Below are 57671 nucleotides of genomic sequence, written 5' to 3'. Positions count from 1 at the left end.
TTTTTCGGATGAGGATAATGCTCGTTTTATTACAAATTTGTTTTCCCGTTTAGTCTTACTTCTCGTAGGTATTACCTTTGGGATTATTTCTGTAGCACTTTTAGCGATCTCACAATTTATTCGTGACGCGTACGCTGTTTACTTAAATACAGCTGCATACTTGGGCTTGTTTTTATGTGCCATTCTTTTAGTACGCCTTTCTATCCAAGCGCTACGTTCTATGAGGCAATAGGAAGCACCAGCTTGGAAACACATTATTTGCGACAAGATGAGGTAGGGGAAATGCTCCCTTACCTTTTTTTATTTAAATTCTTTTAATCGATTACAGATGTCATTATCGAGCCATAATGAGTAAATGTTCTCGTGAAATATTACAAAAACATTACAAAACAGAATTTGGGTCTAATGGTAAAGCAGTTAAAAACGTTGTTATGTAGAATAAAATGTAGTTTTGTAGAATTTAATAGAATTTACATGAATATTACAAGAATGTTGCGAGTTTTACTAAACGATTAAAAAGCCGTGAAATAGTATAAAAGTTATGCTAATAATGCTAAACTTTAAAAGGCTAATAAAATATAAGAGAAAATAAAAAAATCGTTCCAGTGATGACATTAAAATACTAAGAGCGAAATTTACTAGTGAAGGGAAAGAATAACGTGGGTAAGCGCAATAAATGGCGTAAGTCGATGGTGCTAGCATTAGCACTAGCTGGCGGCTTATTATTTAATACAGTTCAACCAACCGTAGTGCATGCAGAAGAAACATCTCAACAAATGATCGATAAGAAAGCTAAGATAGATACAGAGGTTAAAAAGCTACAAGAAGAATTAACTAAACTACAAAAAGAGATCGATGAAAAAGTAAAAGTATTTAACAAAGTACAAGCAGATATTAAAGAAGTTGATGCAGATATTGTAGATACTAAAAAACGTATTGAGCAACGTTCAGCGATTTTAAATGATCGTATGGCTGCATACCAAGCTCAAGATAATACTGTGGGTGTTTATTTAAATGCTGTTCTTGAAGCAAAAAGCTTTGCAGATTTAATGGACCGTGTCGTAGCGGTAAAAACATTAATGGATGCTGACCAAGAGTTAGTAGATCAACAAGAAGCGGATAAGGCTAACTTAGAGAAACAAAAAACAACATTAGATGAAAAACAAAAAGAGCTTCAAAAGCAATTCCAAGAGCTTCAACAAAAGGAAAGCGAAATGGAAGTGAAAAAAGCTGAAAATGAAGCGAAATCTCTTGCATTAAAGGCACAAATTGCAACGAAACAAGAAGAAGAACGTTTAGAAGCAGAACGTAAAGCAGCAGAGGAAGAAGCAGCTCGTTTACGTGCGCTTCAAGCAGCTACTCCAGTAGTACAAGCAACAAATAACAACGTTAACAATAATACTAGTAACAGTAATGCTAGCAACGCTAACAATAGTGGTAAAGCGAACAATGAAAAAGCACCACAAAAAGTCGTTGTTGGTTCTGGCTCAGGTACTGCATCTTCAGGTGATGCTATTTCAACTGCAAAGCAATTCTTAGGCCGTAGCTATGTTTGGGGCGGCAGCAACCCATCTACAGGATTTGACTGTTCAGGTCTTGTACAATGGTCTTACAAACAAGCAGGCGTATCTTTACCACGTACAGCATCACAGCAATATTTAGCAACACAACGTATTTCAGCAAGTGAAGCACGTGTAGGTGACCTAGTATTCTTCAGCTATGGATCAGGCATAGCGCATGTAGGTATTTACTTAGGAAATAACACGATGATTGATGCTCAAAATAAAGGTGTTGTCATTGAATCACTTGATTGGTGGAATCAATATTTAGTAGGCTTCGGTCGTATTCAATAAGCCCTGCTATTATATAGACGATTTAAATAGCGAAAAGGTCATCCTTGTAAAAAAAATTACAAAGATGACCTTTTTTATTATTTGACGGTATTTAAGGTTCTCCGAGTAAAAATCATATAGCCGGATATAAATCCATTAATTTAAGGCTCGACTACTCGATGAATAATGAGTAAAATAACATCTAAGATGAATAAAATTACATAAGTAGATATATTTACTACTATATTACCTATTACTAAAATGAAAATAGAGCCGATGTAAGGTATAGCATCAATTACCCATATAATGATTGTCATCGTTATAGCGTATTTCGCTGGATTCATAGCGGGCTAATTTCAATTATAAAGGATGTGTCTTTATAGCCGAAAGAAATGTTTTCTTGCATATTGATACTCATTTCTGATAATTTTGAAATATAATTAGAGAACTTACTTTGAAATTAAACTGTTTGTGACTTTAGTTTCGTAGTAGTAAAGTAACGAATGATAGAAAGTAATACAACAAGTTTGCCATTTTTGCGTTCATAAAGGTAGGGATGAATCATGGAAAAAGAGATTTTGCAACTTTTTAGTAATTTAACAGAGCGTGACCTTGATATTCAATACAAATCATACGAAGAATTAATGAAAATTATGCAGGAACCAGTTGATTGGACATATTCAGTTTGGGAACAACTTGTTCAAGCTCTTACATATAAAAATGGACATGTACGTGCAAGTGCTGCACAATTTTTATGCGCATTGGCGGCAAAAAGTGATCCTGAAGAAAGAGTATTAGAGGACTTCTTAAAGATTTGGGCAGTAACGTATGATGAAAGAACTGAAACTGCGAGGAAAACTTTGCAGGCGATTTGGAGAATAGGTTTAGCAGGGCAGGTACAAAGAGATTTAGTCGTGTCCTATTTGGCTAAAAGATTTCAAATATGCTTAGACGAAAAGCACCCGACATCGATACGCTATGATATTATTGTATCTTTTAAAAAGCTATTCGATGAAACGAAAGACCCGAAACTACTAGAGATTGCACAGCGATTAATTGAAGAAGAACAAGATGGTAAATACAAAAAGAAATATAAGAATGCCATCCGTTAAAAGCTGTAAAATAGCTGTTTTTGTGCAAATACTTTTGTTGAGAGATAGCTTTTATACCATCGATCTATGAAATATAATACCTGCACGAGCATATGAAATGCCCGTGGGGTAATGAAAAACACCCACGTGCATATGGTGATACCTGCATGATCCTTACCCATCGTATTTGTTTATTCTAATTCCACATCTATTTTTTCCTATTAATCTATGATAAACTGCTTAACAAGTGAATAATTCTTGCAGAATAAGGGTGCTGAACTATAGCATAATCGGGAATTCGGTGAAAAACCGAAGCTGTTTCCGCAACTGTAAGTACAGGAATCATAAAGATATACCACTGTCGAATGAGCTGATGGGAAGGTTTTTTATGACGCACAACATGGTTGAATGTAGTGAACTGTACAAGCCAGGAGACCGACCTTTGTTTGAACGTATGATAACTCTTCGGAAGCTAGGAGAATATGCGGCAAATACATAGGCTATGCTGTGTCTATATGACACTATTTATGTTATTTTCGTTGTTTCCTTAGGAATGGGAACAACGTTTTTTTATGTACTCATCTTTCACCGGAATAAATCCTAAGAAGGTGTGAATTAAGTAGAATTTTTCACGAAGGAAAGCGGGGACTTAGATTTGAAAAAAGATGCACGTTACTCTTGTTATCCATTTATGCGTGAAAAGGCATCAACGGTAGATTTTGAAATTCGAACAGATAGCCTTACAACACATATTGGCGTCGCTTTAGCGGTGGTAGAGAAGGAAACAGTGGAGGTAGTAGCAGATGATTTACTAGCCATTTTACCAATGGCTTACCATGTAAATGGGTCAGTACGAGGTAAATTGGCGGTAACCGAAGACGATTTGACTTGGCTAAGTGATCGCTATGATTTCTATGTTAGTCATGTTAAGGATGAAATACAAAACTTTGTATTACCTCAAGGGACAGGGGCTGCTACTGCATTACATGTATGCCGTAGTGAGGCGAAAAAATCATACCGTGTTTTGCACAAAGTATCTGAAGAACGGGAAGTACCTGCTATTCTCTTTGATTATTTAGGATTGCTAGCCAATGTGTTTTTTGTAATGGCTGTCTATATGAATCAGCATGCTGGTATTGCTGAAATACCGTTTATTAGTAAGTCATACCCGATGAAAAAGAAAAAAGGAGAATCAATGAAATGAAGAAAATGTTTAAGCTACAATGGCTTTCTGTGTTGATGCTGGCCCTTGTATTAGTTGGCTGCGGCACGAAAGAGGATACAAAAAAAGAAACGGTTTCTAAGGAAGATCAACAAGTTGAGAAAACTACTAGCTATAAAGTTAAGGATGACCGCGGTGTAGAAGTAGAGTTTAATGCAGTTCCTAAAACTATTGTTTCATTACAACCGAGTAATACAGAAATTTTATTTGCTCTAGGTGTGGGAGATAAAATCGTAGGTGCAACGGAGTATGATACGTATCCAGAAGAAGCGCAAAAAATTGAGCGTGTTTCTGATTCTGTAAAATTCAACAGTGAGCGTATTTTAGCGTTAAAGCCAGACGTCGTAATTGCCTATACGACTGGTGGAGATGAAGAAAATTTAAATGCATTAAAAGGCCTTGAGGATGCAGGTATTAAAGTGTTTGCCATTCAATCAGCTAAATCATTTGATGATGTTTACGGGGATATCGAACAAGTCGCAACGGTTATGGGCATCAAAGATAAAGGCGACAAGTTAAATGAAGATATTAAAGGTAAAATTGCAGATGTCCAAGCGAAAGTTAAAGATGTGAAAGAACCAAAAAATATCTATTTAGAAATTAGTCCAAAGCCAGACATCTATACAGCTGGTTCTGGTACATTCCAACAAGAAATTTTAAATGCTGCAAATGTTAACAACGTTTTTGCTGACCTTAAAAGCTGGGTAAAGGTATCTGAGGAAGATATTATTGCGAAAAATCCAGATGTTATTTTAACAACAGTAAACTATGTGAAAGACCCAGCGGCAGAAATTCTTTCTCGTGATGGATGGAATTCAATCACTGCTATTCAAAATAAAGCGGTTTATTCAATAGATACTGATATTTCAAATCGTCCAGGTCCACGAATTGGCGAAGCAGTTGAGTTAATCGCAAAAGCAGTATACCCTGAGTTATTTAAATAGTTTATATTAAAAAAGCGTATGTTGAAGCTGTCCTTTATGGGCAGCTTTTTTGCTGATCGGATAAGGTGGATAACTGCTCCGCTTTGATGAAGAAGTGAACGGATAAAGTGGATAACTGCTCCGCTTTGATGAAGAAGTGAACGGATAAAGTGGATAACTGCTTGGCTATGATGAAGAAGTGACCAGGTGAAGTGGATAACTGCTTGGCTATGATGAAGAAGTGACCAGGTGAAGTGGATAACTGCTTGGCTATGATGAAAAAGTGACCAGGTGAAGTGGATAACTGCTTGGCTATGATGAAAAAGTGACCAGGTGAAGTGGATAACTGCTTGGCTTTTATGAAGAAGTGAACGGGTGAAGTGGATAACTGCTCAGCTATGATGAAAAAGTGACCAGGTGAAGTGGATAACTGCTTGGCTATGATGAAGAAGTGAATGGGAAGAGTGGATAACTGCTTGGCTATGATGAAGAAGTGAATGGGAAGAGTGGATAACTGCTCCGCTATGATGAAAAAGTGACCAGGTAGGGTGGATAACTGCTTAGCTAGGATGAAGAAGTGGCCCCTTTAAATCCCTCTTATCGCTCGAAGTAGTGTATGACATTTCCTAGTGTGAAAATTGGTATTATATCGGATTGTTTTATAATATAGAAGTAAGAATGCTTGCTAACAGAGAGAGGTGCAGTGAGTGAAACAGTTTGATATGAAGATTGTTCCGTTTGAAGCAGTTTATAATTTTCGTGATATGGGTGGTTATAAGTCAAGAGATGGACGTGCTGTTAAGAATGGTTTGATATATCGTTCAGCAGCACTTGGTAAAATGACGAAGGCAGATAAGGAGCTATTTAAAGCGCTTGGTGTGAAAACGATTTTTGATTATCGAGACAACCATGAGGCTCAAAATAATCCTAATCCAGTATTTCCATATGCCAAGTATATTCAAATACCAGCAAAGGGAAATCATGCTTTTGAGATGCCTACAAACACTGGTGGAAAAGATTTTTATAAGGTTGTAAGCCCAGAGATGTTCCGAGAATTTTATGCACAAATGCCTTTTAATAATGACTCGTTTAAAAAGTTAATAGCAACGATTCAGCATCCTGAAAATTTAGGGCTTGTTCATCATTGTGCGGTCGGAAAGGATCGAACAGGTATTGGCAGCGCACTTATTTTACTTGCTTTAGATGTACCTGAGGAAACAATCATGGAGGACTATTTAGATACAAATGTACATCTAAGTCCCTTAGTAGAACGAATGGCTCAGACAATTCAGCTAAGTTATAGCGATCAAGAATTGCAGCAATTTTATGCTTTAATGTCGGCCCGTGAGGACTATTTACAAGCGGCATTTGATGCAATGGATAATCGATATGGGTCTAAGGCTGCTTTTTTAGAGCAAGAGTTTGGTTTAACAACAGAAAAACGTAAGCAATTGCAAGATCATTACTTAATATGATAAGAAACCCTTTCGCATAAAATTGTGAGAGGGGTTTTTACGTATTATACTAGCTTCATAATGTTTCATTATAAAAACTCTTTACACTTTAAAAATCTATGATAAGATACTATATATTTTTATCACGCTGTAACGGGTAGTCATTTAACTGTACCGAAATAACCGCACGTAAAATTTTTATGAAGCGTATAGGAGAAGTTGAAATTGTCAGACATAGTAAGAGAAAGTGATTTAAAAGAGGCAAATAAGTTAAGCTTGTTCCATTTAACGTGGCCGATATTTTTAGAAGTATTTTTATTTATGTTAATGGGACTAGCAGATACTTTTATGCTCAGTGCTTTATCAGATAATGCAGTATCAGGGGTTGGTGCAGCCAATCAGTATATTCATATTGCCATTTTAATACTTGAAGTAGTTGGTAATGGTGCTTCTATTGTTGTATCTCAATACTTAGGTTCAAGGCGCTTTTTTGAAGCTGCGAAAATTTCCGCTTTAGCAGTAACGATGAATTTGATCGTTGGACTAATGATGAGTGTCTTATTTTTCTTCTTTTCGAGTCATTTAATGACCATGATGAACTTGCAAGGAGAAGTGCTTAAATATGCCCAAAGTTATTTAGTCATCATAGGAAGCTTTATTTTTTTACAGGCAATTATAAACGCGTTAGCAGCGATTATCCGTGTACATGGATGGACAAAGCAAACGATGTATGTATCACTAGGTATGAATGTGCTACACGTTGTATTAAACTACGGTTTAATCTTTGGTAACCTAGGATTACCGGAGTTAGGTGTAAAAGGAGCGGCTATTTCCTCGGTTGTAAGTAGGGGATTAGCGGTTCTTGTGTTTTTCTGGCTGTTGTATCAAGTGATGGAAGTAAGAGTAAAACTAGCGTATTATTTCGAGTATTCAAAGGAATATGTTCGAAAAATATTAAATATAGGCTTACCGTCAGCATTTGAGCAGGTGCTTTATCAGTTTTGTCAAATTGTCTTCCTTTATTATGCAACGTATTTAGGCTCAGAGACACTTGCTGCAAGACAATATGCTATGAATATTTCGATGTTTACATATTTATTTGCGATTGCAATCGGGACGGGCACAGCTATAATTATTGGTCGAAATGTCGGTGCTGGTAAAAAAGATCAAGCTTATCATCAGCTTTGGTTAAGTGTACGAGCAGCTTTTGCCTTTACGATAACTATGGTTGTAGTTGTGACGATATTCCGTAAGCAACTAATGCACGTTTTCACTGATAATTCAGAGGTAATAGCTATCGGAGCATCTGTCTTAGCATTAAGCATTCTACTAGAAACAGGGCGTACAATGAATATTGTTGTTATTAACTCGTTGCGTGCCTCAGGGGATGCAAGATTTCCGGTGAAAATCGGTTTCTTATCAATGGTATGTATGAGCCTTCCACTCGGGTACTTGTTCGTATTCGTTTTACATTGGGGTTTAGTAGGTATTTGGCTAGCGATTTCAGCAGATGAATGGATGCGAGCCATTATTGTATACTTTAGATGGAGAAGTCGTAAGTGGGAGCGTTTTGCACTTGTTTCACCTACAGAACAACAGGAGGCGAATTAATGGGAGCACTTTCTAAAAGAGCTGCAGGGGCAGCCTTAATGGAAAAAAATATAACACTTTTTGCTTGTCCAATTTGTCAGGAGTCAATGAGTGTATTTGAGCAAGGGAGATTAGTATGTTCCTCAAATCATTCTTTTGATATTGCCAAGCAGGGCTACGTCAATATGTTGACACATGGTGCGATTTCTAAGTACAGTAAAGACCTCTTTGAATCTCGAAAAGCGGTTATTGATAGTGGCATCTATGATTTAATAGAAGATAAAATCAGAGCGCTAATTGCAAGTGCAGAAACCGTGCTTGATACAGGGTGTGGTGAGGGTTCACATTTAGCCCGTATTATGAAAGATAAAAAAGGTAACAGTATTGGCATAGGTATTGATATAGCGAAAGAAGGCATACTCGCTGCATCCCGACATTATCCAGAGCAAATTTGGTGTGTTGGTGATTTAGCGAAAAGTCCATTTGCAAAATCAAGCTTCGATGCCATATTAAATATTTTATCGCCTGCCAATTACGAAGAGTTTAAACGTTTATTAACCGAGAATGGTTGTGTTGTTAAGGTTGTACCTCAAAGCGGGTACTTACATGAGCTTCGATCACAATTATATGCGGATTCTACTAAAGAGTCCTATTCGAATGAACAAATCGTTGCACGCTTTAAAGAAAGCTTTGCCGATGTTAGTGTAGAACGTATTACGTATACGGTACCACTAGCTACAGAGCTTGTACCAGCACTGCTTGAAATGACACCGATGGGCTGGCATAAAAAAGAAGGAGTCAATATCCAGTTAACTGAAATTACGATTGATGTTGATGTATTAGTGGGAAGAGTCTAGTTATTTCACATGCAATTGCGATATACTGGTCTTTTCGATTACAATGGGAATAACTATTGAATAAGGTAGGAATGAAACAGTGTATAAATTTATAGCAAATGTTGTCAAAGTGATATTAAAATTAACGGGTTCAAAGGCGCGTGTATATGAGGAGCACAACTTACCGAAAGAAGGTGGGTTTATTATTGCATGTACACACACAGGCTATGTTGATATTTTAAACCTTGGAGTTTCAATGGCTCCTCGAGAAATTCACTTTATGGCTAAAAAGCAATTGTTTGATATAAAAGGCCTTGGCTGGCTTATAGAGCGTTTGAATGCCTTTCCCGTTGACCGTGACAATCCAGGACCAAGTGTTATTAAAATCCCTTCACAGTTATTGAAGGAGGGTAAAATCGTAGGTATTTTCCCATCAGGTACTCGAAATGCTGAGGGTTCGGATTTAAAGCAAGGTGCGATTACTATTGCACAGCTATCTAAAGCTCAAATTGTACCAGCCGCTTACATTGGTGCTCGTAATGCTGCAGATGTTTTTAAGCGTGGAAAAGGTTATCTAATTTATGGAGAGCCGTTTTATGTAACTGGAAAAGGTAAAGAGGGACGCGAGGAATTTACTCATCGTCTTGAACATGAATTAGTAGCGTTAACTAAAGAATTAGAGAAGCGAGTTGCGGCAGAAAAGAGATAAAGTGAAACCTATTTAGAAGGCACTCAGAATCATTGATTTTGAGTGCTTTATCTTCATTTAGCAAATGTTTTCTGCGCGAAAGCGAAATTGATTGAGGAGGATATAAAAATGATTCGAGTACTTTTTGTATGTTTGGGGAATATATGCCGATCACCAATGGCTGAAGCGGTCATGCGTGATTTAGTAGAAAAAGAGCATCTAAGTCATAAAGTCGAAGTAGATTCGGCTGCAACAAGCTCTTGGCATATTGGTGAACCTCCTCACAGAGGAACACAAGAAAAGCTAAAAGAGTATGGCATCTCAACGAAAGGGATGCAGGGCCGACAATTACAAAAGGCTGATTTTGCAAATTTTGATTACATTATTGGCATGGATGAAAGTAATATACGTAACATCCGGACGATGCTTGGTAATCCTGATTCTCCAAAGATTTTCCGCTTTTTAGATTTAACTGACCATCAAAAAGACGTACCGGATCCATACTATACAGGAGATTTTCAAGAAACCTATGATTTAGCCTTAGAAGGCTGTCATGCACTTATAGAAAAAATCAAAGTAGAAAACCAATTATAAAGTGGCTCTAATTGAAACAATTTTTTACAATTAATGCTTAATAAAGTCACCTTAAACATTGGGATATCTAGCTTTGCAAGCGTCTTTTGTGTTATTATTTGCAGAGTAAAGATACATTAAGTATTGAATCACCATTTACAGATGTGCTAGTGTGCATCTATTATTTTGATAAACTTATAATTTGAAAGAGAGTGGAAACAATGGGTCGTAAGTGGAACAATATTAAAGAAAAGAAAGCGTCTAAAGACCAAAGCACAAGCCGTATCAATGCAAAATTTGGACGTGAAATTTATGTAGCAGCTAAATCAGGTGAGCCAGATCCTGAATCAAACCGTGCCCTTAAAGTTGTTCTTGAACGAGCAAAAACATACAGTGTTCCTAAACATATTATTGAAAAAGCAATTGATAAAGCGAAGGGTGGCGGCGATGAAAACTTCGACGAATTACGTTATGAAGGTTTCGGACCAGCTGGTACTATGTTAATCGTTGATGCTTTAACGAATAATGTTAACCGTACTGCTTCGGATGTACGTGCTGCATTTGGTAAAAATAATGGGAATATGGGTGTCAGTGGATCTGTTGCCTACATGTTTGATTCAACAGCAGTAGTCGGTTTAGAAGGTAAATCAGCAGATGAAGTTCTTGAAATTTTAATGGAAGCAGATATTGATGCTCGTGACATTCTAGAAGAAGATGAGGCTGTCATTATTTATGCAGAGCCAGATCAGTTCTTTGCTACACAAGAAGCTTTAAAAGCAGCTGGTGTTCAAGAGTTTACAGTAGCAGAGCTTTCAATGCTTCCACAAACAGAAGTAGCATTAACTGGTGACGATATTGCGAAATTTGAAAAATTAATTGATGCATTAGAAGATTTAGAGGATGTCCAAAACGTTTACCATAATGCTGATTTAGGTGAATAATATAAACAATAAAACCAGTAGCAAATTAAGCTACTGGTTTTCAACTTCTATCAGCGGGTGTCTAAAGTCGCTGCGCTTTCGCGCAAAAAAAATCTGATGACCTAAGTACAAAGCATAATTGATTTAGGGAGGAAAACGGTGCAAGCTTTATTAGCGATTGCTATATTTTTAGTAACTTTATTTTTTGTAATAGTGCAGCCACGAAAAATATCGATCGGCTGGTCTGCTTGTATTGGTGCTGCCATTGCATTGGCGCTCGGGGTTGTTACTTGGCAAGATGTTGTTGAGGTAACAGGGATCGTTTGGAATGCAACGTTATCGTTTATAGGGATTATTTTTATTTCACTTATTTTAGACGAAATAGGGTTTTTTGAATGGGCTGCCCTCCATATGGCACGTATCGCAAAGGGGAATGGTATCCGCTTATTCATTTATCTTTCCTGTCTAGGTGCTATTGTTTCAGCATTATTTGCAAATGATGGTGCAGCTCTAATACTAACACCAATCGTTTTAGCGATGATCCGTAAGTTAAATTTAACCGATAAAATGGTCTTTCCATTTATTATTGCAAGTGGCTTTATAGCAGATACAACATCATTACCGTTAGTCATTAGTAATTTAACAAATATTGTGTCTGCAGATTATTTCGGTATTGGTTTTATGGAATATTTCTTACATATGCTGTTACCGAACTTAGTTTCTTTACTGGCAAGCATTGCTGTACTTTATATAGTCTTTCGTCGTTCGATTCCAAAAGATTATTCACTTGAGGCAGTTGATAATCCGAAGCTGGCAATTCGTGATACGAGATTATTTTTATTATCATGGTATGTAATAGCGATATTATTAGTTGGTTTCTTGACGAGTGAGTTTTTCGAAATTCCTGTGTCATTTATTTTATGTGGTGTAGCAGCTATCTTTTTCTTGCTTGCGCGACGTAGTCATATTGTAGATACAAAGAGAGTTGTGAAAGGGGCACCGTGGAATATTGTGTTCTTTTCTATCTGTATGTACGTGGTTGTTTACGGCTTGAAAAATGTAGGAATGACAGGTTTGTTAGCAAGTTTATTAGAGCACGCGATACAGCAAGGGTTGATGGTATCGACAATAACGATGGGCTTTGTAGCAGCGATTTTGTCAGCTATTATGAATAACCTACCAACTGTCATGATCGATGCATTAGCTATTGCTGAAACTAGTGCAACTGGCGTTATTAAAGAGGGGCTTATTTATGCAAACGTCATTGGAACTAATTTAGGTCCTAAAATGACACCGATTGGCTCACTCGCAACATTGTTATGGCTCCATATATTGGCGCAAAAAGGAATAAAAATCGGCTGGGTTCAGTATTTAAAGATAGGTATTATTTTAACAATCCCAACTCTTTCAGCTACTTTAATAGCTTTAGTGGCTTGGATAATCGTCCTATCATAGGATAAAATCAAAAAACTATTTTTCTATAAGGCATATCGCTGTAGAAAGATAGTTTTTTCTATGTTCCCAGCTCATCGGTTGGCCTCAGGAAAGTGCCATCTGGGTAAAAGGGCGAATAATCCATACATAAATTACGTTTTACCCATTGTGAAAAAATTCAAATCATAACATAATATAGATTAATAGTCATGGTGACAAAGAGGAAAAGGGGGGCTAAAGCATGAAGATTTCACGTTCGATACAGGGGAAACTAATTATCATTTCATTAGCACTATTAATTATCCCTAGCCTAGTTATAGGTTTAGCTAGCTATAATAAAGCCAAAAAAGGTATGGATGATATTGGTGAACAAGTTATTAAAAATAGTGTTGAATCTTCTTTGCAATTAATTGAGCTTGCGAATGAGAGTGTTAAGAGGGGCGACATTCCTTTAGAAGTTGCACAGGAGCAAGTGCGTGAGGCGATTCTAGGACCAAAGGATAGTGAAGGGAAGAGGCCAAGTAACTATCCAGGAGACTTAGGGGAGTATGGTTATATATATGCTTTAGATGAAAAAGGGACATTTCTAGCCCATCCGACACGAGAAGGGGAAAACCTATGGGACGGTAAAGATAGTAATGGCCATTACTTTATTCAGGAAGTAACTGAAAAAGCACTTGCTGGTGGAGGATTTACACAATATGAGTTTGAGCTACCGGGTCAAGATGTATTAGCTGATAAAATAATTTATTCTGCAAAGGATCCTAATTGGGGCTGGATCATTGCATCGGGTACATATATGCAAGACTTTAATAAAGAGGCTAATTCATTATTATTTGTTATTGGTATTACATTATTAGGTGCCATCATTATAGGTACTGCTGTTGTCATATTGGTTTCAAGACATTTAGCTTTACCGGTGCGAAAATTATCTAAACGTGTACGTGAGGTAGCTAAGGGGAATTTAACTGTAGAAATTGAAAACCTACAACGTTCAGATGAGATTGGTCAATTAAATGAAGGATTTAATGAAATGGTTGATCAACTGAAAACATTAATTACAGATGTAGAAGAAGCTATTGTAGAAATTCAATCGACATCGTCAAATTTAACATCTGTGGCAGAGGAAACAAACGCTTATGGAGATGAAATAGTAAAAGCGATAAATGAGGTCTCGGACGGTGCGGTAAAGCAGGCTTCAGATGCTGAGGATACGAATAGAACTGCCATTGATTTTGCTCAGCAGATAGAAGTATTGCATGACAAAAATGAAGTAATGCTTGAGGCATCTCAACATATGAAGCGATCAAATCAAGAGGGGCTCTTGAATTTAAATAATTTAAAAGAGAAGTCACACGAGTCTTCGGAATTGATCAATAATGTTTATGCTGTATTTAATAGCTTAATTGTGAAAGTAAGAGAAATTGAAGGCATTGTCGGCACCATTACCGAGATTTCTGATCAGACGAACCTACTTGCATTGAATGCATCAATAGAGGCGGCTAGAGCTGGTGAGCATGGCAAGGGCTTTGCGGTAGTTGCTGAGGAGGTACGTAAGCTAGCGGACCAAACATCTGTAGCAACTGAGCTAGTGCGCACAACTTTAAAGGGAATTGAAAGTGAAACTAATTTAGTGAACAATGAGATGAAGAAAACAAATGTCATTGTTCATCAGCAAAATGATTCGGTTGCCATTACAGAGTCGTCCTTTAAGGAAATTGAATTGGCCGTAGAGAAAATTATTGCTGTCATTGGAGAAATGACTGCGGGAGTAGAATATTTGAATGGCTCAAAGGATAACATGATGCAATCTATCGAAAGTATTGCAATGATTAGTGAGAAAAATGCTGCTGCATCTGAGGAAGTAACAGCATCTGTTGATGAACAACAACGTGCCATTCAGCTTGTTAGTGAATCTTCCAGTGACTTAACAGATGAAATAACGGCGTTACAGGAATCTATTAAGCGCTTTATATTAAGATAATTAAACAGGATGTTTGTACAGTAATTCTAGTACAAGCATCCTTTTTCTTTGTTTAAACGTTAGTAAAAGGTAAGGGAGGGGATAAATGTGAAAAAATGGGTAATTAGATTAGGGGTTGTACTGCTTGCGGTTTGTATAGCTGTTTATATTTGGCTCGGCCAAGAGATGAAACAAGGTTTCCAGCCGGCCGCAAACGGAACAGCTACATACATGATTGTTCTGGGAGCGAAAGTAAAAACGGGTGGAATCCCATCGCTTTCATTGAAAAATAGATTAGAAGAGGCTGTAAAGTATTTAAACAAATACCCTCATGTAAAAGTAATTGTTTCAGGCGGGCAAGGGGCGGATGAAGATAGGACTGAGGCTTCAGTAATGTTAAAATATTTACAGGACAAGGGTATAGAAACTAACAGAATATTAATAGAAGACCAATCTACTTCAACCTATGAGAATTTACTATTTTCTAAAGAACTGTTGCCTAAAGGGACTAAGAACATCACGATTCTCTCTAATGATTTTCATTTACAGCGTGCAAAATATTTAGCTGAATCTTTAGGTTTTGAAGTAGATGTTGTTGCGGCAAAAACACCAAAATCAGTGGAAATAAAGTTAAATTTGCGTGAAAGGGCAGCACTATTAAAAACCTATATAATTGGCTATTAATTTGTTTCTTAATAGGATAGATTTGGCATATAATAGAAATATCACGGGGTAAATGACAGAAAGAGGGGACTTCTATGAAAACGTTTAAAGACTATGAATACAGCCGTCCAAATATCGAGGCTATGAAAGAGCAACAATTATCCTTAATACATGAATTTAAAAATGCTCAAACGATGGACGAGCAAAGTGAAATAATTGAGAAATTAAATGGATTGAGCAATGACTACGCTACAATGGCAAACCTAGTGTACATTCGTGCTTCGATTGATACAAATGATGAATTTTATCATGCAGAACGCGATTATTTTGATGAGGTTGGACCAGAGTTGGAAGAGGTAACAACAGAATATTATAAAGCGCTAATCGTGTCACCATTCCGTGAGCAGTTAGAAGAAAAATGGGGTCAGCAATTATTTGATTTAGCAACATATCAAATTAAAGGCTTTTCACCAGCAGTCATTGATCTAATGCAAAAGGAGAACAAACTCGTTTCAGAATACAATAAACTGGTTGCCTCTGCGCAAATTGACTTTAATGGTGAAACATTAACGCTTGCTCAGCTTGCACCATATGCAGAGTCTACAGATCGTGCAGTGCGTAAGGCCGCAACGGATGCACGCTTTGGCTTTTTTGCGGATCATGAAGAGGAATTTGATCGACTTTATGATGAGCTTGTTAAGGTGCGCCATGAAATCGCTGTTAAATTAGGCTATAAAAACTATGTCGAGCTAGGTTATATTCGAATGAATCGCATTGATTACAATGCAGATATGGTAAAGAAATTCCGTGATCAAGTTCGTGAATTAATTGTACCTATTGCCACAAAATTATATGAACGTCAGGCAAAGCGTATTGGTATTTCTGATTTTAAGTTCTATGATGAAGCATTCAACTTTGTATCAGGAAATGCTACACCAAAAGGCGATCCTGAATGGATTGTGGCGAACGGTAAAAAAATGTATGAAGAGCTATCACCAGAGACTGGTGAATTTTTCAACTTTATGATTGACCATGAATTAATGGACTTAGTGGCGAAGAAAGGCAAAGAGAGTGGCGGTTATTGTACATTTATCGAAAACTATCACTCACCATTTATCTTCTCGAACTTTAATGGTACTTCAGGCGATATCGATGTGTTAACACATGAAGCTGGACATGCTTTCCAAGTCTATTCAAGTCGTAACATCGGAATTCCAGAATATTTATGGCCAACATATGAATCTTGTGAAATTCATTCGATGAGTATGGAATTTTTCACATGGCCATGGATGGAGCTATTCTTTAAGGAAGACACAGAAAAATATAAGTTCACACACTTAAGTAGTGGCTTATTATTCCTTCCTTACGGTGTTGCAGTTGATGAGTTCCAGCATGTGATTTATGAAAATCCGAATATGACACCAGCTGAACGTAAAGCTGCGTGGAAGAAAATTGAGGAAACCTATTTACCACATCGTGACTATGATCATAACAGCTATCTAGAAGCAGGCGGTATATGGCAACGTCAAGGACATATTTATGCAAGTCCGTTCTATTACATTGATTACACATTAGCGCAAATTTGTGCATTCCAATTCTGGAAACGTTCACGTGATGAATTTGAAGCTGCTTGGAAGGACTATGTTCATTTATGTGGTTTAGGTGGCTCTATGTCCTTTACGAAACTTGTGAAAGAAGCAGGCTTAATTTCACCATTTGAGGAAGGCTGTGTTGAATCGGTTATTGGTGATATTGAAGATTACTTAAATTCAGTAGAAGATATAAAATTATAAACTGTTACATTATAGAGCATTAGTGAAAATTTGCGACACTCCTGTTGAAGGCAAGCTATGCAAGCCACCTTAGATGCTTTAGCATTTGAGGTGCTCGCTAAAATAGCTTGTTGGAGGGTTGCGAATTTTTTAGTTTCAAAAACTCTTTTGTTTTGACAATAAATACTAGAATACTTGCGAAATGGTTAATATATAAGTAGTATTTTCAGTAACTGTGATAAAAGGAAGTGAAGAAAGTGACGAGGAAAGTTTGGTTTCAAGTAGGGGTAGGGATTTTACTTGCGCTACTAGTCATTAAATATTTTATAGAGATTCAATGGATTTTTTCGCCGCTAGTAATTATTTTAAAGGCTATTTTTATACCTTTGTTACTTGGCGGTGTTTTGTATTATGTTACGGAGCCGATTCAAAGATTTTTAGAGAAGCGTAAATTTCCAAGATGGGCAAGTATATTAACGATAGTCATTGGACTAATAGCGCTAGTTGGTGGCTTTGGTTGGATCGTTGGTAATCCGATTGCAGTGCAGGTAAATAATTTAGTGAAAAATGTACCACAGATTAGTGCTAGTATTCAAGATGCAGCTGATTATGTGTTTAAAAACAAGGATAACTTCCCACCCCAGTTAAAAAACTTTATCGACAATATGGCGAATTCGGTGCAGGATATTGCCGTTGTGGCAAGTAAGGGATTAGTATCGTTTTTACAATCAGTTGTATCTGCCTCTTTATTAGCTATTTTAATTCCATTCTTCTTTATTTTTATGTTGAAGGATCATGAAAAGTTTGCACCATCGATTTATAAATATTTTAGTGGTGAACGTCGTGAATGGGTGAAGAAAACGTTAAGTGAAATTGATGGTGTTTTACGTAGCTATATTCAAGGACAGCTGCAAATTAGTTTTTTACTAGCAGCTATTATGTATGTCGGGTATTTAATTATTGGCCTTGACTATTCGCTGCTACTTGTTATATTCGCGTTCTTTATGAATATGATTCCGTTTATTGGACCATGGATTGCCTTTACACCAGCACTGATTGTAGCTATTATTCAGGATCCAGTGTTAGTCATATGGGTGTCTGTTGTCACACTCGTGGCGCAGCAAATTGATAGTAACTTTATCACGCCTAATGTCATGGGGAAATCGCTCGATATCCACCCGTTAACAGTTATAACAGTTATTTTAGCAGCAGGTAATATTGCAGGCTTCATTGGGATTATTATTGCTGTACCATTTTATGCCGTATTAAAAGTGATTGCATCCAATATTTATGATGAACGAAACGTGATTAAGAAAAAGGCTACGAAGTCGGTATAGGAGTCGGAAAAAATGGAACAAGAAATTGTGAAGGTTTTTAATGAGCAGCATGAACAGATTGGGACAGCAACGAGAGCTGAGGTACATGAAAAAGGACTATGGCATGAAACATTCCACTGTTGGCTTGTCAATGAGAACTATATCTATTTCCAAATCCGTAGTTCACAAAAAAAGGACTACCCGGGCTTGCTTGATATTACAGCGGCAGGGCATCTATTAGCTGAAGAGACAGTAGAATCAGGAGTTCGTGAAGTGAAGGAAGAGCTAGGGCTCGATGTCGACCTACAAGACGTAGTTAAAATGGGCATGACATCTTGTAGCATCGTTTCGGAAAACATGATAGACAATGAATTTTGTCATGTTTATATATATCCATTCAAACATGATTGGGAATCATTTGAACTGCAGTATGAGGAAGTGTCGGGAGTCGTAAGAGCAAAGCTCGATGAGGCAGAAGCATTCTTTTTAGGCGAAACAGTTATTCTGAATATAGAAGGCTATGAATATTTCCCTGATGGTCAACGAGTAAAAATTGTGCGCCCAGTAAGTACAGCACAATTTGTTCCTTACCGTGAACTATACGTTGCCCATGTTATTAAGTTTGCAAAAGATAAAATGTTTAATAAAACGTTATGAATTGTGGAGGGTGACTGAAAAGCACACCATAAGAATTAAAAGATAAATCCGCTTCGCTTTCCGTGGATAAGGTATGAGTCATATCGGTGCGCTCTTCTTTTTCCACAGGGAGTTTTAAGCGGATTTTTTTACTTTATAGGAAAAATGATTAGGCTCTGATTTCTTGTCTCATCATCAATTTTGTTAAAGAGTATGTCATGTATATAAGTTGTGTCCTACCTTGGTGCGCTGCCCGCTACGCTTTCGCGTAAAAAACATCCGTTGACCGGACGCCCCAGGGAAGCGTCCAGTCGGAACGGAAACCAACTCTGCGTTATAGTGATGTAATTTTCTAATTGGGTCTCTCATCGTAATTTAGGGATATTAGCAATAGAGGAACGAAGGCTAAAAGCATCACATCCTGTGATAACGCCTTCGTGACCAACATCGTGTTGGCCCGAGACCCTGCAGCGAAGCGAAGCTGCTCATCGGACGCCCCTAGGAAAGCGCCCAATCGGAACGAAAATCAACCCACACAATCAATCTACACGTTATAGAAGAGGAAACATTACTTTTACTTTTAGAAGTACCTATTTTACTTCGATATAACAGAAAAAATAAGTTATACTGTAAGGTAGATTGAATAGAAAAGGAGCATTTTTATATGCTAACATTTGAACAAAAGCAAGCCATCATCGACTCATTTCCTGAACTTACGAAGAAGGAAATTTCATTAAAACGCTTAAATTATCACTTTATGGATAGCCTTTACGAAAAGACTATTGTTGTGGAAAAGCTGCATCCAAATGGCAATGGCTTCGTCTTTGTTGGTGATCTATTGCGCTACGAGAAAGAAGCAAGCGATAAAGGTCTAGTCAATATCCGTGATTACGATGAACAACAACTTCGTGAAATTATTGAAGATGCCATTCAATATTTATCGGAGGAAGAAGAGGAGCAAGAGCCGATTGAAGAGATTTGGCAAAATCGTGAAGGTATTCAATTAAAGCTAGCCTTTGAACAACGTTCTTGGAATATCTATCATGGTGAAAATTTAGAGGAAGCCTTTGGAACACAAGAGTCTGCGAAAGAATATTTACTAGAAGAAGGTTTTCGTAAAAAGAAATAAGTAATTCGGGGGATAAGAACGGATGAATGGGAAAAAATTAGTGGGAATAGTTATTGTTGTAGTTATAGCTGCTTGTTTATTTTCTGTATTTACGATTACGAAATTTTATAAAGACCATGAGGAACAGCCAAATCGTGAAAATCGAGAAATTAATAAGTCAAAGAGCTTGAATTTTATTTTGCCACAGGCTACAATTATCTCGAATTCAAGATAATCGAGAGGTGGACTGTAAATGCAGCACGTTTTTCATAAAGGAACGGATGAAACAAAACCGATTTTACTACTGTTACATGGTACAGGTGGAAATGAACAAAGCTTAATAGGTCTTGCAAAGGAAATTGATGATACAGCAGGCATTTTAAGTGTCCGTGGAAATGTCCTTGAAAATGGTATGCCACGCTTTTTCCGTCGTTTAGCGGAAGGTGTTTTTGATATAGAGGATTTAATTTTCCGTACGAAGGAATTAAATGACTTTTTATTAGAAGCAGCACAGCAGTATGGATTTGACCGTAATCGAGTGGTTGCTATCGGCTACTCTAATGGCGCCAATATTGCTGCTAGCCTATTATTCCATTATGAGGATGCTTTGGCAGGTGCAATACTGCATCATCCAATGGTGCCTAGACGTGATATTGAATTGCCTACACTTTCTTCAATCCCTGTCTTTATCGGTGCTGGAACGAATGATCCGATGTGTACTGCTCAGGAATCTGAGGATTTAGAGGCACTTTTATCGTCGGCTGGGGCAGAGGTGACAACTGTATGGTTTAATTATGGTCATCAGCTAACGATGCCTGAGGTAGAAGCCGCAAAAGAATGGTACGACCGCATTTATTCAAAATAAAAAATTCGCAACCTTGGAGTGAGGGAGAGCTCACGAAAGGTTGCGGATTTTTTTATTTTTGCTTCTTTGCGAAGGGGAGCCACCAATTCCAGTCCCCAAAGAGCTTCATAAGACTTGGAACGAGCATGAGACGAATAATCGTTGCATCGATAGCGACGGCAATAGCTATACCAACCCCAATTTGCTTTACAGGCATTACATCTGTAAATGCGAACGCCCCTGTTATTACAATCATAATAAGCGCGGCTGACGTAATGATACGACTTGTAGAGGTTAGACCGTCAATCGTAGCACGTGTATTATCAGCCCCTTTTAGATATTCCTCTTGAATACGTGATATTAAAAAGACTTCATAATCCATACTTAAGCCGAATACAAGACAAAATACAATTACCGGGATAATAAGGACAATCGTACCGGCTTCAATCCCCAAATGTCCATATTGGAAAATGTAGACGAGCATACCGAATGCTGAAGAAAGTCCAATAATATTCATAATAATCGCTTTCAGTGGGATTAAAATAGAGCGGAAAGCGAGCATTAAAATAAAGAACGTTGAAACGATAATAATGGATACAGCCAAGAAAATTTTACTAGAGATTTCATCGAAAATTTCTTGATTGAATTTCGCATGACCTCCAAGAGCAAAATCGACACCTAAATCTTTATCCTGCCATGTTCGAGCGAATTGTTGGGCGGTAGTTGATGAACCTGCTGCATCCAATGTAATTGGGATAAAGAGTTGCTTATCTTTAGAAAATGCATTTAGTATTGGTTTTAATTGTTCTGCCGCTTGAGGAATTTTCAAAGAAGCCGTCAGTTCTTCAGGGGACTTCATGTTAGCTGTCGTATAAATGGTTGATACATGACTCACTAAAGGGTCATCAAGTAATTGTTCTTGAATATTGAAAATAAGCTCTCTTGCCTCAATATCCTCCCAGCCTTCCTTACGTTCTGCTAGCAAATATAAAGTTGAGGTATCGCCAAGTCCGAATGTTTTATCTAACTGATCATAAGCTGCACGTGCATCATATTTTGTTGGTAATGAATCCACCTGAGGAATTGTAAGTTTAATATCCTTTAATGGAATCATACCAATACCTAGTAATAATAATGCCACAATAACGATAGTCACTGGATGTTTCATGACAAAGCCAGCAAAGCCACGCCAACGATTCGCTCCACCAGGCTTTACACGTAATAAACGCCATTTATTTAGGTTATCTCCAATTAGCATCATTGTAGCAGGAAGCAAGGTTAAGCCAGAAAGTACTGCAAGAAATACAACGATTGTGCCTCCTAAAGCGATATTGTGAAAAATTTCAACGTCAATGACAATCATTGCACCTAAGCCAATCATGACACAAACCGCAGAAAAAATGATCGAACGGCCAGCTGTCTCTATCGCTGTTTGAATAGCCTGTACACTGGATGTATGGGCACGTTCTTCGCGATATCGATTAATAAACAGCAAGGCAAAATCTATGCTTAATGCAAGTCCAAGCATTGGTACTATATTTAACACAAAAATTGATAAATTAATATGACCACTAAACAAAGTCAAAATTCCAAACGCAGTTATAACAGTGACAATGCCAATAATGATAGGTAAGATTGAGGCTACGACAGTACCGAAAGCAAGTAATAGCACTATGATAGCGATTGGTAAGCCTATAGCTTCCGCTGATGCTAAATCCTTTTGACTTGCTGTATTGATGTCTGCTGAAATAACAGGCCCGCCTGTAATGCTCACACCGTCATGCTCTATTAATGAACGGATGTCTGTCACAACGTCAGGTAGATGATCAATATTATTTTTCATATGAACCATGGCATAAGCTATACCGTTCTTTTGTAAAGAAGCATCATCAAGTGGTGACTGGATGGAATGAATCTCCTTAACATTCTCTAATTTTTTTAATGTATCTTGAATTTTCTTATCGTCGGCTGGATTGAAGACGACCAAAATTGTATCGGAAGGCAAATCAAATGTTTTTGCAAGCTCATTTGTTACGTAGGTATGATCACCTTTAACAAAAAAGCCATCTCCATGAAGCTTACTTGGAAGCTGTATGGCAAACATAGCCATGGTAATAAAAATAACGAACCATAAGGCTACGATAGCTTTAGCGTGGGCTGTTATAAAAGCTGAAAAAGTTTTCATTGTAGGTACTATCCTCCTTTTAGAATAGTGTAAAGGATGTGTCACATTTTGTCGTGTGACAATGTAAAGACTCCTGTCCAACAAGGAACAGGAGTCTTAGTATGCGATCAAATTCAATTATGACTTGGCGTAATTCCGTGACATCCGCCAGAGAATTTGGACCAACATTATGTTGGTCACTCAGTCGTCGCACAGGACTTGGCGTTCTTAGATTAAGTTCCTCTATTTCAGCAGATGTCCGAAAGCTAAACGACAGGTGCAGCTGTTTGAACAGCACTAATAAGTAGCTTAAATCTGCGTTTATCTCACTATCTAAAGGAAGAAGGAGTTAAAAGAATAACGATAACAAAAAGTAAATAATAGCTGCCATAACTGCAGAAATTGGCATTGTAATAACCCAAGTAGTGACGATTTTACGCGCCATCCCCCAGTTCACACCACGTACACGTTGTGCAGAGCCAACACCCATGATAGAGGAAGAAATAACGTGTGTTGTAGATACTGGTAGGTGAATTAATGTAGCACCGAAGATTACTGTTGCAGATGCTAAATCTGCTGCAACGCCGTTTACAGGACGGATTTTCATAATTTTACCGCCGACCGTTTTAATAATTTTATAGCCACCGATAGAAGTACCAAGCCCCATTGCAGTTGCCGCTGCAGCTCGTATCCAGAACGGAATTTCATCTCCCGAATGCAAACCTCCAGCGATTAACGCCATCGTCATAATCCCCATGGCCTTTTGTGCATCGTTCGTACCATGTGTAAAAGATTGTATTGCAGCAGTGAAAATTTGCATTGTACGGAAACCTTTATTCGTACGATATAAATTTAAGTTTTTAAACCATAATTTAAACAGTGTCATCATGATAAAGCCGGCGCAAATCGCAAGAATTGGTGATAGCACTAAGGCCATAATGATTTTCGTAAAACCGCCATAGTTTAGAACGTCGAAGCCAGCAGAAGCAACTGCTGCACCAGCAATGGACCCAATCAGAGTATGTGAAGAACTCGATGGAATACCGAAATACCATGTTAGTAAGTTCCAAATAATAGCGGATATTAGTGCTGCTAAAATAACGACTGAGCCAGTCGTGTCTCCCTCAAATGCATTTAAAGAGAAAGGATCTACAATGTCTTTTGTTAAAGCTTTTGCAACACCGACAAAGGTAATAGCTCCGATAAAGTTCATCGTCGCAGCCATCATGATCGCTACACGAGGTTTCAATGCTCTAGTGGAAACTGAGGTTGCGATAGCATTTGCTGTATCATGGAAGCCATTGATAAAGTCAAATGTTAGGGCAAAGATAACGACCAGTACAGTTAGTATAATGATTGTGTTCATTGTAAGTGCCCTCTCCTAATTACGCGTTACGCATGATAATTGTTTCCATTGTATTTGCAACGTTTTGGCAATGATCAGCGATGTCTTCAAGTTGTTCATATATATCTTTATATTTAATAAGTCGAATTGGATCTTTTTCATTTAAAAATAGTTGTTTAATGGACGAACGTTGCACCTCATCACATTCACGTTCATAGTCCTTAATAAGAATTGCGTGTGGGCGCATGCCAATAAGATTCTTTTTCTTTAACTCTTCTGTTGCTTTAACAATTTCATCAGCACTTTTTGAAATATAGCCTAAGAAAGTACGCATTGATTCATCAACCTCAGTTAGAGAGAACATCTCAAAATGAGCGATACAATGCTCCGTACCATCTAATACGTCGTCCATACGAATGGCGAATTCTAGAATGTCTTCGCGTTCGATAGGTGTCATAAATGATTTGTTTAGCATCACGATTAGTTCATGAATGAGCTTATCACCAGCTGTTTCGTAATTTTTCATAGTAATGCTAATCTCTTTTAGGTCAGCCACACTGTTAATACGAAAATCATTTGCGTAATGTACGGCCTCTCTCATATTCTCGGCAATTTTATGCAAAGCTATAAAGAAAGGGTCTTGTTTTTTTGAGTTAAGCATGTAAATCGAATCCTCCTGGATATAAATAAATTGGCCTCTAAACTTTACTATCATAACAAAATCTTTAAATTATCTACATAAAATTCTTTAATTCTACAGAAAACTTTACAATCTTGTAATATACAATTTGTTCACAAAATAATAAAGGTAACGCTGTATTTATTTTTATTAATACAGAAAAATGCCTTAAATATAGGTTTTATAAAGAGATTCCCCTCTGTTTAATACAAAAAGATACTATTTGGCTATAAAGTTTTGAAAAAGTTTTCGAATGAATTGTAAAGCGAATGTAAAGAAAATGTTTTGCTTGTAGTTTCCATTTTCTTAAGAATATCTTCATTTTTATCCTTCAACTTTATTAAGATTTATATTCTACAATGGGGAAGTAAAGGCTCATAACTTAAAATTTAGGATGACTTTTGTAGGGAAGCAACTAGTAGAAATGTAAATTAACCCTACGTTATGGGTCAGAAGAAGGTGAAAGGGGAGTATAGTTGAAAATGATTCAAGTCGAGAACTTACAACATACATTTTTAATTGGAAAGAAAGGCAAGGAAAAACAGGTTCCGGTATTAAAGGGTGTCAATTTTGAGGTGAAAAAAGGAGAGGTTGTTGCAATCGTTGGGAAAAGTGGCTCTGGGAAATCAACCTTATTACAAATATTAGCCGGATATATGAAATCTGAACAAGGATCTATTAAGGTAAACGGAATGGAAACAGCTCATCTCACTGAAGCAGAAAGTGCTGCATTTCGCCTGCAACAGTTCGGATTTATCTTTCAAAACTTTCAACTGATGCCAGGCTTAACGGCATTTGAAAACATTGAGTTACCCTTGAAGTTACAGGGTATCAAGAAAGCTATGCGTATAGAAAAGGTAAAAAAATTAGTGGACAAGGTTGGGTTAACAGAGGTGGCAGACCATTACCCAAATGAATTATCGGGTGGTCAGCAACAGCGTGTAAGTATTGCAAGAGCCTTAATTACAAATCCTCCTATTTTGTTGGCGGATGAGCCGACAGGAAGTCTTGATTCGGAAACAGAGCAAGATATATTGCTACTCATTCAAAGCCTAAACCGTGAGCTTGGCTTAACATTTGTCATCATTACTCACGACGAGGAAGTAGCGACGATAGCGCATCGACGTTTCCGCATGTACGATGGGGAACTTGTAAAGGAGGAAGCATAATATGTTATTTAAAGATCAACTAGATTTTGTTAAACAGCATATAAAGAAAAACAAATTACGTGTGTTTATGACCGTGCTAGCGGCAACAATGGGCTGTGCATTTTTGATTGTCCTCGCATCAGTTGGGTTTGGGTTGCAGGATTCTTTACGTAATGAAATATTATCGGATGAAAAAGTGACGAAAATTCAAGTGCATGGGAATGATCAATTTACAGAGGCACAAATTAATGAAATAAAAAGTATAGATCATGTAGAAACCGTACTCGAAACGATTACTGTCAATGCATCCGCACAGTCAATTTTTGAGGATCGTGATACACAATCTGATTTATACGTTGCAAATATGCATGATTTTGAGCAAGTTAATGGCAAGCTCGCAGAAGGAAAGTATCCAACAAAGCCAAACGAAATCGTTGTAGGCTACCATTTTGCTCAAACATTAGTCAATGATGCTGAGCGCAAAATTATTGAAGAAAAGAATAAAAAAGCTGAATTAGAAGGCACGTTTTATAATGGTAGTGAGGAAGGTTATAAGGACTCATTAATTGGTAAAGAGATCGAATTATCATTAATGCCACATACTGATGGGGCAAAAGAGACAGAGAAAATGAAATATACGATTGTCGGTGTTATGAAGAAGCCTTCCTATGACTGGATGATCAACAACTCAATTTATATGGATACAGAGCAAAAGCCAATGCTAGCTACAAAGTTAGCAGCAACAGGTCATGTTAAAGAGGATGAGATGTTTTATTCGGAGTTTAATATTTTTGCTGCCAGCATGGAAAATGTAAAGCCGATATTAGACAAACTAAAAGACAAAGGTTATAGCGTTTATTCAATTACTGAGCAATTGGATCAAATGAATGTATTTTTCCTAGTTTTAAAAATCGGTTTAATATTTGTAGGAACAATTGCTGTATTGATTGCCTCGATTGGTATTTTTAATACAATGACTATGGCGGTTACAGAGCGTACTCGTGAAATCGGTGTTTTAAAAGCAATCGGAGCAAGTCCAAAGCTTATTCAACGATTGTTCTTAATGGAAAGTACGTTCATCGGTATTATTGGGACTTTGATAGCTGTAGCTATTTCATATGTTATTAGCTTTGCAGCAAATGCTGCATTACCTTTAATTCTAGAAGCAGCAACAGGGGAAGATGCATTTAGTAAAAATGATATTACATTTTCACTTATTCCTTGGCAGCTAGTCCTTATTGCATCAGCGATTAGTATTGGTGTAGCGATGATTTCAGGCTATCGTCCAGCACGTAAGGCCACGAAAATTGACGTTATTCAAGCATTACGACAAGAACTATAATAGACAGGGCGGTCCAAAAGTTATTGGACCGCCCTTTTCATTTGCTTAAGTAAATTCAAAATACCCACACTGCACTTACAAATAACGCGGCATTTTATAGGTAAGCTTGTAACTCCTTCGCTAAAAATGGCTTGGCATTTAGCAACTTTATAAAGGCATCATAGTTACCCCGCTGTTCAGAGCTTGGCTTTTTACCTGTATGATAAGCTCGTATTAAAATGTTTTTTGGTGTATTTTCCATATCTATAAATTCTAGCAATTGTGCCTCATAGCCAACGAGTGATAAGATTTCTGCTCGGACTGCATCTGTTGCGAGCGCTGCAAAACGTTCGCGTACGAGACCGTGTTGAAGCATGATATCCAGTGCTGGTGTGTTAAGCTGACGATTTAGCTCATGCTGGCAACAAGGGACACTTAAAATAACACTTGCTCCCCATTTCACAGCACGGGCTAATGCCATATCAGTCGCAACATCACAAGCGTGTAGAGTTACCACCATGTCCACAGCAGACTCCTCATTATAATCATTAATATCTCCTACTAGAAATTCGAGCTGCTCATAGCCTAAATCCTGTGCAATTCGTGAGCATTCTTCAATAACTTCCTTCTTTAAATCCAAACCAGTAACACGAATGTCTAAGCCCTTTTCGATTTTTAAGTAATGGTATAGGGCGAATGTTAAATAGGATTTGCCTGAACCAAAATCTAAAATACGAACTTGACGATCCTTTGGCAAATAGGTTAATGCATCATCAATAAATTCGATGAAGCGGTTGATTTGTTTAAATTTATCGTATTTTTGTTTCTTTATTTTTCCTTCTTCTGTTTGCACACCGAGACGAATTAAAAACGGGTATGGCTTATCCTCTGCCAGTAAATAGTTTTTCTTCCGATTATGCACTAAATTAACTTGCTTTGGCTTTGAGGATTTATCAGATTTCCATAGTACTTTGTTCTTTTTTGATAGCTGTACTTGTATATTTTCATCAATAAAATCAATATGCGCTTGACGATAATCGTTAAAAAATGCTGCTAGTTTCTCAGGGAAATTTGCTAATAGAACATTTTCGTGTTTTAAAATACGTTCAAATTGATATTCAACTTGTATATGGTAAGTATCCTTCAGTAATAAAGGTTTTAGCTTTATACGCTTTACTTCGTTTGATTTCATACGAGGTTGACTGATCGTAGCAGTAACGAGTTGCTGCTGTAAAATCCGCTCCGTAATCTGAGTTTTCATTTCTTCAAATGTCATACATTTCGCCTTCTTTATCGTGTTATAGATGGCACTAGTTTAACACATTTTATGAATTGCATTGCTATTATAAATTTTAGAAGTCGCTCCTTGAATAATTATAGGTTATCTTGTATATTTGTGGTATTTTAAATATAGGGAATTTTTAATAAAAAGACTCAAGGGGAAATAAGGGGGAAAAGTATGTCTGAAAACATGTATCAATTACTTGCGATTATTATTTATATGATCGCCATGCTAGGAATCGGTTGGTATGCATTTAGGAAAACATCAAATTTAACAGATTATATGCTAGGGGGGCGTTCGCTTGGCCCTGCTGTTACAGCGCTGAGCGCAGGTGCAGCAGATATGTCTGGCTGGCTATTAATGGGTCTACCGGGCGCAATCTATTTAGCCGGACTTTCCAAGGCTTGGATTGCCATTGGCTTAACAATTGGCGCATATTTGAATTGGCTACTGGTAGCACCGAGGCTACGTGTATATACACAAGTTGCTAATGACTCAATTACTATTCCGAGTTATTTAGATAATCGTTTACGTGACAACACTAAGCTAATAAGAATTGCGTCAGGTATCATTATTTTAATCTTCTTTACATTTTATGTTTCTTCCGGAATGGTTGCAGGGGGTAAGTTTTTTGATAGCTCATTTGGCTATGAATACCATACTGGCTTATTAATTGTATCTGCTGTAGTTGTAGCATACACATTATTTGGAGGATTTTTAGCGGTTAGTTATACAGACTTTTTACAGGGACTTATTATGTTTTTAGCACTTATAAGTGTACCGTTATTCGGTTTGTTTCTGACAGGTGGAATTGGCGATACAATAGCATCCATTAAAGCTGTAAATCCGGAACACCTAAGCTTATTGTCTTCCAATGCAACTGCTGCAGTAATTATTTCATCACTAGCATGGGGACTTGGTTATTTTGGACAACCACATATTATCGTACGCTTTATGGCGATAAGCTCAGTAAAAGAAACAACGCAGGCTCGTCGTATCGGTATTGGCTGGATGATGTTAAGTTTATTCGGAGCGATTGCAACAGCTTTAGTAGGTGTGGCTTATTATGAACAAAATGCAGGTGAGTTAAAGGACGCTGAGACAGTATTTATTGTACTTGGTCAAATTTTATTCCATCCATTTATTGCAGGTGTAATGCTAGCTGCCATTTTAGCCGCAGTAATGAGTACCATTTCATCGCAATTAATTGTTACTTCGTCAGCGCTTGTAGAAGATATTTACAAAGCTCTATTTAATAAAACAGCAGATGATAAGCATTATGTCTTTGTTGGTCGTGTTGCCGTTTTAGTAATAGCTATCGTCGCAGGGATTTTAGCATGGAATCCAGATAGTTCTATTTTAGACTTAGTGGGCTTTGCTTGGGCTGGCTTCGGTGCAGCGTTCGGACCTGTAATATTGCTATCACTGTATTGGAGAAAATTAACGAATTACGGCGCGCTAAGTGGGATGGTAGCTGGTGCTGCAACTGCCTTTGTTTGGGGGAAAATAAAGTTCTTAGCTGATACATTATATGAGATTGTTCCAGGCTTCTTAGTATGCTTAATCGTCGCAGTTATTGTTAGTGCTCTGACATATAGACCGAATAAAGATATTGAAGAAGAGTTCAATCGCACGGAAGTATTACTAAAAGAAGAACGTAAGTAAACATGAAATGCGCCTTTTGCATAAGGGCGCATTTTTTACGATATATATGTTAAATGACACGAATTAGGACATTATATGGTAAGATGAAGAAAATTTGTCGTAGTAGCACCATAGTTTGGTGGGAGGTTTGTGGATGGATAGAATTAAAGAAGTAGATATATTGTTAGAAAAAGCTGTTTTAGTTGGTGTAAATCTACGGAATGATGAGCATTTTGATTATTCAATGGAGGAGCTAAAAAATTTAGCTGAAGCGTTGAATGTTGAAGTGGCAGGCATCGTCACACAAAATTTAGAGCGCATTACACCATCTCATTATGTCGGTACTGGAAAAATTGAAGAAATAAAAAACTTTTATGATGAAGCACAAGCAAATTTAGTCATCTTTAATGATGAATTATCACCTTCGCAAATCCGTAATTTAGAACGTGATTTAGAGACGAAGGTTATTGATAGAACGATGTTGATTTTAGATATTTTTGGACGTCGTGCTAAAACACGTGAAGCACAGATGCAAGTCGAGTTAGCGCAGTTGCAATATATGCTACCTCGTTTAGTCGGCTTGCATGCATCTCTCAGCCGTCAAGGTGGTGGCACAGGGGGTGGCTTTAAAAACCGTGGTGCTGGTGAGACAAAGCTCGAGCTCGACCGTCGGAAAATTGAGGATCAGATTTCGAAAATAAAGAAGGAGCTAGAGCATGTAAAGGAGCAACGAGAGACGCAGCGTAAACAACGACGTAAAAATGCGATCCCTGTCGTATCCATTGTCGGCTATACGAATGCTGGTAAGTCAACTATTATGAATCAGCTACTTTCGAAAATAGGGCAAGAAGATCATAAACAGGTGTTTGAGAAGGACATGCTTTTCGCCACACTTGAAACATCCGTCCGCCAAATCGAATTATCTGATAAAAAGACATTCCTATTAACAGACACAGTTGGTTTCGTTAGTAAATTACCGCATCATTTAGTAAAGGCATTCCGCTCGACGTTGGAAGAGGCTCGTGATGCCGACTTACTGCTACATGTTGTAGATGTTTCCAATTCGGAGCACGGCTTTATGATGGATGTAACAAATGAAACGCTTAAGGCAGTTGGCGTTGAAGGGATTCCGACAATTTATGTGTATAATAAAGCTGATATAGCAAACGTTCCTTATCCTGTTATTAGTGGTGATAATATTTGGATTTCTGCGAAGCAAGGGATAGGGTTAGAAGAATTATTGCAAATGGTACGTCAGCATATTTTCTCTGCTTATGTAACATGTAATATGCTTATTCCGTATGAACAGGGGAATATTGTCTCTTATTTAAATGAACATGCTTCCGTCTATGAAACAGCGTATGAAGAAAATGGTACGCTTCTAACAATAGAGGTAAAAGAAGCGGATTACGCAAAATTCCAACAATATGTCATTAAATAAGCAATCACATCATTGTTCTAAAAGCATGCTAGAAGCTCTCCCTGCTTCTAGCATGCTTTTTTGTAATCGTAAAGCAAATTTATATTGTTGTGAACGAAATTATAGATAATGCTAGCTTATTTGTTAATAAAATAAATAATCTGATTATAAAATATTTTAGAATAATTTTTGCAGTAGTTTGTAATTCCATGGATATAAAAAAGCGAGAAAATGTAGCAATAGCAACAGGTTTGCTATAATTCTATGAAAATCATTCTGAATTTAGAGAAAAGCTGTAATATTTCAACATTTTTTAAAACTCTTGAAAAAGTTTTTTAAACACTTTAGTATGGTGAAATAAAGTTTTTATCCTTACTATTGGGTAATAATATTATTATTGAATAATGAAATCGGGAGAGGATATTTTTATGTCTACTAAAGATGAAATTGTAAAATCCGTCCCTCAAAATGGCTTTGTTGGACACCCTAAAGGGCTCTTTACATTATTTTTCACTGAATTTTGGGAACGATTCTCATACTACGGTATGCGAGCAATTCTGATTTTCTTTATGTATTATGAATTGCATGAAGGCGGCTTAGGCCTTGATCGTGGACTAGCGAATTCCATTATGGCTATCTACGGATCATTGGTTTACATGTCAGGGATTATCGGTGGTTGGATTGCTGACCGATTACTGGGTACCCGTAGAACCATTTTTTATGGCGGCGTGTTCATTATGTTTGGACATTTCCTGCTAGCGTTACCTGGTGGCGCAAGTATTTTATTTGTTTCAATGTTCTTTATTGTCATTGGGACAGGCTTATTAAAACCGAACGTTTCAAGCATTGTCGGAGATATGTATGCTGATACAGATAGTCGTCGTGATGCAGGTTTTTCAATTTTCTATATGAGCATTAACATGGGATCATTCCTTGCACCATTAATTGTCGGAACAATTGGACAACAGTATAACTTCCACCTAGGCTTTGGTGCAGCGGGGATCGGGATGTTATTTGGTTTAATTATATTTAAATTAACAGGAAAAAAATATTTAGGATTAGCTGGGTTACAGGTAAACAACCCGTTACTGCCTGAAGAGCGTAAAAAAGTCTTTACACGATTTGGGATTTTAGCGCTACTTATAATTATTGCTGGGGCAATAGGTATTAAAACTGGCGTACTAACAGTGAATGTTTTTGGTTTAATTATTACGGCGCTAGGTATCGCAATTCCAACGGTGTACTTTATTTATATGTATCGCAGTGAGAAAACAACGAAGGACGAGAAGTCTCGCGTGCTCGCTTATATTCCTTTGTTTTTATCGGCTGTAATGTTTTGGGCAATCCAAGAACAAGGGGCGACTATTTTAGCAACGTATGCAGATAGTCGTACACGATTGGATATTGGTAGTTTCCATATTCCATCTTCTTGGTTCCAATCGTTAAATCCTTTATTCGTTGTTACAATGGCTCCACTATTCGCCATGCTATGGATGAAGTGGGGAGATAAGCAACCATCTACACCGCGTAAATTCGCTTATGCATTATTCTTTGCAGGAATGTCATTCTTAGTGATGATGCTTCCGGCGTATTTATCTGGTGGTACAGATTTAGTAAGTCCATTGTGGTTAGTATTATCATTCTTTTTAGTTGTAGTTGGGGAGTTATTATTATCGCCAGTAGGGTTGTCAGTTACTACAAAGTTGGCTCCAAAGGCTTTTGCTGCACAAACGATGTCACTTTGGTTTTTAACAAGCGCAGCTGCGCAAGCAATCAACGCACAACTTGTAAAAGTCTATGAAGTGGTGAGTGAATTCACATACTTCGGTTTCTTAGGCTCATTATCAATTGTTTTCGGGATTATAATTTTAGTACTTTCGCCAATTATTTCAAAAGCTATGCGAGGTATTAACTAATCAAAAGATGTGAGTACAGTTATTCAAATAACTGTACTTGCATCTTTTTTGTATGAAGAGAAATCTTATTGATACTTTGCATATCACATAACGTGTAGTTGATTTTCGTTCCGCTTGGTGCTTAGGCGTTGCCGCAACGCTCTCGCACAAAGCCGATTTCGGACGCAATTATGCCGAGCCATAGTTGATCAAATATCATCTCCTATTTTCGATGATGAGCCTTAAATTTAACATATGTAGGCATATCATTGTAGCCTTTAGCGAAAATCAGCATCTTCTAATTATTAAAAGTGGCTAAAAGATAAAATTAATCAATGTGCTTTATGTCTCGGTGTGAAAAATTATCTACAATATGAACGTAATAAACTGTATCATGTAGTTAATTTCCTAAACGCGACAATATGTTTTCTGTGTGAAAAGATTTCAATTTCGTTATAATAATCTTAATAGTATGATAATTTAAGGGGTTGGATGCTATGAAGGAAGCTTTAAGTCGTTTGAGGCCAAGATTAATGGAGATTTTCACGTATTTACACGCGAATCCAGAAATAAGCTGGCATGAGGTAGAAACAACAAATTATATTGTTGATTTACTAACGCGGGAAGGTTTTTCACCAATACGCTTTAAAAACAGTACTGGACTTTATGTTGACGTAGGAAGTGGTAGTCCTAAAGTCGGTTTGCGTACGGACATTGATGCGTTATGGCAGGAAGTAGATGGTGAATTTCGTGCGAATCACTCCTGTGGCCATGACGGACATATGACGATGGCAATCGGTGCGCTATTACTTTTGAAAGAGCTTGCTCCATCATTCAACGGTACAATTCGTGTGATTTTTCAACCAGCTGAAGAAAAAGGAACTGGTGCTTTATCGGTTTTAAAAGAAGGAATCATTGATGATTTAGACTTTTTATTTGGTGTCCATGTAAGACCTGTTCATGAGCTCGAAGACGGTACTTATTGTGCTGCATTGCATCATGGAGCCTCTCGAATGCTTGAGGGGGAAATCATTGGAGAAGATGCCCACGCAGCAAGACCGCATCTAGGCGTGAACGCCATTGAAGTAGGAGCAACAATTATCGAAGATTTAAGAACACTTCATACAGATCCAATGGTTCCTGTATCAATTAAAATGACGAAATTCCATGCTGGAGGAGAATCCGGCAATATTATTCCTGGAAGTGCAGCGTTTACTATTGATATACGAGCTCAGCAAAATGATGTAATGGATACCCTTGCACAGGGAATAAAAAGGGTTATTGATTCTTCCAAGATCTTGCATAAAGTGCAGATTGAATTACGTACAGTAGCAAATGTAGTAGCAGCTGAAGTAGATCCAACTGCTCAATATATTATGGAGCAGGCAATCGTGCAAGCAACTGGGTTGTCGAATTTAAGAAAGCCAGTTCATACACCTGGAGGAGAAGACTTTCATCACTATGCTGTTCAACGCCCGCATTTAAAATCTACGATGTTAGGATTAGGTTGTGGGGTGACACCAGGCCTACATCATCCAAAGATGAAATTTAAGCAGGCGAGGCTTGTGACGGGAGTTGAAATTCTTACAAGAGCGGTATTGTTAGCATTGGAGTCGGGGAACTCAAAGGAGGGATCAGCATAATGCTAGAGAAAGTACGTATTCAAAAAATAATAGCACCTACTGAAATTGCAGAAGTACAAATTTTGAACGAAGCTATATGGGGGAGTCAGGCTATTCCTTCACATCAATTGTTAGCAGCTGTACAAAATGGTGGATTAATCCTTGGAGCATATTTAGAAGAAAAGCTGATTGGCTTTAACTACTGCTTTGTTGGCTATCGACATGGAAAAATGTATTTACACTCACACATGATTGGCGTGGAGAAATCATATCGTGAACAAGGTGTAGGTGAATTATTAAAGCATGCTCAACAGGAATATGCAAAAGAACATGGGTTTCAGCTTGTGATTTGGCTATTTGATCCGCTAGAAGCGCGTATGGCTAATTTATCATTTTTAAAGCTCAATGCCCTTAGTTTCCAGTACGAAAATGATTACTATGGTCCGCTCGAGGATGACTTTAACGATGGGCTACCTTCAGATCGAATCGTTGTTGAATGGTGGATTGAACGTGATCGAGTGGAGGAATCCCTAGATGAACTAGAAGAAGAAGCTGACGAAATTGTACCGTGGTCTTTAACGGTAGATGGCTTACCGGTGCTCGATGTTGATGGTGAATTTCAGCAAGAGCAATCGTATTATAAGGACGCCTATTTATTACCCATTCCTCAATTTTTACAAAAGATGAAAGTAGAGAGTCCTAAGCTTGCGGAGGACTGGCGTTATAAAGTACGTACTATTTTAACGACATTGTTTGAACAAAATTATGCAATTGTTCGAGTGAAAAAGAATAAGGAATATGTTCATAGCTATCTATTAGTCAGACGCTCCTTATTAGCTTTATAATAAGGATAAGGAGTGAAATCGTGTGAAACTAGAACAGATTACAGTGAGACATATAAAAATGCCTATGAAAGCACCGTTTACAACGAGTTTTGGCACAATTGATGAAAAAGAGCTCTTACTTATAGAAGCAATAGATCAATCAGGAACTGTAGGATGGGGAGAAGCTGTTGCCTTTGTAGCGCCATGGTATACAGAGGAGACGTTAACAACAACATGGCATATGCTTGAAGACTTCTTAATCCCCATCTTGTTACATAAAGAGGTCGGGCATCCAGATGAAGTCAGTGCTTTGTTCTCTGCTATTCGTCGTAATTGCATGGCGAAATCCTCTATTGAAGGGGCTATTTGGGATATTTATGCTCAACAAACGAAGCAATCACTTGCTCAAGCGTTAGGCGGGATTAAGGAACAAATAGAGGTAGGCGTTAGCGTAGGTATTCAATCTTCCACAGATGCATTAATCGATTTAGTAAAAGGCCATGTAAATAAAGGCTATAAACGAGTAAAAGTGAAAATTAAGCCCGGTCACGATGTAGGAGTTATTCGTGCTATTCGTGCTGAAATGCCAGAACTGCCATTGATGGTAGATGCTAATTCTGCCTATACATTGAACGATATGGATGTATTGCAGCAACTGGATGCATTTAATCTATTAATGATTGAGCAGCCGTTAGCAGTTGATGATATTGTCGATCATGCTAAGCTACAGCGAAAGTTAAAAACGCCTATTTGTTTAGATGAAAGCATCACCTCCTACGAAGATGCTCGAAAAGCTATAGAGCTAGGTAGTTGTGGTGTTATTAATATAAAAATAGGACGTGTAGGCGGTTTAACGGAAGCAAGAAGAATTCATGATTTATGTAAGGAACATAATATCCCTGTTTGGTGTGGCGGTATGTTAGAGGCAGGAATCGGACGAGCACATAATATTGCATTAACATCGCTCTCTAATTTTGTGTTGCCTGGGGATACTGCAGGCTCTAATCATTATTGGTATGAGGATATCATTACACCTGAAGTAATTGTAGAGGATGGTTATATTCGTGTGCCACAAACGGCTGGAATTGGATTTACACCTAATATGAAGGTAATTGATAAGCAAACAATCAGTAAGAAGATCTATCAATAATAGGTTCATCACCAAAGCGAGCATCGCGAGTGAAGCGGCTCATCGGGCGCCCCCCAGGAAGCTCTGCTCTGTGCAAAAGCGAAGCGGCAGCGGAAAAGCGCTCAGTCGGAACGGAAATCAATCACATGTTTTGGTGATGACCCCAATAATAGGATAAACAGGGAGAGAACTGATTGAAAAAAAGTTTGCAAATCGGTGGTGCCTATGTAGGGATTATTGTCGGTGCGGGATTTGCATCAGGACAGGAAATCGTACTATATTTTACGAGCTATGGCTTTCAAGGGATTTATGGTGCACTTATTGCTACAGTTGGGTTTGCCTTAGTAGGAATGTGCATTGCTCAAATTAGCTCAAGATTACGAACGACATCGCACAAGGATTTAATTTATCAAATTTCAGGTAATGCTGTAGGTTTAGTGATGGATTATTTACTGTCGCTCTTCTTATTCGGTGTAGCAGTAATCATGTTTGCAGGAGCGGGTGCTACGTTACATCAAATGTTTGGACTACCCGTATGGCTTGGGAGCATTTGTATGATTGTACTTACTATAGCGACAGTTATGATGGATGTGAAGAGCATTATAAACGTTATTGCCATTGCTACTCCCTATCTGTTAGCCATTGTCTCGATAATAGCGATCTATTCATTAGCGACGATGGATTTAACCTTTGTCGAACAAGCTGTTATTGCACAACAAGCACAGGTAAGTTCTAAAAGCTGGTGGGTTACTGCTTTACTGTATTTGTCTTTTAATATCGGTGTATGTTTTTCTCTTTTAACTGTTATGTGTGGGTCTATTCGCAATGAAAAAGTGGCAGGGCTGGGAGGTATTATTGGTGGGATTTTGCTTGGCGCTTTAATTCTACTAATTAACCTGTCTCTTCTTGCAAAAATGAACGTTATCGTTGGCATGGATATACCAATGTTAGCTTTGGCAAATGAAATTCATCCTCTTATTGGTCTGTTGATGTCCTTTTCTTTATTAGGAATGATTTATAATACAGCAGTGGGGATGTTCTATTCATTTATGGTGAGATTTTTAAACCCTAATAAGGCCAGTTTTAAGGTAACTGCCGTTTTTATCGGTAGTTTGGCCTTTTTAGCAAGTCTCGCGGGTTTTACAACGCTTGTAGCTAAGCTATATGCTGTGATGGGATATGTCGGTTTTGTCTTAATCGTGTTAATTATTTTTGCGTGGCTAAAAGGCGGTCGACGAATAACGTAACTTCTTAGCACATCTCCCACTTGTACGGTGGTGTGATGAATGTGGTTTTAAGTCACTTTTTAGTGGTGTCCAAACATCCGCTTAAATAGAGGAACCTAAGAACGCCACATCACCTGTAGTAATATCCCATTGGCCCAAAGCCTCTGAACGCAATTATATAATTGGTAAGGTAATTGAGAAGGAATCAGTATTTTATTCTCAATTACCTTTTTATTTGTGCAAAAAATGTAGAGATTTTAACTTTAGAATAACACTGAAGGCAAATTTTTCGTTGATAATTCTTGTTTTTACGGATTCTCAAATAAAGCGAGAATAATTCTCAGTTGTAGGTTGACTGAGAATAGAAACACGCTTATAATGAGAATCGTGAGTAATGATAATCATTTTCAATGATTACGAGCAAAAATGAATCTACCGGGGATTACAATGAAAAAAAGATATCTTTTTACAGCAACTGTTGTTCTGTCTATAGTTTCACTATTTATAGGTGTAGTTGATATAAAACCGAGTGATCTATTAGATTTAGAATCAGAAGAAACTAGACTATTTTTTATTAGTCGTATACCGAGACTTGTAGCAATTTTGTTAGCAGGTGCAGGTATGAGTATTGCTGGTTTAATTATGCAAAGCTTAAGTAGGAATAAGTTCGTGTCACCAACGACAGCAGGTACATTAGATGCTACAAAGTTGGGGGTACTAATTTCGATGATGTTTTTCACAAATGTCTCGTACTTTCAAAAAATTTCCTTCGCTTTCATATTTGCTTTAGCCGGCACATTATTGTTTATGCAAATATTAAATCGAATAAAGTTTAAAGATGCGATCTTTATACCGCTTATTGGCTTAATGTTTGGGAATATCCTTTCGTCAATTACGACGTTTTTTGCGTATAAGGCGGATATTATCCAAAACATTTCTGCATGGTTACAGGGAGATTTCTCATTAATGATGAAAGGTCGTTACGAGCTTTTATACATAAGTGTACCCGTGCTGATTTTAGCTTACATTTATGCGAACCGCTTCACAGTGGCAGGAATGGGTGAGGATTTTGCAAAAAACCTTGGTCTTTCTTATAAATTCGTTGTGAATTTAGGTTTAGTGTTAGTGGCACTTATTTCGACGACAGTGGTGCTAACAGTTGGTATGATACCGTTCCTTGGTTTAATCATTCCAAATATAGTTTCGCTGTTCAAAGGGGATAACCTTGCTAAGACATTGCCTCATACAGCATTACTAGGTATGTCGTTCTTATTATTTTGCGACATTGTAGGGCGTGTACTGATTTTCCCTTATGAAATTCCGATTAGTATGACGGTCGGTGTCATCGGAAGTGCGATCTTCCTAATTATGTTGTTTAGGGGGAGAGCATATGCGTAACCGTACAAAAATGTTGATTTTACTAGGTTTGGCTGTAGTATCTATTTTACTGTATGTATTTTATGAACTTAATGGTAACTATCATTATGCGTTTCCACGCCGCCTTATTAAAGTGGTAGCGATGTCGTTAACAGGAATTGCGATTGCATATTCAACTGTAGTATTCCAAACGATTACACATAACCGTATTTTAACGCCAAGTGTAATGGGGCTTGATGCATTATATATGATGGTTCAAACATTCATCTATTTCTTCTTTGGCTCTATGTCGATATTCGTTATTAACGCCAAATACAATTTCTTACTAGCTGTTTTAGCGATGGTTGTCTTTGCGCTAATATTTTATCGAGTATTGTTCAAGGAAGGAAAACGTCCGATTTATTTCTTGCTGCTTGTCGGTATGATTGTCGGAACGTTTTTAGGAAGCGTAACTACGTTCTTCCAAGTTCTAATAGACCCGAATGAGTTTTTAAGCTTACAAAGTAAAATGTTTGCAAGCTTCAACAATGTCAATTCAGATTTAGTATGGCTTGCTGGTGTTGTCATAATCATTACCTTTGTTTATGGCTGGCGTCACATGAACCAATTAGATGTAATGTCTCTTGGACGTGATACAGCAATTAATTTAGGGGTACCGTATGACAAGCTTGTACAGCGTATGCTCATATTATCGTCAGTATTAATTGCCGTTTCTACAGCTCTTGTTGGGCCTATTACTTTCTTTGGCTTAATCGTGGCAAATTTATCGTATCAATTTTTCAAGACGTACAAGCACTCTGTGATAATCGCAGGTTCTTGTGTGATGAGTATTGTAGCTTTGGTCGGTGGACAGTGGGTGGTCGAACGTATTTTTAATTTCGATACAACACTAAGCGTTATTATAAACTTCGTAGGTGGCGTGTACTTCATCTACTTATTATTGAAGGAAAGTAGGTCAGCAGGATGATCCAAGTAAAAGAAATCTCTAAGTTTTTTGGGAAAAAACCGGTCATTCAAGATGTCAGTGTCGACGTTGCACCAGGGAAAATTACGTCTTTTATTGGACCGAATGGCGCAGGTAAATCAACATTGCTTTCAATGGTAAGCCGTTTACTTAATGCAGACACTGGAGAAGTATTACTCGATAAAGCAGATGTACGTCGTTGGAAATCGGATGATTTTGCGAAGCGAGTATCTATTTTAAAACAGTCTAACTATATGAATGTTCGCCTAACAATCCGTGAGCTTGTTTCATTTGGGCGTTTCCCTTATTCGAAAGGCAATTTGAAGCCTGAGGATGAGCTAAAGATAGATGAAGCGATTCAATATATGAATTTAGGGGATATTCAGCACAATTATTTGGATGAATTATCTGGTGGTCAACGTCAACGTGCATTTATTGCAATGGTTATTGCGCAGGATACAGACTATATTTTGCTTGATGAGCCGCTTAACAATTTAGACATGAAGCACTCTGTGCAAATCATGAAAATTTTGCGCAAGCTCGTTGATGAGCTGGGGAAAACAGTTGTCATTGTATTACATGATATTAACTTTGCTTCTGTATACTCTGATCATATTGTCGCATTAAAAAATGGACGTGTTGTTAAAGACGGTCCAACAAATGACATCATCAACTCTGATGCGCTTAAGGAAATTTATGATATGGATATCCCGGTTCAAGAACAGAATGGTTGTCGCATTTGTGTATATTTTAACTCTTAAAAAAAATAATAGATGGAAATGTCCATCTAAAAAATAAAGGAGCAATTTTACAATGAAAAATTGGAAATTACTTACTGTGTTAATGGCAATGATGCTATTAGTACTAGCTGCTTGCGGTTCTAAAGACGAAGCAAAAAAAGAAGATAAAGGTTCCTCAACTGATAAGCCAGCTGAAGAGCAAAAAGAAGAAGCTACAGCTTACCCACTTACAATCCCAGCTATCAAAGATGGTGAAGATACTTTTAAAGAAGTAACGCTTAAAGAGCAACCAAAGAATGTTGTTGTATTTGACTATGGTTTCCTTGATACTTTAGATGCTTTAGGTGTTGAAGTTGCAGGTGTTCCACAAAAATCAGTTCCAAAATACTTAAGTAAATATGCTGGTAAAGATTATGTTAATGTTGGTGCTTTAAAAGAGCCTGACTTTGAAGCAATCTCTTCGATGAATCCAGACATTATTTTCATCTCTGGTCGTCAAGCATCTGCTTACGATGAATTATCTAAAATTGCGCCAACTGTCTATGTAGGTGTAGATGATCAAAATTTCGTGGAATCATTCAAAGAAAAAACAGAATTAGCTGGTAAGATCTTTGGTAAAGAAAAAGAAGCTGCTGATGCATTTGCTGCATACGAAGCAAAAGTAGAGGAAGTTAAAGCTAAAACAGCTTCAGCTAAAGAAAAAGCTTTAATCGTTCTAGGTTCTGAAGGTTCATTATCTGCATATGGTCCTGGTTCACGTTTCGGTGTGATCCATGATGTATTTGGTGTAAAACCTGCTGATGAAAAAATTGAAGTTTCTACACATGGTTCTAACGCATCATTTGAATATGTACGTGACACAAACCCAGACGTTTTATTCGTAGTTGATCGTGATGCTGCTGTAAATCCAGAAGGTGAGTCTGGTACAAAAGCTGCAATTGAAAACGAAATCGTTGGTGCTACTAACGCTGCGAAAAATGGTAAAATCTTTTATCTAGATCCACAAGTTTGGTATTTATCTGGTGGCGGTTTAACTTCTGAAACTCAAAAAGCTGAAGACGTATTAAAGGCGTTTAAATAATATGTTTGTACAAATTAAACGTATTGTCGTTACGGAAGGGAATTCGGATAAAGTTGTAGAGCGTTTTGGCGCCAAAGAAGATGGTCCGTCATTGCTTGAACAACAGCCAGGCTTTATCGATAAGCAAGTGCTTGTAAAAAAAGTACGACGTGGTGATGAGGAAGTGCTAATTGTGGTTCGATGGGAATCAGAAGAAGCGTGGAAAAACTGGGAGAAGAGTCCCGAACATATTGCTGGCCATAAAGCAAATGCGGGTAAACCTAAGCCTGATCATATCATCGAAAGTGGCCAAGAAGTTTATTATGTAAAAGGTTAATAATTAAAGGTGTCTCAAAATTCATTTGAGGCACCTTTTTCTTATGAACAGGACTACAATCATTGCATTGTCCGATAGAAATGCAATGATAGTCAAAAAACGACGAAAAAAATCATAGAACTATTAAAATGGCATAAAGAACGATATTAAGGAAGAAGGGCGAGGCACATAACTATATCTGTGCCATACCCAGTCTAATATTAATGCTTAATGGACGTTCTATTCCAAGAATTTAATGTTGTAGTAATATTTAGAGAAAAACCATTGTCATTAATGGAAACCCCGGTGAAAGTGGCAGTCGATTGTTGTGGTACCCAATTTGCTTTTTTTACAGCAGTAACGTCCCTTAAAGAGGACATTGCCATTTCTGAATTAAAAAGAAAAGTAGGTAAACCGACTGTTTCTCCGATTTTAATAGGATTTCCAATTGACGAAGTGCTAGAGCAATTGCCTCTAGCATATATAATACTAAAGCTTGGTGACATATAGAGTACAGGTGTATGTATGTTTAATTCAGAGGTAAATGGACTTACTAATGGCAATATAGACAGGCTTTCTTCGGATACTCTTATAATTCCGTATTGTTCTATAAAACTGTCTAGCCTTTGCTGAACAGCATCTTCAAATCCAGGAATATTGCAAATAAAATTTGAAAATGTAGATTTGCTTTTATACTCTGCTAATGTTTCTTTAAAAACCTGTTGCTCAGCATCAATAATAATTTGCTCAATATATTGTTGTTCTTTCGAAGGTTTTTTAATAGTGATTTCTTCTTCAGAGATTAAAATTGTACAGGAAAAATTAGCTGTAAGTAATAAAACGTTTTCATTTACTTCATTTTTCATTTCAATCACTCCCAGTGTTTCGAGAATTTCCTTGTTAATAGATTATGCGAAATGGCACATCACGATAAACGTAGGGGATTTCCATTCTAAATAGGCATTCAATGTAACTCTAAGCCCGAGAAGCGGCCGTCTTCTCTCCGATCAACTTCTATACATAGTATCCAATCTAGTTTCTCATGAACTTTATAACTCAAAGATTAGTATACGAACAGAATACAAATTGATCTTAGCTTACTATAAGCGTATCATCAGTGAGGACGCCATTTCAATGGTGAGTTTACGCCAAAAAATGGCGGTCAATCATATGACTCCGCCATTTATTTTACTATCCCTAAATAAAGAAATGGCGTGCTTTCTACAAATACCGCCACTTTTTGGCGGTATATTGTGCTAATGATACAATGTAAAAAATTCCCTGATGATCTCGATGTCTAGTATTATTTCCCATTAATCTGTATAATATTTATTAACATATTTAAGGGAGGAGAGGACTATTGCAGGAGCTTGACGAACAAATTAATGAAGCATTGGACATTCTAATTGAAAACGAGACATTGATCAGTCATGAATTACGGTCGATGCTAAAAAAATTTAAAGAAGAAAAAAAGGCAGTTGGCTATTCATTTGGTAAGCTTTGTTATTGGCATTATGAAGCGTTTACAGATTGTTTGAACGAGGACATTTATAATGTTGCCGCAGCTATCGAACTTTTAATTTTATCGTTTGATATAATCGACGACTTGCAGGACAAGGATTCAGACTATAGTTGGACTAAAACACCTGAATTATCATTAAATGTTGCTTTAGCTATGCTAGTTATGGCTTCTAGAACTGTACGTAAGTCTACCTTTGAACACAAAAGTATTGCTATTCAAATACTGGAGGATTATGCATTACGAAGTATAAACGGTCAGCAATTAGATTTACTCAATACTTGTAGGGATGAGCAATCGTATATACAAATGATTGAACAAAAGTCAGGTTCTTTAACAGCAATGAGTTGCTTAATTGGCGAAGTGCTTGCAAAAGGAGCGATATCTTCTGAGATTGAGGAGTACGGGAAATATATAGGTATTATCCAACAAATTAAAAACGATATTCAAAGTTTAAAAACTTGGGGACCTAAAAATGATCTACTAAATAAAAGATACTCATTGCCTATTATTTATCTTTTATCACAGGGAAATGATGTTTCAAATTCTGTTGTAAACTATTATAATGATGATATAGATGCATTTTTAGATAATAATGCTACGGAAAATGAGTTGACAAATGGTGGCGCAATACGTTATGCAATTACTATTAAGAATGTTTACAAGTTTAGAGCATTAGATACTCTTGAAAATGTAGCTATAAATGAAGTATGTAAAGATTACCTAAAAAAACTAATAAATTAAGGAGAGGTTAATATGATTAATGTAATTCAACATCTAGAAAAAAACCCTGACTTAGTTGCACTCTTAAAAGAACAAAAAGCTTCATTAATTGGAGTTTCAGCTATGGAGCAAAGAGCGATACTTAACTCGTTTGAAGAAGACGTACGCTTAGAAAATGGATTTTGGAACTAAAAAAACTTAAACGTGTATGGTTTCTGCTTGCTGTAAGTATTTACATATTGCTAGGAACTTACCTACTGTATATTACTTACAGCAAGCATTATTTGGGTATAGATTTAAAAGAAGAGAATGGGGAATGGGTAGTAACTAGTTCGTACTCTAAACAATTAGAGGGCGGAATTCGAATTTCTGAAGGAGATGTTATTTTAAGTGTAAATAACCTTCATACAGAGGATATCCCTAATGTAAAACATGATCATTTATTACGTACGGCAAGCTTGCTAACAATTATGAAACCTAACGGACAAATAATGGATGTGAGCGTTAGTAGATTTGATTTACCAGAGCAATATTTTCATTACATATTGGTAATACCTTCTTGTTACTTTTTTTTAACATTAATCATTGTGTTTTACTTATATTTTAAACAAAAAAATACATCTCTTTTATGTTTACTTATTTTATTTATGCTCACTGTTTCCCTGGCTTATGTTAGCATTGGTGCATCCGGCAGTCTAAACAGTCTTGGTGTAATCGTTAATCGTGGTAGCATGTTACTATGCTTAGTGTTATTACTCCACTTCTTAAGGAATTATTACACATTTTTAAAAACAAATTGGTTGCTTTCTAATAATATAAAATTATTTTATATACTTCCTGTGATAGCGATGATATTGGGCGGTATGGGTATTATATACCCTGCTTTTAATAATTTACTTTCGAATATTGTACTAGCTATGTTCTTCGTTTTCCTTATTATCATACTTAGTATTTTATTGCTAAGCTATTTCAAATATAAATCGCCTCAGTTAAAAATTTTATTAATTAGTATAATGATTCCGTTTCTGCCATTCCTTTTTCTATATGCGCTCCCTTACATTTTATTTCATCAATATATACTTTCTGCTGAGATTAGTGCTCTTTTTTTATTGTTAATTCCGTTTAGTTTTATTTTTACACAGTTAGCAGATCGGCTATTTGATATCGAATATCATATTACTAGATTACGTTATTATGTAATCTTTTCATTGATTTTTACGTTGTGGTTTATAGTTGGATTGTATTGGATTGCAGGAAAATATTTAACGATGACCGTCATATCCGGTGTGTCATTTTTTACTTTTACATCGTTAGTTGTTCTTTTTTACATAAAAGAGAAAGTCGATTATCGAAAACGAAAAATCTTATTTTCAACAAAAGGGGATTATATACATCAGTTATATACAGCTGTAGATAAGATTGGTAAAACAATAAAAATAGATAATCTTCTAGAAAAATTTGTGCAAGAGGTTTCTTTACATCTTGAGCTTGAACATGTATTTGTATTAACTTATGACTATGATAAAAAGCAATTTACAGCAACGGTTGAGGGCGGTCTTCCGATTAATCCAATGTTAATGGAAGATTTAAAATTAGGGGAAATTAAAAAATTTGATCAAGTCTATCTCGCTTTCCTCCATCAAGATGCGCATTATAAAAGAGCATTAGTATTGCGACATAATAATTCGATTCATTTGAAAGATGAAGAGCTTCTATGGCTTGAATTGCTCTTATTATATGTAAATAATTTTATTGAAAATACAAAGATGGTAGAAGAACTGTTAGAGGAATTAAAGCATATGAGGCAAGCAGATGATAGTCAATTGCCTTGGTTAAGCAAATTATTATGGTTAAGATTTGAAGAGGAAAAATATCAATTAGCTCAAGAATTACATGATACAAATTTGCAAGAGCAGCTCCATATTGCCCGGGAAGTTGATGTCCTAGTCAATAGGAAGGATGCAACAGATATCCAGCCAAAACTTGCGAAAATTCATCAGCAGATGGTTACATCTTTACATGATTTAAGAGCTTATTGCGAAAATTTGAAGCCCCCATTATTAGATACATTAGGATTGAATGCTGCATTAGAGAAGCTAATTCGCAAAGTAATAGAAAGAGCTAGTTTTGTGTTAATTTATACGATCGATCGCCTTTATTTAGAGGATGAGCGTATGAATTTAATGATTTATCGACTATTTCAAGAATTACTCAATAACGCGTTAAAACATTCCTATGCAACAACAGTTGAAATTCATTTGCGGGAAATGGACGATGGTTTCGAAATTATCTACAGGGATGATGGTGTAGGCTGTAATATTGGGGATATAATTGTCGCAGAATCGATGGGAATTCAAGGTATGCAAGAACGTGTAAAGGCCTTTAACGGACAGTTTTACATCGATTCGCAGGTTAGTAAAGGAATGTCTATTAGAATTACAGTAAAAGAAGGAAGTGATACACTTGATTACGATGCTCATAGTGGATGATCACCCTATTGTGTTAGAGGGAACGAAAAACCTATTTCAAGAAAATGAAGATATTATAGTTGATACAGAAAGCGATGCAACTCGTGTCATACAGAAAATTAAAAACAAGCCTTATGATATCTACTTAATTGATATAAATATGCCGTTAGAAAATGGCATTAATGTAGGACGTAACATTAAAGCTATCCAGTCAAATGCTTCAATTATTCTTTATACTGGTGATGATATAACTGATTATTATCCACTTATTTTAGAAAGGAAAATCGAAGGTATTTTAGCTAAAACAGCATCTAAGGAGCAAATTTTACGAACTGTTCGGGCCATTGCAAATGGTGAAATTGTTTTACCTCAAAATTTCTTGGATTTTCTGGATAATAAATTTCAATTGCAAAATGCCAAACTCGATATTCACTTAAATGAAAAAGAAAAGAAAATTTTAAGATTGATTGCGGAAGGGCATACAAATAAAGCAATTGCGATAGAGTTAAATATTCCTCAGCGGACAACCGAAAGATATTTAACTCAGCTATTTTCTTTACTGAATGTAGATTCACGGACAGAGGCAGTAAATCTTGCAGAAAGAATGAATTTACTATAGATTGTCTGTATGTTATACTAACTTTCGTTGGTATATTTTTCAATAAAAAGGGAGAGTTTGGGTGGTTTCCTAACACAATATATTTACCTAGTAAATCATACCTGAATTTCAATTCTAAATACCTATATTTTTAAAATAACACCGCCAAATTATGGCGGTGTTTTTTCTATGTCCGCCAAATCACGCCAAAAATCGGCCTAAAAACCGCCAAAAAATTGGCGTAAACCCAACGTTGAAATGTCGGTGTAAGTACTGGTACGCTTAAGATAATCGTGGTTAAGTAGATTTGCTATAGTAGGTAATACTATATAAGATTTCGTTTAAAATAAGAGCCTGGCTATCTATGAAGAAAGTAGAGATTGTAGATTTTTTTAAAGTTACTAGCTAGTCAACATACTTCACCATAAAACTTTATATAAAGGTAGGCGTGTATTTTGAAAGTAGAACTTGAAAATTTATTTTCTATAGATGAATCTAGTCAAGATCAAGTTATTAATGTTTATAATCGCTATGGTATTTTTATAGGTGCACCTAAAATAAGAAAAAGAAATTTAAAGGCATCTTTCAATCCTATTTTTACATTAAATGAAGACGTGACATATGAACATGTAGCAGCACTCTACAAATCATTGGAACACGAATTAGGAATTGTTTCAATCGGAGAACGTTTTTACTTTGACTTTTCGGATAGCGAATATGAGCAAGCACCATTATTCACACTAAACTCAACTGGTAACTCACCTGATATGTTTATAGATGATAGAGGAACTTTATTTTCTATAAACACCTATTGCCAACATTGTGGACTAATGGAAAAAGAGCAGCTTTCTCCATTAGTGATAGATACAACAGAAATGAAAGACCGTCATCTAGTTCATGTGAGCGGATATTGGGTTGCTTCACAGGAATTAGCGACATTAATGAAGCAAGAGGATATGAAAGGCTATGAACTGTTAGAAGTTATTCATCAAGGACCGAAAGAAGGGAAGCAAAAAGCTTTTCAAATTATACCTACACAAGTATTACCAGAGAGTAGTGCTGAAAGAGTTAAGTTGTATTTTGCGACAGAGCAACCTCCATGTCGTTGTGGATTAAGTGGGGTAATCAATGGTCCGGATATTTATAATCGTAAAGATATCACCAATATAGAAAATGATGTTTTCTTATCAGCAGAATGGAGTCATGACGGTAGATATTTATATCGAAAGACTTTGTTCAGTAGAAAGTTTAGAGAATTAATTTATAAAAACAATATATCTCGTGAAGTAAGAGGAGAGAAGGATAAAAACTTTGGGCCGAAGGATTGGTTATTCGATCCAGTATTATTAAAATAATTTAAACTAAAGATGAGGAAGTGTATATTTTGTTTAGAAAAATAATACCTATCGTTGCAATCTTATTTATCGTTGCATTAGCTCTTTCAAATTATTTTAATAGGGCAGAAGAAAAAACATTTGTCCTACCCCAAGAAAGAGGGGGCACATTGGGTTAGATAAAGATAACCAATCGGACCTTTACGGGGAGATAATCTTGTGATAAAAAGTCAAATTCACCTCTAGTTGACGTAAATATGATATGATGTGAAAAATATAACAGCATATTGTTCCTGAGGTGAAGTATTATATGAAAAAATGGGCTTATCCTTTAGCGGTATTAACGCTCATTATCTTTTTTGTGTTACGAGTTACTTTGCAAAGTGAATTCATCAATACTTTTGATACAAAAATGGCAGATTTATTTTTCAATAATCGTTTTATAGAATTTTTCTACTATATAGGAGAACCGACATTTGTAGTATCCGTAGCATTAGTCCTAATCGTGTATTTAGCGTGGAAAGCAAAAAATAACCGAGGTATATTATTTGTTTTGTTAACGGTTGCAGGTGGGAATGTACTTAACCAATTATTGAAAAAATGGGTGCAGCGGCCAAGACCTGAGATTGAAGAACAATTAACATCCTTTAGTTTTCCTTCTGGACATGCGATGACCGGTATCTTGTATTTATTTACAATAGCTTATATTTTTTCGGAGAATAATCGCAAGGGACGTAAGACATTGCTTTGGCTTGGGGCAAGTGTTTTAACTGTATTTATTGGTTTGTCTCGAGTTGCTGGGGCCCGTCATTTTGCTTCAGATGTATTGGCCGGATGGAGTATGGGCTATACGTGGTTTATCATTTGTGTTATTTGGTATGAACGTCGGAAGAGACTTTTTAAAGCGAAAATTAAATCATGACTTCGAATGGGAGCCATCTAATAAGAAGGTTCCCTTTGTTATGTAGAAATAAGGGCTATATTTCAGAACATACCGCCCTTATTTCTGGCTCTTCACCAAATGTTGTGGATGACATTTGGTGAAATGTATGCCAATTATATAAGTTGACCTTCGTTTCGACTGGGCGACTCCTTGGGGATTAGCAATAGAGGAACGAAGGCTAAAAGCATCACATCCTGTGATAACGCCTTCGTGACCAACATCATGCTGCCGTCGCTACGTTACACTCACGCTTTCGCGCAAAAAACATCTGTTGGCCCGAGACCCTGCAGCGAAGCGGATGTTTTCTGTACGAAAGCGAAGCGTCAGCTATAAAGCGCCCAGTCGGAACGGAAATCAACAACACGGTATGGTTATGAGCTTTATTTCTTTAATCTCTCAATTACATTGAAACAATCTTTTCTGCTTCCAAAAGCTTTTTTACAGCTTCTAAGCAATCATAAAATGTCTCAAATGGCTTATAAGGAAGTTGAAGGTCTTTACAGCGTTTAATAAGATGATCCCTGGCAAGTACTAAATCTGCCTGTTTTGCTGCCTCAAAATCAGAAAGTGAGTCTCCAATTACGATTTTAAAGTGATTACTCTGTGCAACTTTTCGCATAACGCTTGGCTTGCAGCAACCGCAACCCTGAACATCAAATTTCGCACATTCTTCATCACAGCTATTCGGAAAAACGAGCTTAATTTGCTGTCCGGAAAAATCAGCACCGTTACAATATATCCCGGAAAACGGACCGTATTTTTTTAATAATGGCTCAATGAAAAAATCGACACCACCGCTAACAATATAAAACGGAATATGGTTTTCTTGTGCATAGCGAACGAAATCGCCAAAGCCCTCACGTATAATGGCCGTATCCAATAAATATTGGATCACAGCATTCTTTTGTTTAGTTGATAATAGCGCGAACATTGCTGAAATGCCATCTTTAAAGGTTATAGTTTGTTCCATCATTGCTTTCGCAATTTTTTCAGATTCCTCTGGAACGAATTGAGTCATTAGAGAGACGATATTATCTGTTTCTGTTATAGTGCCATCAAAATCACAGAAAATAATTGGTTTCAAGCTACTTCCCCCTTAAGAAAAAACGTCTACTTTTGCAGTAGACGTTCACATTTTACTTGTACACCGTTTTCATCGGCTTTTGTTAAGATAATTTCATGCTCTGGAAATTGATTTTTCATGGTATTTACGAAATTTTGTGCAATAGCAGTAGGGATGATAGAAATGAGTGTTGGTCCTGCGCCACTTAAAGCTGTTCCAAATGCTCCATTAGCCTTTGCTGCTTCATGAATCTCTTTATATTGTGGAATTAAATTGGCGCGGAAAGGCTCATGGAATAAATCAGCCTCCATATAACGACCTGCACGCTCGAAATCACGAACCATTAATGATGCTGCTAGCATATTTGCATTTGCAGAGGCCCTCACTGCATATGTTCGATCAAATTTTTCTGGTAAAACAGAACGGGATTCACTTGTTTTTAGTTCGAAATCGGGCACAAATACAACGAAGGAAGCATCTAGATTATTAACATGAAATGTATCAACAACGCCATTATCATCCATGGAGGAAATTGTTAATCCTCCTAATACCGAGGCTGTTGCATTGTCAGGATGTCCTTCGATTTGTGAGGACAAATTAAGTTTATCCTGTAAAGTTAAGCCTAAGTCACAGACTTGATTAGCTAGTTCAATTCCTGCAACGATGACTGCTGCACTGCTCCCTAAACCACGGGCTAATGGAAGTTCACTTGCCATTTCAACACGGCAGGCAGGTAGTTGCTTTCCGTATTGCTCTGCTATTCTTTTGGCAATGACGTATAGTAAATGCTCTTGCAGTTCAAACTCTTTAGGACCATTATTATCGAGGTGGATAATTTCCCAACTATCCTGTAAAGACACGGTTAACTTTAAATAAAGGGATAAGCCAAGCCCTATTGAATCAAAGCCTGGACCTAGATTTGCTGTGCTCCCAGGAACCGTGATTTCCCACATGTTACTCATAGTACGCCCTCGATATATTTTCGAATTTCTTCTTCATCGTTTTTAAGTGAAACAACATCTACTGTCGAGACATTCATGGCCGTATCAGGATCTTTCAATCCATTCCCCGTAAAAATTGTCACAACTTTAGAGCCCTTTGCAATTTTGCCATTTTCCACTGATTTAATAACGCCAGCTAGTGATGCCGCTGAGCCTGGTTCAACGAAGATTCCTTCAGTGCCAGCAATTAATTTGTAAGCAGCTAAAATTTCTTTGTCTGTAACTGAGTCAATAATACCACCAGACTCATCGCGTGCTGCTTCTGCAAATTTCCAACTTGCAGGATTCCCGATACGAATAGCCGTTGCCACTGTCTCAGGATTAGCAATAGGTTTACCTTTTACAATTGCTGCTGCACCTTCAGCTTCAAAGCCGAACATTTTTGGTAAACCAGAACCCTTTGCTGCATCGTATTCTTTAAAGCCTTTCCAGTACGCAGTAATGTTACCTGCGTTACCAACAGGGATGCAAAGATAGTCTGGAGCTTTTCCTAAAGCATCTACAATTTCAAATGATGCCGTTTTTTGCCCCTCGATGCGGAATGGATTTACCGAGTTTACAAGTGCCACTGGAGTTGTTTCACTTACTTGACGAACAATATTTAATGCATCATCAAAATTACCGTCGATTTCGATAATCTTTGCACCATACATTGTTGCTTGGGCTAGCTTACCTAAGGCTACTTTTCCTTTAGGGATAACGACTATGGACTGGATTCCAGCGCGAGTTGCATAAGCTGCTGCTGCGGCTGATGTGTTACCAGTTGAAGCACAAATAACGCATTTGCTACCTTCTTCAATCGCTTTTGCAACGGCAAACACCATACCACGATCTTTAAAGGAACCAGTTGGATTTGCACCTTCAATTTTTCCATAAAGCTCAATGCCTAGTTTTTTAGATAGATTTACTAAATGTATAAGAGGCGTATTGCCTTCGTTTAAAGTTAGAGCAGGTGTATTTTCTGTTACGGGTAAAAAATGTTTATATTCCTCAATTAGGCCTTTCCACATAACGTTTACGATCTCCTTTTGTTCTTATAGAAAGAACAGTTGTTTTTGTATAAAAGACATTTTAACGCAAATTGCCCTATGTTTTCAATAGAATTTCATAAATTGTCTAAACAATTCGGTAATTTAAATTTTTGCTTGTCACTTTCTTGAAACAACTGTATAGTAAACTTATGATGTAAAGTCAAGTGTAAAGACAGGTGGTTAAAATGACGATAAACACAGTATCAACAGATAAATTTCAACAATCTATTTCGCGTAATAAGCTTTTGGGGGTAGCGGGAGTAGGCTGGCTTTTCGATGCAATGGACGTAGGAATATTATCGTTCGTTATTGCTGCATTAGCAGCTGATTGGGGATTAACGCCAAGTCAGTCGGGTTGGATTGGTAGCATAAACTCAATTGGTATGGCTGTAGGTGCTCTTGTTTTCGGCGTACTTGCCGATAAAGTGGGACGTAAACAAATTTTTATGTGGACGCTTGTATTATTTTCGATTGCGAGTGGCTTGTCTGCATTTACCACTACATTAGCTGCTTTTATGACACTACGCTTTTTAGTAGGTATGGGGTTAGGGGGAGAATTGCCAGTGGCGTCGACGTTAGTTTCTGAGAGTGTAGAAGCTAAAGAGCGTGGGCGCGTAGTTGTTTTGCTAGAAAGTTTTTGGGCGGCGGGGTGGTTAATTGCTGCATTGATATCGTATTTTGTTATTCCTTCATGGGGATGGCGTAGTGCTTTATTGTTAACAGCAATTCCGGCAATATATGCAATTTATCTTCGTTGGAACTTGCCAGATTCACCACAATTTACTGTAAAGGCTGCGTCTAAGAAACGTAGAGTTATGCAAAATATTCGAGAAGTATGGTCGAAAAAATATGTACGCTCGACAGTTATGTTATGGGTGCTATGGTTTACGGTTGTTTTCTCGTATTACGGTATGTTTTTATGGCTACCGAGTGTTATGGTTGGTAAAGGCTTTGATATGATTACGAGCTTTAAATATGTTCTCATTATGACGCTTGCGCAGCTACCAGGTTATTTTACAGCTGCTTGGTTTATAGAAAAATTCGGAAGGAAGTTTGTACTTGTTTCTTATTTAATTGGTACAGCAGTAAGTGCGTTTATTTTTGGTAATGCGGAAACACTAGTAGTGCTATTAACATCTGGGATGTTTTTATCGTTCTTCAACTTAGGAGCATGGGGTGCGCTTTATGCTTATACACCAGAGCAGTATCCTGCAATTATTCGTGGAACGGGTGCAGGAATGGCGGCAGCTGTTGGGCGCATCGGTGGTATTTTTGGACCCTTGTTAGTAGGCTCTTTATTAACAGCAGGTTATGATATTGGTTTTATTTTTGCTATTTTCTGTGGAGCGATTATTATCGGTGTTGTTGGGGTAATATTCTTAGGTAGAGAAACGAAACAAATTGAATTAGAATAACAAAAATAATCATGTCTTGGATGAACTATAATCCAAGGCATTTTTATCAATTGATTTACATAAAAATTAGAGGTTATTAATTTTTATTCAAATATTTTTAAAAATCTGTTAAAATCACAAAATAAGGTTCGTCACTGAAAATGGGGATGACATTTGGTTAAAAACGTATAGTACGTGGATCAATTGATTGCAGGCTAGGGGTTTATTGGTAATACCCGTGGCTACAGATGTAACCTTGGAGCGAGCTTCGCTAGGAAAGCTTATAGTCGCAACGGAAATCAACTCTTGTCCTATAAGGTTGATTCAGCGATAAACTATTGATAATAGAACATTTTTTGTCTCTTTTATATTAGCGAGTTAAAGCATTGAAGATTTTTCAGAAAAGTCATTGTATTCAGATTGTAATCGTGATACTGTATTTTTAACTTCTTTCAGCAATTACTTTCCGTACCGAAAGCGTAGCGACACATCCATGCATTTAAACGCCCGATGAAAGAAGTTAAAGCCTTCAGCCGATTACGGATGCATTGTTTATCTAAAGCGAAGCGACAGCAACAAATGTTTTCTGTGCGACAGCAACAATTATGTCGAGGCATAATTGATCCGAATTTAGAGTCAGTAGGAAACAATCTCCGTTCGTGATAATTTCATTGAAAGAAAGGTTGTTAGAAATGAGCATTAAAGAAGAAATAGAAAAAAGATTTGTTAGGCTGTCAAAAGGCCAGCGTAAAGTTGCACAATTTGTTATGAGTAACCCTACAGTTGTAATTGGTAATGGAGCAGCAGAAGTTGGTAGACAGGCAAATGTTAGTGAATCAACAGTTATTCGTTTTTGTTATGCGATGGATTTGATGGGCTATGTAGAGCTTCAAGACAAGGTTAGAAGCTATTTAATGACTCAAAATGGTGAGAGTCTTCAACCTACATATTTTTCAAGTAAGCGGGATATTCCGAGATTTGGTAAGGTGATGCAACGCGATATTCAAAATATTCAAGAGACGATTCATTTGATTAACGATAATATGCTTCAAAAAAGCTCAAAGTGGATGCATGAAGCAGAGAACGTTTATATTTTAGGTACTCGTCAAGCTGCGTCCATTGCAAATTGGTTATCGTATACAATGAAAACTTTACGTCCAAATGTAAAACAGCTTCGCTCAGAATCCGACGATATCGTACAACAAATTAACAGTATGGGAGAGCAGACAACATTAATAGTTTTTGCAGGGGACAAGTCTTCAAATGACATTCAAACGATTGTAGAAATTGCCAAGAAGAAAAAAGCTAAAATTATTGCTATTACTGGTTCGGCGTTGTCTTCTATTCGGGAATATGCAAGTGCATTATTTACTCTAAGTCTGAAAAAGCAATCTTCATTGGATGTTATTCCAGTAGTATTTTCGTTTTTACATGCGCTAATTGAGGAAATGGTTAGTCAGGATAAAGCACAATATGAGAAATACCAGCAATCATATGAGCAATTAGAAAATAATTTGTTATTTTTAGATGCAGCAAGAGAGAAGCAAGTTTTCTAAACGTTTTACAACGCGTAGAAAACGTAAAATCTGGCTACACATAAAAAAAGATGTCCAAATAAGTTTTAGACATCCTTGAAAAAGAAGCTTATAAAATTTTACTTAAGCTATATTCGTTAATAAAGGTATCATTTAATTTAATAGCGTTTTGTCGGATACCTTCTTGCTGAAAATCTAGTTTTTTAAACAGTTGTAAAGCACATTCATTATGTTCCATAACAGATGCTTCTAAGCGCGAAATATCCCGCTGTTTAGACCATTGTTCAACTGCTTTCATCAGCTCTGAACCAATACCTTGTCGTTGATGCTCTTTCTTAACAGCTAGACGCACTGATGCAACATGCTTAGTTTTAGAATGTTTATAGCCATGGATAACGGCATAACCAGCAAAATTACCATTTAATATACAAAGTAAAATTGTACGGTTTTTTAATTGTTTCCAATTGCTTAAATCTTTACGAAGCTGTTGAACTGTGAGGTCCAATTCATTTTCCATGTTATACATGAAGTCAGTTTGTTGAAAAATTTCTTCTTGCAAATGAATAAAAGATCTGGCATCTGATGCTTCAATTGCTCGAATTATGTATGCAGATGGGTTTTCGTCATCTTTAGAAATATTACTCGTAGTCTTCATTTGTGTACGCGAGAAAGATACACTGGTACCGAGTTTAACATCAATGACATAGTAGCCTGCATTTGTCCATGACAAATAGTGAGAGAGAGGGGGCTTTGTTTTCTTCCACCAGCTCCTATTCAAGTAAGCTGCATTTGGCAAGGCTTGTCCCATAATGTTTTCGAGTTCGCTAAATGATAAAGTAATTTCTTGTTGTAAAGCTACTTCAAAATAATTTGCTAAAGGAATATACTTTTTTTCCATCTTCTTTGTCATCGTGATCCCCATTTCCTGTATATCCTAATATATATATAGACTACCTGATAATAGCATAAAATTATGGTTTCTTAAATATGAAAACACAACTATATATCTATTTATAGTAAATCTTTTTTATAAACTACGTA

General features: G+C 37.0%; 52 protein-coding genes and 1 riboswitch (1 of these 53 only partly in view). Of the genes, 42 read left to right on the top strand and 10 right to left on the bottom strand.

Annotation, left to right across the window (positions count from 1 at the left end; translation table 11 throughout):
• Together PVA17_RS06230 and PVA17_RS06225 are read left to right on the top strand one after the other, a co-directional pair.
• A protein-coding gene (locus PVA17_RS06230; RefSeq protein ID WP_274067174.1) for an ABC1 kinase family protein crosses the window boundary here: on the top strand, window positions 1-232 show its final stretch. It extends 1757 nt beyond the left edge of the window; 232 of the gene's 1989 nt are visible here — the last part of the coding sequence; its start codon lies off the left edge, out of view; the stop codon is at window positions 230-232.
• A 409-nt stretch (window positions 233-641) separates the two neighbouring features.
• Window positions 642-1853, top strand: a complete 1212-nt coding sequence (locus PVA17_RS06225; protein WP_132361450.1) for an NlpC/P60 family protein — start codon at window positions 642-644, stop codon at window positions 1851-1853.
• A 140-nt stretch (window positions 1854-1993) separates the two neighbouring features.
• On the opposite strand, the gene PVA17_RS06220 is transcribed toward PVA17_RS06225, so the two are convergent.
• A complete protein-coding gene (locus PVA17_RS06220; RefSeq protein WP_132361452.1) occupies window positions 1994-2176 on the bottom strand; it encodes a hypothetical protein in 183 nt (60 codons plus the stop codon).
• 219 nt (window positions 2177-2395) lie between these two features.
• Here PVA17_RS06220 and PVA17_RS06215 point away from each other — a divergent pair, with 219 nt between their 5' ends.
• The 18 genes from PVA17_RS06215 to PVA17_RS06130 all read left to right on the top strand — a co-directional run bounded on the left by PVA17_RS06215 (window position 2396) and on the right by PVA17_RS06130 (window position 20886).
• Window positions 2396-2944 carry a hypothetical protein gene (locus PVA17_RS06215; protein WP_274067172.1) on the top strand — a complete coding sequence of 183 codons (549 nt, stop codon included), beginning with the start codon at window positions 2396-2398 and terminating at the stop codon, window positions 2942-2944.
• A 230-nt stretch (window positions 2945-3174) separates the two neighbouring features.
• A riboswitch (cobalamin riboswitch) is annotated at window positions 3175-3381 on the top strand.
• A gap of 197 nt (window positions 3382-3578) precedes the next feature.
• Window positions 3579-4127, top strand: coding sequence for a hypothetical protein (locus PVA17_RS06210; protein WP_132361456.1), 549 nt, complete (start codon window positions 3579-3581; stop codon window positions 4125-4127).
• Window positions 4124-5089 (top strand): ABC transporter substrate-binding protein, encoded by a 966-nt coding sequence (locus tag PVA17_RS06205; RefSeq protein ID WP_132361458.1) that lies wholly within the window; start codon window positions 4124-4126, stop codon window positions 5087-5089. The genes PVA17_RS06210 and PVA17_RS06205 overlap by 4 nt, the downstream gene beginning before the upstream one ends.
• A 686-nt stretch (window positions 5090-5775) precedes the next feature.
• The gene (locus tag PVA17_RS06200) at window positions 5776-6543 is read left to right on the top strand and encodes a tyrosine-protein phosphatase (protein ID WP_132361460.1); all 768 of its coding nucleotides are present in this window, start codon (window positions 5776-5778) and stop codon (window positions 6541-6543) included.
• A gap of 213 nt (window positions 6544-6756) precedes the next feature.
• The gene (locus PVA17_RS06195) at window positions 6757-8133 is read left to right on the top strand and encodes an MATE family efflux transporter (RefSeq protein WP_132361664.1); all 1377 of its coding nucleotides are present in this window, start codon (window positions 6757-6759) and stop codon (window positions 8131-8133) included.
• Window positions 8133-8969 carry a putative RNA methyltransferase gene (locus PVA17_RS06190; RefSeq protein WP_132361462.1) on the top strand — a complete coding sequence of 279 codons (837 nt, stop codon included), beginning with the start codon at window positions 8133-8135 and terminating at the stop codon, window positions 8967-8969. Before PVA17_RS06195 ends, PVA17_RS06190 begins: the two co-directional genes overlap by 1 nt.
• A gap of 79 nt (window positions 8970-9048) precedes the next feature.
• Window positions 9049-9657 carry a lysophospholipid acyltransferase family protein gene (locus PVA17_RS06185; RefSeq protein WP_132361464.1) on the top strand — a complete coding sequence of 203 codons (609 nt, stop codon included), beginning with the start codon at window positions 9049-9051 and terminating at the stop codon, window positions 9655-9657.
• Between the two features lie 108 nt (window positions 9658-9765).
• The gene (locus tag PVA17_RS06180) at window positions 9766-10230 is read left to right on the top strand and encodes a low molecular weight protein-tyrosine-phosphatase (RefSeq protein ID WP_132361466.1); all 465 of its coding nucleotides are present in this window, start codon (window positions 9766-9768) and stop codon (window positions 10228-10230) included.
• Window positions 10231-10430: 200 nt separating this feature from the next.
• On the top strand, window positions 10431-11150 hold the full coding sequence (locus tag PVA17_RS06175; protein ID WP_132361468.1) for a YebC/PmpR family DNA-binding transcriptional regulator: 720 nt from the start codon (window positions 10431-10433) through the stop codon (window positions 11148-11150).
• Between the two features lie 138 nt (window positions 11151-11288).
• Complete coding sequence (locus tag PVA17_RS06170) at window positions 11289-12584, top strand: arsenic transporter (protein ID WP_274067171.1); 1296 nt, start codon at window positions 11289-11291, stop codon at window positions 12582-12584.
• A 220-nt stretch (window positions 12585-12804) separates the two neighbouring features.
• Window positions 12805-14547, top strand: coding sequence for a methyl-accepting chemotaxis protein (locus tag PVA17_RS06165; protein WP_274067170.1), 1743 nt, complete (start codon window positions 12805-12807; stop codon window positions 14545-14547).
• Window positions 14548-14634: 87 nt separating this feature from the next.
• Window positions 14635-15210 carry a YdcF family protein gene (locus tag PVA17_RS06160; protein WP_274067169.1) on the top strand — a complete coding sequence of 192 codons (576 nt, stop codon included), beginning with the start codon at window positions 14635-14637 and terminating at the stop codon, window positions 15208-15210.
• A gap of 74 nt (window positions 15211-15284) precedes the next feature.
• Window positions 15285-16982 (top strand): M3 family oligoendopeptidase, encoded by a 1698-nt coding sequence (locus PVA17_RS06155; RefSeq protein WP_274067168.1) that lies wholly within the window; start codon window positions 15285-15287, stop codon window positions 16980-16982.
• Window positions 16983-17218: 236 nt separating this feature from the next.
• A complete protein-coding gene (locus tag PVA17_RS06150) occupies window positions 17219-18298 on the top strand; it encodes an AI-2E family transporter (RefSeq protein ID WP_248717336.1) in 1080 nt (359 codons plus the stop codon).
• A gap of 12 nt (window positions 18299-18310) precedes the next feature.
• The gene (locus PVA17_RS06145; RefSeq protein WP_274067167.1) at window positions 18311-18934 is read left to right on the top strand and encodes an NUDIX hydrolase; all 624 of its coding nucleotides are present in this window, start codon (window positions 18311-18313) and stop codon (window positions 18932-18934) included.
• A gap of 643 nt (window positions 18935-19577) precedes the next feature.
• Complete coding sequence (locus PVA17_RS06140) at window positions 19578-20042, top strand: hypothetical protein (protein ID WP_274067166.1); 465 nt, start codon at window positions 19578-19580, stop codon at window positions 20040-20042.
• Window positions 20043-20064: 22 nt separating this feature from the next.
• Complete coding sequence (locus PVA17_RS06135; RefSeq protein WP_132361483.1) at window positions 20065-20256, top strand: hypothetical protein; 192 nt, start codon at window positions 20065-20067, stop codon at window positions 20254-20256.
• Window positions 20257-20274: 18 nt separating this feature from the next.
• On the top strand, window positions 20275-20886 hold the full coding sequence (locus tag PVA17_RS06130) for an alpha/beta hydrolase (protein ID WP_132361487.1): 612 nt from the start codon (window positions 20275-20277) through the stop codon (window positions 20884-20886).
• Between the two features lie 52 nt (window positions 20887-20938).
• On the opposite strand, the gene PVA17_RS06125 is transcribed toward PVA17_RS06130, so the two are convergent.
• From PVA17_RS06125 to PVA17_RS06115, 3 genes are all read right to left on the bottom strand, one after another.
• Window positions 20939-23050, bottom strand: coding sequence for an MMPL family transporter (locus PVA17_RS06125; protein ID WP_274067165.1), 2112 nt, complete (start codon window positions 23048-23050; stop codon window positions 20939-20941).
• Between the two features lie 328 nt (window positions 23051-23378).
• Window positions 23379-24395, bottom strand: coding sequence for an inorganic phosphate transporter (locus tag PVA17_RS06120; RefSeq protein WP_132361494.1), 1017 nt, complete (start codon window positions 24393-24395; stop codon window positions 23379-23381).
• A gap of 19 nt (window positions 24396-24414) precedes the next feature.
• Complete coding sequence (locus PVA17_RS06115) at window positions 24415-25035, bottom strand: DUF47 domain-containing protein (RefSeq protein ID WP_079562474.1); 621 nt, start codon at window positions 25033-25035, stop codon at window positions 24415-24417.
• Window positions 25036-25535: 500 nt separating this feature from the next.
• On the opposite strand from PVA17_RS06115, the gene PVA17_RS06110 reads away from it, so the two are divergent.
• On the top strand, window positions 25536-26222 hold the full coding sequence (locus PVA17_RS06110; protein ID WP_132361668.1) for an ABC transporter ATP-binding protein: 687 nt from the start codon (window positions 25536-25538) through the stop codon (window positions 26220-26222).
• A 1-nt stretch (window position 26223) separates the two neighbouring features.
• Window positions 26224-27543, top strand: coding sequence for an ABC transporter permease (locus PVA17_RS06105; protein WP_274067164.1), 1320 nt, complete (start codon window positions 26224-26226; stop codon window positions 27541-27543).
• 94 nt (window positions 27544-27637) lie between these two features.
• Here the strand turns inward: PVA17_RS06105 and PVA17_RS06100 are convergent, their stop codons facing one another.
• A complete protein-coding gene (locus PVA17_RS06100; protein WP_274067163.1) occupies window positions 27638-28798 on the bottom strand; it encodes a class I SAM-dependent methyltransferase in 1161 nt (386 codons plus the stop codon).
• A gap of 183 nt (window positions 28799-28981) precedes the next feature.
• Between PVA17_RS06100 and putP the strand changes: the two genes are divergently transcribed.
• The 12 genes from putP to PVA17_RS06040 all read left to right on the top strand — a co-directional run bounded on the left by putP (window position 28982) and on the right by PVA17_RS06040 (window position 43042).
• Window positions 28982-30469: a sodium/proline symporter PutP gene (gene putP, locus PVA17_RS06095; protein WP_132361504.1), complete on the top strand. Its 1488-nt coding sequence runs from the start codon at window positions 28982-28984 to the stop codon at window positions 30467-30469.
• Between the two features lie 133 nt (window positions 30470-30602).
• Entirely contained in the window at window positions 30603-31889 is a 1287-nt protein-coding gene (gene hflX / locus PVA17_RS06090; protein ID WP_132361507.1) for a GTPase HflX, read from the top strand.
• 407 nt (window positions 31890-32296) lie between these two features.
• Entirely contained in the window at window positions 32297-33784 is a 1488-nt protein-coding gene (locus PVA17_RS06085; protein ID WP_132361509.1) for a peptide MFS transporter, read from the top strand.
• A 476-nt stretch (window positions 33785-34260) separates the two neighbouring features.
• Window positions 34261-35406: a M20 peptidase aminoacylase family protein gene (locus PVA17_RS06080; protein ID WP_132361512.1), complete on the top strand. Its 1146-nt coding sequence runs from the start codon at window positions 34261-34263 to the stop codon at window positions 35404-35406.
• The gene (locus PVA17_RS06075; RefSeq protein ID WP_274067162.1) at window positions 35406-36230 is read left to right on the top strand and encodes a GNAT family N-acetyltransferase; all 825 of its coding nucleotides are present in this window, start codon (window positions 35406-35408) and stop codon (window positions 36228-36230) included. Before PVA17_RS06080 ends, PVA17_RS06075 begins: the two co-directional genes overlap by 1 nt.
• A gap of 22 nt (window positions 36231-36252) precedes the next feature.
• On the top strand, window positions 36253-37359 hold the full coding sequence (gene menC, locus PVA17_RS06070) for an o-succinylbenzoate synthase (protein WP_274067161.1): 1107 nt from the start codon (window positions 36253-36255) through the stop codon (window positions 37357-37359).
• Between the two features lie 173 nt (window positions 37360-37532).
• Window positions 37533-38585 carry a YkvI family membrane protein gene (locus PVA17_RS06065; protein WP_274067160.1) on the top strand — a complete coding sequence of 351 codons (1053 nt, stop codon included), beginning with the start codon at window positions 37533-37535 and terminating at the stop codon, window positions 38583-38585.
• A gap of 426 nt (window positions 38586-39011) precedes the next feature.
• On the top strand, window positions 39012-39962 hold the full coding sequence (locus tag PVA17_RS06060; RefSeq protein ID WP_274067159.1) for an ABC transporter permease: 951 nt from the start codon (window positions 39012-39014) through the stop codon (window positions 39960-39962).
• A complete protein-coding gene (locus PVA17_RS06055) occupies window positions 39955-40908 on the top strand; it encodes an iron chelate uptake ABC transporter family permease subunit (protein WP_132361522.1) in 954 nt (317 codons plus the stop codon). The genes PVA17_RS06060 and PVA17_RS06055 overlap by 8 nt, the downstream gene beginning before the upstream one ends.
• The gene (locus tag PVA17_RS06050) at window positions 40905-41666 is read left to right on the top strand and encodes an iron ABC transporter ATP-binding protein (protein ID WP_132361524.1); all 762 of its coding nucleotides are present in this window, start codon (window positions 40905-40907) and stop codon (window positions 41664-41666) included. Before PVA17_RS06055 ends, PVA17_RS06050 begins: the two co-directional genes overlap by 4 nt.
• Window positions 41667-41718: 52 nt before the next feature.
• A complete protein-coding gene (locus PVA17_RS06045) occupies window positions 41719-42726 on the top strand; it encodes a siderophore ABC transporter substrate-binding protein (RefSeq protein WP_132361526.1) in 1008 nt (335 codons plus the stop codon).
• A 1-nt stretch (window position 42727) separates the two neighbouring features.
• On the top strand, window positions 42728-43042 hold the full coding sequence (locus PVA17_RS06040; protein WP_132361528.1) for an antibiotic biosynthesis monooxygenase family protein: 315 nt from the start codon (window positions 42728-42730) through the stop codon (window positions 43040-43042).
• 200 nt (window positions 43043-43242) lie between these two features.
• Here the strand turns inward: PVA17_RS06040 and PVA17_RS06035 are convergent, their stop codons facing one another.
• On the bottom strand, window positions 43243-43887 hold the full coding sequence (locus tag PVA17_RS06035; RefSeq protein WP_132361530.1) for a hypothetical protein: 645 nt from the start codon (window positions 43885-43887) through the stop codon (window positions 43243-43245).
• A gap of 494 nt (window positions 43888-44381) precedes the next feature.
• Here PVA17_RS06035 and PVA17_RS06030 point away from each other — a divergent pair, with 494 nt between their 5' ends.
• From PVA17_RS06030 to PVA17_RS06005, 6 genes are all read left to right on the top strand, one after another.
• Window positions 44382-45284 (top strand): polyprenyl synthetase family protein, encoded by a 903-nt coding sequence (locus PVA17_RS06030; RefSeq protein WP_132361532.1) that lies wholly within the window; start codon window positions 44382-44384, stop codon window positions 45282-45284.
• Between the two features lie 12 nt (window positions 45285-45296).
• The gene (comX, locus tag PVA17_RS06025) at window positions 45297-45455 is read left to right on the top strand and encodes a competence pheromone ComX (protein ID WP_132361534.1); all 159 of its coding nucleotides are present in this window, start codon (window positions 45297-45299) and stop codon (window positions 45453-45455) included.
• A gap of 47 nt (window positions 45456-45502) precedes the next feature.
• Entirely contained in the window at window positions 45503-47752 is a 2250-nt protein-coding gene (locus tag PVA17_RS06020) for a sensor histidine kinase (RefSeq protein WP_274067189.1), read from the top strand.
• A gap of 10 nt (window positions 47753-47762) precedes the next feature.
• Window positions 47763-48350 carry a response regulator gene (locus PVA17_RS06015; protein WP_274067158.1) on the top strand — a complete coding sequence of 196 codons (588 nt, stop codon included), beginning with the start codon at window positions 47763-47765 and terminating at the stop codon, window positions 48348-48350.
• A 434-nt stretch (window positions 48351-48784) separates the two neighbouring features.
• Window positions 48785-49684, top strand: coding sequence for a hypothetical protein (locus PVA17_RS06010; RefSeq protein WP_142508539.1), 900 nt, complete (start codon window positions 48785-48787; stop codon window positions 49682-49684).
• A gap of 289 nt (window positions 49685-49973) precedes the next feature.
• Window positions 49974-50585 (top strand): phosphatase PAP2 family protein, encoded by a 612-nt coding sequence (locus PVA17_RS06005; RefSeq protein WP_274067157.1) that lies wholly within the window; start codon window positions 49974-49976, stop codon window positions 50583-50585.
• A gap of 421 nt (window positions 50586-51006) precedes the next feature.
• Here PVA17_RS06005 and PVA17_RS06000 read toward each other — a convergent pair whose 3' ends face one another.
• The 3 genes from PVA17_RS06000 to thrC are packed head-to-tail and all read right to left on the bottom strand — an operon-like array spanning window position 51007 to window position 53680.
• The gene (locus tag PVA17_RS06000) at window positions 51007-51690 is read right to left on the bottom strand and encodes a 2-hydroxy-3-keto-5-methylthiopentenyl-1-phosphate phosphatase (protein ID WP_274067156.1); all 684 of its coding nucleotides are present in this window, start codon (window positions 51688-51690) and stop codon (window positions 51007-51009) included.
• Between the two features lie 26 nt (window positions 51691-51716).
• Window positions 51717-52631 carry a homoserine kinase gene (thrB, locus tag PVA17_RS05995; RefSeq protein WP_274067155.1) on the bottom strand — a complete coding sequence of 305 codons (915 nt, stop codon included), beginning with the start codon at window positions 52629-52631 and terminating at the stop codon, window positions 51717-51719.
• Complete coding sequence (thrC, locus tag PVA17_RS05990; RefSeq protein WP_274067154.1) at window positions 52628-53680, bottom strand: threonine synthase; 1053 nt, start codon at window positions 53678-53680, stop codon at window positions 52628-52630. Before thrC ends, thrB begins: the two co-directional genes overlap by 4 nt.
• A gap of 206 nt (window positions 53681-53886) precedes the next feature.
• Here thrC and PVA17_RS05985 point away from each other — a divergent pair, with 206 nt between their 5' ends.
• Together PVA17_RS05985 and PVA17_RS05980 are read left to right on the top strand one after the other, a co-directional pair.
• Window positions 53887-55116, top strand: a complete 1230-nt coding sequence (locus PVA17_RS05985; RefSeq protein WP_274067153.1) for an MFS transporter — start codon at window positions 53887-53889, stop codon at window positions 55114-55116.
• Between the two features lie 671 nt (window positions 55117-55787).
• On the top strand, window positions 55788-56651 hold the full coding sequence (locus tag PVA17_RS05980; protein ID WP_274067152.1) for a MurR/RpiR family transcriptional regulator: 864 nt from the start codon (window positions 55788-55790) through the stop codon (window positions 56649-56651).
• Window positions 56652-56739: 88 nt separating this feature from the next.
• On the opposite strand, the gene PVA17_RS05975 is transcribed toward PVA17_RS05980, so the two are convergent.
• Window positions 56740-57540, bottom strand: coding sequence for a GNAT family N-acetyltransferase (locus tag PVA17_RS05975; protein WP_274067151.1), 801 nt, complete (start codon window positions 57538-57540; stop codon window positions 56740-56742).
• Between the last annotated feature and the right edge of the window lie 131 nt (window positions 57541-57671).

Origin of the sequence: Lysinibacillus sp. CNPSo 3705 (assembly GCF_028674935.1) — a bacterium.
In the GTDB taxonomy this organism is placed as follows: Bacteria; Bacillota; Bacilli; order Bacillales_A; family Planococcaceae; genus Lysinibacillus.
Note: the sequence above shows the minus strand (reverse complement) of the source record. Positions and strands in the feature narration are given on the sequence as shown.

Bases quoted from the DNA above. Each gene is read 5' to 3' on its own strand.
- PVA17_RS06220 (WP_132361452.1), bottom strand. From the start codon at position 2,176: ATGAATCCAGCGAAATACGCTATAACGATGACAATCATTATATGGGTA.
- PVA17_RS06215 (WP_274067172.1), top strand. From the start codon at position 2,396: ATGGAAAAAGAGATTTTGCAACTTTTTAGTAATTTAACAGAGCGTGAC.
- PVA17_RS06205 (WP_132361458.1), top strand. From the start codon at position 4,124: ATGAAGAAAATGTTTAAGCTACAATGGCTTTCTGTGTTGATGCTGGCC.
- PVA17_RS06190 (WP_132361462.1), top strand. From the start codon at position 8,133: ATGGGAGCACTTTCTAAAAGAGCTGCAGGGGCAGCCTTAATGGAAAAA.
- PVA17_RS06180 (WP_132361466.1), top strand. From the start codon at position 9,766: ATGATTCGAGTACTTTTTGTATGTTTGGGGAATATATGCCGATCACCA.
- PVA17_RS06175 (WP_132361468.1), top strand. From the start codon at position 10,431: ATGGGTCGTAAGTGGAACAATATTAAAGAAAAGAAAGCGTCTAAAGAC.
- PVA17_RS06165 (WP_274067170.1), top strand. From the start codon at position 12,805: ATGAAGATTTCACGTTCGATACAGGGGAAACTAATTATCATTTCATTA.
- PVA17_RS06155 (WP_274067168.1), top strand. From the start codon at position 15,285: ATGAAAACGTTTAAAGACTATGAATACAGCCGTCCAAATATCGAGGCT.
- PVA17_RS06145 (WP_274067167.1), top strand. From the start codon at position 18,311: ATGGAACAAGAAATTGTGAAGGTTTTTAATGAGCAGCATGAACAGATT.
- PVA17_RS06140 (WP_274067166.1), top strand. From the start codon at position 19,578: ATGCTAACATTTGAACAAAAGCAAGCCATCATCGACTCATTTCCTGAA.
- PVA17_RS06135 (WP_132361483.1), top strand. From the start codon at position 20,065: ATGAATGGGAAAAAATTAGTGGGAATAGTTATTGTTGTAGTTATAGCT.
- PVA17_RS06130 (WP_132361487.1), top strand. From the start codon at position 20,275: ATGCAGCACGTTTTTCATAAAGGAACGGATGAAACAAAACCGATTTTA.
- PVA17_RS06125 (WP_274067165.1), bottom strand. From the start codon at position 23,050: ATGAAAACTTTTTCAGCTTTTATAACAGCCCACGCTAAAGCTATCGTA.
- PVA17_RS06120 (WP_132361494.1), bottom strand. From the start codon at position 24,395: ATGAACACAATCATTATACTAACTGTACTGGTCGTTATCTTTGCCCTA.
- PVA17_RS06115 (WP_079562474.1), bottom strand. From the start codon at position 25,035: ATGCTTAACTCAAAAAAACAAGACCCTTTCTTTATAGCTTTGCATAAA.
- PVA17_RS06110 (WP_132361668.1), top strand. From the start codon at position 25,536: ATGATTCAAGTCGAGAACTTACAACATACATTTTTAATTGGAAAGAAA.
- PVA17_RS06105 (WP_274067164.1), top strand. From the start codon at position 26,224: ATGTTATTTAAAGATCAACTAGATTTTGTTAAACAGCATATAAAGAAA.
- PVA17_RS06100 (WP_274067163.1), bottom strand. From the start codon at position 28,798: ATGACATTTGAAGAAATGAAAACTCAGATTACGGAGCGGATTTTACAG.
- putP (WP_132361504.1), top strand. From the start codon at position 28,982: ATGTCTGAAAACATGTATCAATTACTTGCGATTATTATTTATATGATC.
- hflX (WP_132361507.1), top strand. From the start codon at position 30,603: ATGGATAGAATTAAAGAAGTAGATATATTGTTAGAAAAAGCTGTTTTA.
- PVA17_RS06085 (WP_132361509.1), top strand. From the start codon at position 32,297: ATGTCTACTAAAGATGAAATTGTAAAATCCGTCCCTCAAAATGGCTTT.
- PVA17_RS06080 (WP_132361512.1), top strand. From the start codon at position 34,261: ATGAAGGAAGCTTTAAGTCGTTTGAGGCCAAGATTAATGGAGATTTTC.
- PVA17_RS06075 (WP_274067162.1), top strand. From the start codon at position 35,406: ATGCTAGAGAAAGTACGTATTCAAAAAATAATAGCACCTACTGAAATT.
- PVA17_RS06060 (WP_274067159.1), top strand. From the start codon at position 39,012: ATGAAAAAAAGATATCTTTTTACAGCAACTGTTGTTCTGTCTATAGTT.
- PVA17_RS06055 (WP_132361522.1), top strand. From the start codon at position 39,955: ATGCGTAACCGTACAAAAATGTTGATTTTACTAGGTTTGGCTGTAGTA.
- PVA17_RS06050 (WP_132361524.1), top strand. From the start codon at position 40,905: ATGATCCAAGTAAAAGAAATCTCTAAGTTTTTTGGGAAAAAACCGGTC.
- PVA17_RS06045 (WP_132361526.1), top strand. From the start codon at position 41,719: ATGAAAAATTGGAAATTACTTACTGTGTTAATGGCAATGATGCTATTA.
- PVA17_RS06040 (WP_132361528.1), top strand. From the start codon at position 42,728: ATGTTTGTACAAATTAAACGTATTGTCGTTACGGAAGGGAATTCGGAT.
- PVA17_RS06035 (WP_132361530.1), bottom strand. From the start codon at position 43,887: ATGAAAAATGAAGTAAATGAAAACGTTTTATTACTTACAGCTAATTTT.
- comX (WP_132361534.1), top strand. From the start codon at position 45,297: ATGATTAATGTAATTCAACATCTAGAAAAAAACCCTGACTTAGTTGCA.
- PVA17_RS06005 (WP_274067157.1), top strand. From the start codon at position 49,974: ATGAAAAAATGGGCTTATCCTTTAGCGGTATTAACGCTCATTATCTTT.
- thrB (WP_274067155.1), bottom strand. From the start codon at position 52,631: ATGAGTAACATGTGGGAAATCACGGTTCCTGGGAGCACAGCAAATCTA.
- thrC (WP_274067154.1), bottom strand. From the start codon at position 53,680: ATGTGGAAAGGCCTAATTGAGGAATATAAACATTTTTTACCCGTAACA.
- PVA17_RS05985 (WP_274067153.1), top strand. From the start codon at position 53,887: ATGACGATAAACACAGTATCAACAGATAAATTTCAACAATCTATTTCG.
- PVA17_RS05980 (WP_274067152.1), top strand. From the start codon at position 55,788: ATGAGCATTAAAGAAGAAATAGAAAAAAGATTTGTTAGGCTGTCAAAA.
- PVA17_RS05975 (WP_274067151.1), bottom strand. From the start codon at position 57,540: ATGACAAAGAAGATGGAAAAAAAGTATATTCCTTTAGCAAATTATTTT.